Here is a 47,924-nt window from a genome sequence, read left to right as displayed (position 1 = left end):
ATTAAGAAAAAACTAAACTTTATTTTGATTATTTTAATAAATTTTAGTTTTGGCACATATATTTATACTAAAACCAAGTCGGAAAGGATGCTGTGAGCACAAGTAACTAAATAGCCACTCAGTCAACACCATTAAAGCACTCTATAAACAAAAACAGCCACACCAAAGGTGCAGCTGTTTTTATGTTTGCTCATTAGTTACTTATTAAGTGCTTATTAATAGCTTAAGTAACTTCTCGTTAAGCTACTAACGAAGTAATGAACCAATCATTTGTGTTGTGCTATTTGCTGTACTTAACACTGAAATACCTGAGTTCATTAACAACTGCTGTTTTGTCATATTAGACGTTTCAGCCGCAAAGTCAGCATCCATTAACGTAGATGATGCAGCTTGGGTGTTTTCTTTCATGTTCGTTACGTTGGTCATGGTATGCTCAAGACGATTCATTGACGCACCTAGTGATGAGCGAGCGCTACCAATAGTGCTGATAATTGTATCAACAAAACCGAGTTGCGCCTGGGCATCTGCAACATTCGCAATGTGGCCAGCCGTTGTTACTGGCGTAGCACCAGTAGTACCTGTTGCAACTCTAGTTGATGAACTAGTCATTGCAGCTTCGACAGCCGTTAAGTCAGATGAAACATTTACCGTTAATGTTTCAGCAGCACTTGAGCCAACTTGAAACTTAACATCACCGGCAGCAAATTTACCGTCGGCAGTTACTGGAGTTGTAGTTGCAGACCCTAATAATTTGGTTCCACCGAATGAAGTATTTTGCATTATACTCGTTAATTCTGCTGACAAAGCAGAGAATTCAGCACTTTGTGCGGCCCACTCAGCATCGCCATTCGCATCACTTGCACCTTGTGTTGCAAGCTCTTTCATGCGGTAAGCAATATTTGTCATCTCATCAAACGCGCCCTCTGCTGTTTGCATCATCGACATTGCATTAGCGCCGTTGTACAAACCCGCTTCTTGGCCTTTTACTTGTGCATTTAAGCGAGACGCTATTTGCAGACCTGCTGCATCATCTTTCGCTGAGTTGATTTTAAAACCAGAGCCTAAACGCTCAAGCGCCGTAGATAAGCTATCGTTACTACGCCCTAATTGGTTTTGAATTGACATTGACGCCATATTCGATTGAATTGATAAAGCCATGCTTAATTTCCTTTATGTTTTTTTAATACTATTTACACAAAAAGCATAAATAGCAGTGACTAATCATTTAGAGCGACCACATTAAGTAAAAACTAAACTTTATTCTGGATTTGTTTCTCAAACTTATAAATTGACGCTAGTAAATAAATTTATAAAAGAAGTTTAATTTAAATAGTAAGGAAGTAATAAAATTGAGGATGAAGATTAAAAGGTAGCTTTGTGTAAAATAACTATATTAGTAGGAAGTTAATATAGTTATTTTTAGACTTTTTCTTGTACTAGCCAAAACATAAATTAACTAGTTAAGTGAATACTGCACCATATTACGTGTTACGTTAGCCTGCGCCATAATAACGCTTACGCTATTAGCGCCAGCGCTCATCATTTGTTGTTTGGCATTACTGCTAACAGTCGTTAACTGCTCGCTATTATCCAGCGAGCTTGCTGTATCTAACTGCTGTAATTGAGCAAGTAATTGCTGCCTTTTAGCTTGCACTTTCATCAGGTTCGTTTTCAAGCTACGCTGCGCTGCTTGAATTTGATCTCTGTGCGCTTGAATTGACTCGTTTTTGCTGGCTATATCTGCTAACTCATTTAGTGGATTGCTCATTTCATTAAGCTGCAATGAAATTGGGTTTCCAGCTGCCACACGCACCCCTTGACCACTCATTATCCAAGGTTCAAGTAAAGGCCCAGCATTATCTTTTTGTGCACTAAAAAGTAAACGATTTTCTCGGCTTAACTCAACACTAATTTGATGCTGTGAAAAAGCACTTTGAATCGCATTAAAATTAGAGCGTTCATCTTGATTTGCCGGTAAAGTCAAATTTAACGACTTACCACTTCGGCCCATCATAAGGTGTATATTTTCTTCGTGAGGGCGTGCGCTTATAAGGTCTATATTAGCATTAAGCTGACGCGTAATAGGGCGTGTAGAGTCTGCAATTCTTAACTGAGAGTCAAGCCCTGACCCTTTTTTAGTTGCGGTGCTTTGTAAATTAGTAATTTGAGAATTAATACTACGTTGCTGCATTGCTTGAGGTTTACTGTTTGCAGCTTGTGTATTTAATTGTTGAGCTAATCTTTCAAGGCCCGTGTATAAACTACGAATTGTTGCTTCACTTTGCTCTACTTTTGCAAGTTCTTGGCTTAAAGTTCCGCGTATAGACCAGTGCGTTAATACTTGTACCTGCTCTTGTTTAGCAACAACCTTATTCTTCCAAAGATTAGCCGCTGTATCTTTTGATGATGTAACGACACCATTAGATTTAGCTGTATTAGCTGGCTCCAATGATTGAACTTTTTCGCTACTTTTGACGAGCATGGTTTATTCCTGAATATTATATATTTAAATATATGAAAACAAAGAAAGGTTACTCACACTTGAGTAAACTTGCATAGACGCCTCATAAGCCGCCATTGATTCATTCATTGATATAAATGCTTCTGGATAATCTACTGCACTCAAATCATCTCGAAGATTAACGGTAAATGTTTTTATATCTTCATTACTTGTTGTAATAGAGTCAAGTGATGCCATTGTTGCACCAATTGTAGTAACTTGACCGCTTATGGTACCTAAAAAATCGGCAAGCTTATCAATCATTACTCTCGATTGATTACCCACCCCGCCTGCTGGTGGGTTATTTACATCAACAAGGTAATCTTTCATTGCATTTAAGAAGCTTGCACCAGGGTCTAATGCATCACCTATAACATTATTAATTACACTAGAGTCATCAGAAACTGATACTTCTCGAATTAATGAATCACCACTATATACATAATTACCTGAAGCATCTAGCTGGAATGGTTTTTCGTCTGTTTTACTACCAGAAAAATAATATTTCCCATCACTATCTGTTGCGTTAAGTAAATCTACTATAGCTGGGAATGCAATACTCATATCTTGCCCTAGCGCTTTAATTTCAGCATCACCCATCGAGCCATCAGCAGCAGTGGTTATTAGGCTTTGTAATGAGTAAATTTGATTAACGATACCTGTTAATTGAACCTCTTGTTGCCCAAGAGAGTAATTAACCGCATTCATATTAGTTTTATATTGTTCTAATGAATCAATTTCTGAGCCTAAGTTCATTATCATTACTTTACCAAGAGGATCATCCGACGGCTTAAGGATTCTTTGGTTTGTAGCAAGCTGAACCGATTTATCGTTAAAATTACCAGAGTTAGTTTGAATATTTTGAATTGTATTAATATGGTATTGGTGGCTACTAACGCGCATTGGATTATCCTTTAAAACATTTGCAGTAAAGCATTAAACATTTGATCAGCTGTACTAATCACTTTAGCATTTGCGCTATACATTTGCTGAAAATGCATCAAGCTTGCGGCTTCTTCATCTAGATTCACACCACTGAGGCTATCTCTTGATGCAACAGCATTATCATTTAAGCTTGATGCAGTAGCGATGCTTGTTTGATTCTGCTTACTTGTAATAGCAAGGTCTCCAACAAGTAAGGTAAATTTGTCTCCTTTACCCGTCATAGCTGAAATAATATCTGCAATGTTAGAATTATCCCCAGGACCTGCTGCAATATTATCTTTAAATGCCAGCTCATCCTTACCTATATTAGGATTAATTGTTATGCTTCCTAAAGGGTTTGTCGCATTGTAGTTAAATAATGGTATACCGGGTGCGTCATTTAAATCAAAGCCAGCCGCAAGAGCTGAATTTACATCATCGGCTAAATCTTTAACTAAACTGTTTAAACTAGTTAATGTAGGCTGAATTACATCTTTGTCTGCGCTTATTAGGCCACCAAAATGCCCCCCTACGTTTTCATCAAGTTTAAATTCTTGTCCTAAAAAGTTACTGCTTATATCTGTACCACTTACCGTTATTGACGCCCCTTTTGAACCTATAACTAAAGGTGCACCACTTAATGTACTTACATCTATTAGACCAGAACTTCGCTCAACAATTGAAACTCCAATATGCTGAGATAATTCATTAACTAACCTTTCTCTATTGTCTTTTAACTCTGCACTGGGCTTATTATTCGCGAGCGCTTGCCCTATGCTTGCGTTAACTTCTGCTATTTGCTTAGTTAAAGATGTTACATTTAGCGCAACATTGCTCATTTCAGAGCTTAACTTATCTAGCTGTCCGTCTAATGCACCATTTATTTGAGCGAAATCTTGTATTAACCCTTCAGTGGCTGACAAAAATTGCTGGCGATACGCATCAGAATCTGGGGTAGTCGAGGCTGCGTTTAATGCATTTGTTAAAGCCGAAATAGAAGTATTTAAATTAAGCGAATCAGTCCCAACTATTTGTTCAATAAAACCCAAATAGGTTTGTTTATTTTCATAATAAGATAAATCAGAATTTGTACGCCAAATATCATTATTTAAAAAATCATCAACAATTCGGTCTACCGATGTAACTTCTACGCCACCCAGTGCAACACCAGTTGTTTTAAATTGCGCAGCTTGTCGTGAATAACCTTCAACGGCTGCGTTTGAAACATTTTGTCCTGCAACTGTAAGCGCTACATTTGCGGCATTAAGACCGCTTAATGCATTATTTAACATCGACATAATTTAACTACCTAATAGTAATAACATTCAATGGCTGAATAAACGATGCCCCACTGTAAATATCGTTTCGTTGGGCAGGCTCAACACTTTCACCATCCTTATAAGAGGTACTAGCGACCGTTTCTACATCTTTCTTAAATGTATTTTCAATTGGTGCTATTTTTTCGTCGAATTGTCTAATAATTGCTTCAGCTAAACCTAATTGATTAGTTGATGCTAAGTGCTGTGCAGTTTGTGCATCGTGCATATCTCTAAATTGAGCTTGCTCTTTAGAATTAAAAAAGCCATTTTCCCCAGACATAGTCTCCGTTGCGCTATTCATGCTTTTTAAAACAAGCTGTAAGAATATTGCTTCGAATTGTTCTGCAGCTTGCTTAACACTTTCACTTTGTGAACTATTTTTAGTTATGCTTTCTACATTTTTTGGGTCTATAGCCAATGATTGCGAAAGAAATTGTGGAGTCTCTATTTTCATTATTGTATTCCGTTAAATAACTAAAAGTTCAGCTTCAAGTGCACCGGCATTATCTAAAGCAATTAATATAGACATTAGTTCAGCAGGCGTAGCACCAAGAGCATTTACGGCTTTAACTATTTCATCTAAAGAGGTACCTTCAGGCCACAAAAGCATATTTTTTTGTTGTTGATCTACACTAATATCACTGGCTTGAGTTTTTGTAGTTTGCCCGTTAGCAAATGCACCAGGTTGTGACACACCTTCTTGCTCACTAATAGTAATAGTTAAATTACCGTGATTAACAGCCGCTTTGTGCACTCTCACTGTATCATTCATAACAACAGTACCCGTGCGGCTATTAAATACAATTTTAGGGCGCTCAGTTCCTTCTTCTACAACGATATCCTGCAACATCGACATAAACGTATTTCGACTATTTGGATCGCTCGGAGCACTTACTACTAAACGCCCCCAGTTTTCGGCTGTTGCCACCTCTGGACCAAATACTTTATTTATTGCTTTTACTACATTACGAGCTGTTTGATAATTTGGTGATTTTAGATTTAATACTACATCTGACTGAGTTTTAAACATATCCATCACGCTACGCTCGATAATAGCACCGTTTGGAATAAGGCCTGAGGTAGGAACATTTACAGTTACTGAAGAACCATCATTACCACTGGCGTTTATACCACCTACAACCAAGTTACCTTGTGCTAACGCATACACTTTTCCATCAACACCTTTTAAAGGTGTTAACATTAAGCTCCCTCCGTGCAAACTTTTAGCATCACCTAAAGAGTTAACCGTAACATCTATTGACTGGCCAGGACTCCCCATAGGCGGTAACGTTGCATGTACAGCAACAGCTGCAATGTTTTTAGATTTTGGAAGGCTTTTCTCATCTACCGACACACCAAATTGCTTAAGCATATTACTCAAAGACTGCCCTGCAAACTTTACTTGTGCCTTATCGCCTGAACCTGGTAAGCCAACGACTAAGCCGTATCCTACAAGTTGATTTTCGCGCACGCCAAGTACATCAACCATATCTAATAATGGTCTTGCTTTGGCTGCATAGGTATATTGTGGTACTAAGCCAACTAAGGTCATAAGTACCAATAAAAAATATTTCATTAAAGCCTCAGTTATCACTAGAATGGGTTTAAGAATCGAGTAAACAATGTCGTAAACCAACCAGGTCTATTTGCATCAGCGAGAGTTCCACTTCCAGTGTAGCTAATTTGAGCTTCAGCAATACGTAAAGAAGATATTCTATTACTAACATCTATATCTTCAGGACGAACCAAGCCTTCAATCTCTATATATTCATCACCTTGGTTAAGCTTTATTTGCTTGCGCCCACGGATCACTAATGAATTGTTAGATAGCACATGCTCAACTCTGACGGTAATAGACCCGCTCAAGAAGTTTTGCTGGCTTGCACTGCTTTCACCATCAAAAGAACTACTAGACCCAACACCTAAATTAAAGTCATCTACAGTAAGGTTGCCTGCAAGAGGAACCCCTACATCAAAATCTGTACTTTTATCTAAACTTGAATCAGCGCTTTTACTTGATTGAGTTCGCTCATTTAAAACTACAGTTAAAATGTCGCCAACTCTGTATGCGCGTTTATCTGCATAAAGAGAAAACATATAGTTGTCTTGAAATAGGCTGCCATCTTGATGGTTTAGCCCTTCTTGGTAGGCATCTTGGCTTATTTCATAATCTTGACGAGTTTTCTTTTGCGAATCTTCAGGACACTTAACTTCGCCGTAAACAATTTCACATTGAACAAATTGCCTATTACTAGGTGCATTACTACACCCAGTAATTAACAATAACAATATAATACAAGCTAACTTATTCATAATTATACGTTTTGGTTGATAAAGCGCAGCATTTCATCAGCCGCTGAAACAACTTTAGCATTCATTTCATAAGCACGTTGTACTGCAATCATGCTTACCATTTCATCAACAACACTGACGTTTGAACCCTCAATTGTAAACTGCTGTAAACCACCAAACGCTTCTTCACCAGGAATACCTTCAACAGGCTCACCAGAAGCTGCTGTTTCACGGTATAAGTTACCACCTAAGCTTTGTAAACCAGCAGGGTTTGCAAAATTAACAGTTAGTAACTGCCCCAGTTCAACAGGTTGAGCATCTTTACCTACAATAGCGGTAACAGTACCATCAGTACCGATACTTACTTTTGTTGTCCCATCTGGTAGTGCAATATTTTGTGCTAAAGGAAGGCCATTAGTATTAACAAGTAATGACTCTGAGTTAAGCTGAAACTGACCATTGCGCGTGTATAAAAGTTCACCGTCTGGGTTTTCTATTTGGAAAAAACCTTGACCAGCTATTGCTACATCTAATTGGTTGCTCGTTGTTTCGAAGCTACCTTCAGTAAACTCTTTTTGAGTACCGTTAATTCTAACACCGGTACCTACTTGAATTCCTGATGGCAGCTGGTTTAAATCATCTGCTTGAGCACCAGGCTGCTTTTGTACTTGATAAAATAAATCTTCAAACACCGCTCGGTCTTTTTTAAAGCCAGCAGTACTTACGTTAGCTAAATTATTAGAAATTGTTGTCATTCTTAAGTCTTGAGCTGCAAGACCCGTTTTACTTACCCATAATGCTGAATTCATAATTAACTCCCTTTTTATGCTTGTCCACTAATAAGTTTATTGCCGCTTGTTGCTAGTTCATCAGCTGATTTCATCATTTTTACGTTCATTTCAAATTGGCGACTTATATTCATCGTTTTTATCATTTCAGCTACGGCATTTACATTAGAGCCTTCAAGAGCTCCTGTTCTTACTTTTATAGTGGCATCGGCTTCAAGTAACTGTAAATCTGGACTTCTTAATAATCCATCAGGGCCTTTAATTAAATTCCCATCAGTGCTTGATAGTTTAATACGTGCATCTTCAGCAATTACACCGCCACCAACTGGGGTTAAGTTAATAATGCCATCAGGGCCGATTTCAATTTCACCAAATTCAGGTAATTGAATATCACCACCATCACCTTGTAAGCGACGACCATTTACAGTTACAAAGCCATCTGCATCAACCACGAGATTACCCGCACGCGTATAAGCTGGATTTCCGTTGTCGTCCATTACTTCTAGATAACCACCTTCACTAAGTGCAATATCTAAATTACGACCAGTATCCATAATAGGGCCTGATGATAAATCAGTTGTCACTGGTGTTAATTGAGCCTGGTATCGTGTACGAAAACCATTGCCAACTACCATCATCGACTGAGCTTGTTCCATGTCAGCTTTAAAGCCAGTTGTACTTACGTTTGCTAAATTATTAGCAGCAACCCGTAGAGCGGTATTGTTTAGCTCAGCACCAGAAACAGCGGTATAAATTAACTTTTCCACAACATGCTTCCTTAAGTATTACTAAACAAAATTTGCATCATTTCATCAGCACTGCTGATTGTTTTCGCATTCGCTTGGTAATTTTGCTGAAACGACATTAGACCAACTAGTTGCTCACTGATATCCACATTCGAGCCCATAAATGAACCTGAAAGCAACTTACCTAAAGAACCACTATCTGGCTCACCATAAAGTGCATTACCAGACTCTTCTGTTTGGTACCAAACTGTATTACTTCCTTGCTCTAAACCATCTACGTTAGCAAATGAAGCTAAAACAACTTGCCCTTGTAATTTTGACTCACCATTGGTAAAGGTCGCAAATACTTTGCCATCATCTCCAACGGTTACTCCCGAAAATGCACCTGATGTATAACCATCAGCATCATTTTGATTTACACTAAAGCTTGAGCCAAATTGAGTTGTACCATCAAACTTTAAAGTTATAGCTAAAGCGGCTGCACCAGTACTTATTTCAGCATTTGTTGTTGCTGTAGCACCTGCTACACCCACTGCCAAATTAACGGCTGTTACATCTGGCGCTGTAGTGTAAGGAACCATTTGACCATTTGTATCAAACTCAATAGTCAATGTGCCTGCAGAAACAGCGGTGCCCGTACCATCGTCAACGTCTTGCGAGCCAATAGTTGCACCTGTGGCAGTTAAATCACCTGCAGTTAACGGTTTACCATCAAGGAAGAACATTGCTTCCCAAACATTGCTTCCAGTATGGTTAAAATACTGAGTCATTACATGGCTGTTACCTAATGAGTCAAATACCTCAGTTGATTGAGAGAAGTTATACTGACTACCATCTGTTGGGTCAAACAGGGTTGGGGCTGTAGGGTATGCGATTACATCACTCGCCGAGCTTAAGTTACCGTTAAAGTTAATTTCGGTACTTGCTTTTGCTTCAATATTTGAGGCTTCAATTTTTAAGTCTGTTAATACACCCGCTACAATTGTAGGATCGCCGCCGGCTACTTCAGATGTACCAAAACCTTGTAGCTTGGCACCATTGGCATTAACAATATTTAAATCATTATCAAGGATAAACTGGCCAGCCTGCGTGTAAGCCGTTCTGCCATTTTCTGATACAGCAAAAAAACCTTGTCCATCAATAGCTATATCAAGAGAATTACCTGTACGAACAATTTCACCGCCCGTTACAAAATCTTCTTTAATGTTTGCAACTTTAACGCCACCACGTTGACCGCCGTTATAAACCGCAGCAAATTCTGCAGTATTATTTTTATACCCGGCAGTACCTGAGTTTGCGATGTTGTTACTTGTTACTTCTAAGCCTGTTTGAGTACTTTTTAGGCCACTAAGACCAATATTAAACATAGACATAGTATTTATTCCTTATTTAATTATTTATGCCAGTTGATTGATTTCAGTAAGACTAAAATTACCTAAGCCATCGACTTGTAATAGGATATCTTCCGGTGTTTCACCAACAGATACGCGTTCAACGCTACCACTTAGCCATGTATCAAGCTGTTTCGAAACACCTTGAGTTGTTGAATAAGCTCTAACTGCATAACCACCTGCATTTTGATTTTCAAACTCAAAACGCAGTGCGCCAACACCTGAATAAGGCAAATTTTTCTCTTCTACCAGTTCACCGTTTTGGTCATAAAGCTGCACAGTTACTGAATCAGCTGCTGTATCTAAATTAACCAAACCAGCAACATTGCCATCTTGTTCTAATGCAACACTGTTTGCTTGTACATCGACAGATTCACCAACCATTTTGGTTGCCTCTAGTACAGCTAAACTACTCATGTAATCCAAACTCTGAGTTGTATTTTGTCTTATACCTTGAAGTGACTCTACATTGGAAAACTCAGCAAGTTGGCTAACATAAGCTGTTCCATCCATCGGTTCTAAAGGGTTTTGGTTACTAATTTGAGCAACCAACAATTCCAAAAACATCGTAGACATTTCTTCAGATGAGCTATTTCCAGATATATTTGAGGTACCGTTAACAACATCTTGCGCATTTTGATTAGTTGTATCCACTTGCATTTTATTATTGTCCTAATTTGAGAATACTTTGTTGCATGCTGTTAACACGTCCCATTACCTCAACCGAGGTTTGATAACTTCGACTAGCAGACATCATATCGGCCATTTCTTCTAATACGTTTACGTTAGAGTAAAAAACATAACCATCATCATTTGCAATAGGGTTATTTGGCTCATAACGCTGTTCAACCGTTCTATTTGATTCAGTAATGCCTAAAACATCAACAGACGCAGAAATAGACTGTCCGTCTTGTGTTTGCTTATATAAAGCAGAAAACACAGGCTTAAGTGCTTTATAGGCATCAGCTTCTGAACCTGCCGCTGTATCTGCATTTGCAAGATTTGAAGCAATCGTATCCAAGCGTATTACTTGCGCACGCATAGCACTTCCGCTCGCATCATAAATAGAGTTAAAAGACATTACACTTCCCCTTTGATTACTTTATACAAACCATTAATTTTCATATTTAGAAAAGTCATGCTGGTTTGAAAATCCATACTATTATTTGCAAATTTAGCTTGTTCAATATTTAGCTCAACAGTATTACCATCAGCGGATGGTTGGTACGGTACTCGATATTTTAGTTCTTCTAATTGAGTCCCTGTAAAGTCAACATCTCGATTTTGCGAAATACTTGATGAGACACCATTCATGATTTGACGATAATCCACATCTCGAGATTTAAATCCCGGTGTATCTACGTTAGCCAAGTTACTTGCTATTATCTCAGCGCGATCTAACCTTAGCTGCATTGAGTATGGGTGAACTCCCAATGCTTTATCGAATAGTTCCATTGTTGCCTCTACTTTTTGATTCTTGTATGCTCACTCGTTCACATACTTCTATCTATAGCAGCAGTCAATACAAGCTTTATGCCAACTTTAAATAAAGAAATAAACCAATGAGTTACTCGATAAAAACAAACTTCCCAGCAAAGTGGGCGGAAGACAAACTTCCTCAAGGGAAGCTTCATCGCTTCCGCTTCATCCTCATCTTGTCACTTTTCAGTACTCAGGCATTTGCTAGTAAAGTTAATTTTGAAGAAAAAATAAATACCTACTTACAAAAAGAAATTGATTCATATTTAGCAACAATAAGTTCAAGTAATCAGAAACAAGAAATAGAGCTATTTATTCCAAGGGGTAGTAAGAACTTAAGCTGTGATGACTTACAGATAAGCCGCTCAAAAAAAGATACTCCCCCAGCAGGAAGAATAAGTCTTTCGGTAGAATGTAGCAGCCCTAAATGGCGTTTTAGAGCAAGTGCTAAAATAAAATTATGGGTAAGGCTTGTTGCCGCTAAACGTAATATAAGCCGAGGGGAGGTACTTACTGCAGATCTTTTGGAATATAAAAGTGCTGATATAGGCAAGCACTTGCACTCAGTTGAAGCCCATATAAACAAGTTAATCGGAATGACTGTTAAGCGTGAAGTAAGCAAAAATGATATAATCTCCCGCAGGTACCTAGAAAACAAGCAATTAGTGAATAAAGATGAATATGTTTTATTACAAGTTAATACTGCAAGTTTTTCAGCTAATGTAAAAGCTATTGCACTACAAGATGGACAACTAGGTGAAATAATAAAAGTTAAAAACCTTTCATCTGACAAAGTCGTTCAAGGAAGAGTTATAGATGTAAGGGTTGTAGAAGCAATTTTATAAAAATAATTTATAAAAAAGTTAAGTTTAGAGGATTCTTAGTCGCTATCTTTGTTTATGCAGGTATTTAGTAGCCTCAAACATATAAATGAGTAACCCATAATGAATATTACGAACACACCAACAACACAAGTAGAGCAAATAAATAAATTGAACTCGCGTTCTTCTGCTCTAAATACTCAAGAACAAAAAACACATTCAGTATCAGTTCCAGAAAAAAGTACAAATGAAGTGAGCGAACTAAGTAAGTCTATAGATTCTACTTTTGAAAACTTAGCATCACAACCAGATGTAGACATGGATATGGTAGCTCAGGTTAAATCAGCTATTGCTAATGGTGAATTTAAAATAGATATTGATGCTACAGTTAACGCCCTTATCGAGCTACATAAATAATGAAAGTTAATACAGTAAAAGAGTACATAGTTAGCTTAAAGCACGATATAAAAAAGTTAGACTCTTTAATTATGTTTCTTGAAGCACAGTACGAGTTATTAAGTAGACGAGATGAGAAGCTTAAAGAACACAATGATAAAATGCTTGAGCTATTAAGCAGCCTCAATGACTCGCATAACCAACGTGATAACTTTTTAATTAGTTTAGGTCTTCCTAGTGGAAAAGAAGGTTTAATGCAGTTAAAAGAAAAATTACCTAGTGATGTAAAAAGTATTACAATAAAACTATTACAAGAACTCGAGATAAAAACTAAAACTTGTAAAATGATGAATGAGAGATCAGGCCAATTACTTTCAAGTCAACGCAGGCTAGTACAACGTTTAACTGGCGGCGAAAACAAACAAGCTTATCCAGAAATGCAATTATAAGATTACCTATTCTTATAAATGCCCGTTCTGGATATTCTCGTAGATTTATATCAAAAACATTTTCTTATACTTTCCACCATATTACTCTTTGTAACTCTTAATGCTTGAATAAAAGCTTTCCTGCAATAATTACAAATCGCCGTGTATATTTTTTAATAAAAACTATTCATTAAAGAAACCCACACTTAGAAACCTAAGTAACCTATTGTTATATAAGAAATTAAATACCATCTACACGTTGGTACACACCTTGCTCCTTTTATACTGAACGTTAATTAAATCTAAGTAAGGAGAAACTTATGAACAGCGATCGTATGAAAGGTAATTGGAACGAACTTAAAGGTAAGGCTCAACAAAAATGGGGCGATCTTACTGACGACGATTTAGACAAAATTGAAGGTAGCCGTACAGAGCTAGTGGGTAAAATCCAGCAGCAGTACGGTAAATCTAAAGAAGAAGCAGAGCGTGAAGTAGATGAGTTTGAAAAAACTCACTAATCGCTAACTTCTAAAAAAACCGCCTTTTGGCGGTTTTTTTTGTTTAACGGCTAAAAAAGGACTTTATTTATGCTTTTAATTGGTTACCTATAGGCAGTTGCCTAATACGCTTACCACAAGCGGCAAAAATAGCGTTACACAAGGCAGGAGCGTAAACCGGTGTTGCTGGCTCGCCTACGCCTGCTGGTGGCGCATCGCTTTGTATTATTTCGACTTCTACCTCTAGTGGTGAGTCGCTCATACGCGGTACGCGGTAATCATGAAAATTGCTTTGCTGCACGCGGCCTTTATCAAAAGTAATACCATTGCTGATTGCAGTTGTAATACCATAAATAGAGCCACCTTGGGTTTGATTTTTAACAGTATCGGTATTTACAACCGTACCCGCATCAATAGCAACCCACGATTTAATTACTTTTAAATCGCCAGCATCCGACACTTCTACTTCAACTACCGTTGCCACATACGTTAAAAAGCTGCGGTGCGCTGCAATACCTAACCCGCGACCTTTTGGAAGTTTTCGGCCCCATTTGCTTATATCAGCTACTTTTTCAATAACATGACGTAACTTACCAATATCTAATGGGTAAACATCTTTATCGCCGCCATAGTTATCGTACGTCGCATTTTGCTCGGTTACATCCAATATGCGATCAGGGCCTATGGTTTCGAGTAAATAGTCTTTTTGGTCGCGCCCAGCTTTGTGCGCCGCTTCAGCAATAAACGACTGAATAGCAAAGGCATGAAAAATATTTGATACCGAGCGCATCCAACCTACTCTAGTTTTAGCGGGTGCTTCGCCATTTTCTAGCTTTAAGTTAGGTGAGTTTATAGGGTTATCAGTAAAGCCTAAGCGCAGCTCAAAGCCTGCTGGCGACGTTGCCCCTTCTTGAAACGTAGATACAATTGGCGAAAACGCCGTACGATGTAAATAAGCTTCTATGTTACCTTTTTCATCTAATGACGCTTCAATATGTTGAGCCGATACCGCATGATAAAAGCTATGTTGAATATCATCCTCTCGCGTCCATTGTACGCGTATAGGTTTACCTACTTTCATTGAAATAAAAGCAGCTTCCGCTGAAAAATCAGGCTTTGATTTACGCCCAAAACCACCACCTAACATGGTTACATGCACGTTAATTTGGCTCTCTTGCATACCAAGTAACGCAGCTACGGTTTTCATATCTGCTTGTGGATTTTGTGTTGCAGCCCAAATGTCAACGCGGTCTTTATGATACATCGCCGTAGCACAAGGTGGTTCCATTGGTGCTTGAGCTAGGTGCGGCGCATAGTAGTCAGCTACTAACTTATTGCTCGATTTAGCCAATATATTGGTGGTATCGCCTATTTCGCGCACATGCGCTTGCGGCTCATTCACTGTTTGCAATAACGACTTTTTAAAGTTCTCTGAATTATAATCGCCATTTTTACCATCATCCCACACCACTTTTAGTGCTTTACGCGCCTGCCATGCAGCCCAAGTATTTTTAGCAACAATAGCAATACCGCCTTTTGGCTGAAATTGCGGCGCACCTTTTGGTACAGGCATTTCAATAACATCAACTACGCCATTAATTGCTTTAGCGGCGTTGGCATCAAACGATTTAACCACACCACCTACTACCGGCGGGCGCTCAATAATAGCCACCAGCGCTTTTGGTTCGCGTACATCGGCAGCAAATGTGGCTTTACCGGTTACTAAATCGGTTAAATCTATGTGCGCCATACCGGTATTTATATAACGCCATTCTTTGCGTGTTTTGAGTGTTAGCTTATCAATTTCTGGTGGCGTTATTGTAAGCGCTAAGTCGATTAAATCTTTATAAGTAAGCGTTTTCCCTGAGCTGTGGGTAACCATGTGCTGATTAGCTGTACAGGTATGTGGCTCAACTTTCCAATACTTAGCGGCAGCATGCTGCATCATGTAGCGTACGCTTGCGCCCATTTCGCGAAGGCGCTGCATGTTGTAGCGGATACTGCGCGAGCCATCGGTATTTTGATCCCCGTATTTAGGGTCGCCCTTACCTTGAATAACCACTACTTTATCCCACGCAGCTTCCATTTCGTCTGCCACAATTTGAGCAATGGCTGTACGAATTTGCTGGCCCATTTCAGAGCGGTGGCAGGTTATTTCAACCATGCCATCGGGGCGCAATGCTATAAATAAGTTAGCACGTTTTGCTTGCTCAGACGGTTGCTCTAACACGCCTGCAAACGCTTTTGAAGCACTGCCTACAAAATAAGTGCCTAATACTAATGCGCCTATTGCGCTGGTTTTTAAAAATTGGCGGCGGTTTAGGTCAAAGTACGTATTGTCGTTTTTCATACTTCTTCCCCTTGTTCATTTGGGTCAAAATATTCAACGCCCGCAATGGTTTTAGCCGCCGACTTAATCGCTTTATGGATACGCGGATACGTGCCACAACGACAAATATTGCCCGACATATTACTCACTATTTCATCATCAGTTGGGTTGGGGTTAGCTGCTAATAAGCTCGCTGCTTGCATAATTTGCCCGCACTGACAAAACCCACATTGCGGCACTTTGTGCTCAACCCACGCTTTTTGCACTGGATGATCGCCCTGCTCGCTTAGCCCTTCAATAGAGGTAATATTGCGCCCGACCACAGCCGATACCGGTAATACACACGAGCGCTGCGCTACGCCATCAATATGTATGGTGCATGCACCACACTGCGCCATACCACAGCCAAACTTAGGCCCCGTTAAATTTAATTCATCTCGCAGGTACCACAAAACGGGCGTTGACGGGTCGCCAGAAAACTCATGCTTATTACCATTAATGGTAAGGGTGATCATATTAGACTCCTTGCAAAGCGCTTTACAGGAAGACTCCTTATAGCGCGTGGACGGTTTTAATTTACTTACTACTTTTTAGCCTACCACTTAGAACTATTTTATTAAAATACTAATTACTAGAACGTTTGGTACTAAAAAACATTACTCATTATTAAGTAAGTTGCTAATACTAAATTAAATAGCGCTTATAACATCTTCAGATAAAACCCGTTGATCGTCTTTGTAAACTTCAACCCAGCCTGGCGGTGATGTATCACAACCAATAATGGTTACATGTAACACATAACTGTAACGTCCATTTTTAAACGTATAGTGATGATTCCCGCCGCTACCCTCAAAGGTAATATCACCGTTTAATAAAACCATATCGGGCTTATCGCTAATCTTTTTATCAATACTCCACACTGTATACCGAAAATTATGCTCGTCTAAATCATCAACACTAATATGGTAATTAGCTGTTTTCCAATTGAGTATTGGTTTTTTAAAAGTATTAACACTTGAATGGAGTGATTGCTTGTCTTGATCAATTAAGCGTTTAGCAAATGCTTGCTCTTTAACATTTTGAGTATTTACAGTTATAATTTTGCCTTCTGTATCTACCCACATAATACCGTTATATAGCATAATACCGCGCCAACCAACTTTATCCCAATCGGTATCAATGTTTGAACTAGCAATAACTGCCACTAGCTCATCATTAAATACTTCATCAAAGCGGTTAATAAACTCGGCTTCATTTTTAATGTCAGGTATGGGATATCGTCGTTTTAGCGGGTAGCGAATAAGTGCTGCAATCGCAGTTTTATCATGCGCTTTAAAAGCAGCAATAACAGGTGAAACGAACTCGTGATATTTTTGCTCTAGCGCAAATGTGTTCGATGTAAAAAGTAGAGATAGGAGCACCGTTACGTGATCTAAAAACTTCATTGCAGTCCTTTATTTAAGTACGCAACTTATAAATAGATAATAAACTTTGCGCTCCAAAAAGAGTAAAAACTTAAAATATTTACGATTTATAAAAAGAGACTATAACATGTACTTTTTTGAATTTACTCATAACTAAGCAGAAGAATTGCTTAGCAGAGGCATATTGTTTGAAGCATCCAACTTGTTGAATAGTTCTTTGTATTTTAATTCATTTTCAACATCTGAATTAAGCTTCCAAACTATCGCACTTTGAAAAAATATAAGTACTATAATATCTTCGTTTTTCCTATATTCAGCTATTGACCAAAGTACACTATGACAACGACTGAACAAGCTATCGAATTTTTGCCTGAACAAATAATTATAAATATTGATAAGCTTTTCTACATCAGAATCTTTAACTTTTTCTAAATTATTGCTTCTAACTAAAACTTCATGCTTATATATCAATGCTCGACAAATATTATAAGCGCTATTATCACTACTAATAACTTCATCTAATAAGTTTATTTTATCAATTGAATTTCTATCGTTGCTCAACGTAAATAAGATGTTGTTTGCTAAAGTATTGTAACCAAGCTTCCTAGCTTTTTTCTCTTGCTTTTCCAATGCTTTCAATCTTCTATTATATTCTTTTTCATTAGTAAGAATAACATCGGAAATTATGTATGCTGCCGAGTTTTTATGGTATTTACTCTTATTACTCTTAGAAAACTTTATTGCTTCTTTTGTATTCTCGGAGTCTAAAATATGTAACTTTTCCATGTATATAGATTCAAGTGTGCTTTTGTCTGTTTCAGGGCATTGCTTCTCGCTCATTTCTAAATATCGTCTTGCTTCTTCTAGGTCAGATTTCATGCGATAAGCATGCGCAACTTGATAATAATACAAGTACATTTTTTCAGAGTCAGCTCTACTAACAACACTAACTAGATTATCGAATGCTGAGATAGTTTCATTAAATCTAGATGTGTTGCTTAGAATATATACATATCCCCTTGCTATATGTAGTAGTTTATTAAGCTTTCTCCTATTAAGCTCAATAAAATTTTCTGACACACTTTTAATTTCAAGGTTATTGATACTTTCTTGGATACCTAGTTTCAATATTGTGCTCGTATTATCTTCTTCAGTGTTATAACCACGATCGTAAATCTTACGATTTATAGAACTCAAATTAAAACCACTTTTTGTTTCTTTAACCGTAACCTTTAGATAAGCACTTGCAATTTCATATTGCTCTTTCAGCTCCATTTTAGCTAGTACATAATCTTTAATTATTGGATTGATCCTAACAATTGTTGTTGTTTGGTCTATGTAAACGGTCGTTGCAAGCTCAAGCTGTATGAGTTCCTTGGTATTTTTTGGACTGAACTTTATCCCCATTTTATCTTTTCTTAAATTACTCAACGTTTCACCATTCTTTAAAATTGATAGTATTTTCAACATCTTAAAGGTTAGCTTTTTATTGGGATCTTCTATAATTAATTCTAGTTGCTTCAAGGTTGTGCTAGAGATTGCCTCTGAGTGGAAAATATCATCAAATATATCATGCTGAGATAAGACTTCATGAGCAGAGCTACTTTCTAAAAAGTAAATTATCTGCTCAAGCTTCATTAAAACTCCCTCAGATTTTTCATATATCTGATTTATTTCATTAGTAGTAAAGCGCTCTCTGCCAAACTCATCACTAAGAATTATTTCAGTTTCATGCAAAGTGATTTCATTTAATTGAACTCTAATTTTATTGAATTGCTTTATTCTAATACTTGATGAAAAAATAAAAAATGTGTTCTTACAGATATCTTTGAACATTTGGGGGAAGTTAAGTAAATATAAAAGGGTCTCTTCATCAGCGTTACCTCTAATCTTATCGAAGATAATAAAGTGGACAGTGTCTGGCTCTGAACTTAATAAATAAATTAACTTACTTAAGTAATGGCCAGTATCCGTTTTAACTTTTTCATCTATTTGTTTCTTTGATATAACATCAGATAAATTTACTTTTAAACATTTTACTTCTATATCCTTGACTGTACTCATTATTGACGAGATGAAGCCATAGACACCAGAGCCAAGCGCAGACTCTAGAAATAGTGACTTATTATCATTCAGAAATGTGATGGACTTCTGTCTAGCTTTGTCCCTGATTTTTTTATAACATCCTTTTTCTTCAATCAGATAATAGTTGATATCATCTTGTTTTTTCTTATCTAAATTTTTATCTAAATTTTTATCTAAATTTTTATCTACTTTTTTTTTTGGCTTAAACTTTTCTCAATTAATAAATTGGAAAAAATATTATTACAATCAATCCCTTTGAAAAATTGAATCCTATCACGGTTAATTGCTGGAGTTAACGGAACTATTATGTTCTTTGACTCTCGATCAATTACTCCGCTATCATTTTGATAAAAACACCAGGCTAAATTATATTCTTCCTCAACGTCATTAACGATATTCGTTAGGGTTCTAGTGAAGCTATCAAGCCATCCGCTATATGCCATAACAACAACGTTTTCTTTAGCAATGCAATTGCGCAAAGATGCTTCAATTTTATTTCTTTGAGCCTGCAATTGGTTTTTTGTATGCATCGTATCGCCTTTATCCCAGACGCCATGCAAATGAATTATATTGATGAACCCATTACTATTTTCGTTAATATTAGAATCGCCAACAATACTAATGCTGTTATAATTGATACCTTCATTTTTGAATTGTTCTTCAATCAAAGTATCAAAGTTTGTTGTAATAATGTTTTTAACTTTTATTTTTTCTTTTTTAATGCAGCTTACAAAATCCTGAATTGCTTTAGGGATTCTATGCATCTTAGCTACATCGTCATAATTTTTCATTACTACACGATTTACAATTTCTTTAGTAGAGGAAGCTCCCATTATTCCCGAAAAAAAGGCGAATGACTCTTGATATCGTTCCTTTTCATCAACAGCTCCAATATGCTCTTTATAATCTTCAAGTAAATCAAGTTCTGTCGCATAGGCCTCAATTATTTCAGTGACTTGAGATACGTTAGGGATCCCAGCGCCGTCCTTAATTGCACTTAAAGCAGAACCAAAGAGAAATGTAGTCTCTTCATTCTTTATTAGCCGCTTAGAAAAAATTTTTTCGTTATAGTAATTCAATTCCATTTACTTACCTACTACATTATGTTTATAACTATTATAAACATTTTAATTAAAAAGAAAACCAGATAAAAACAATGTATCTATGGTAAAAATCTGATTTTAATACTATTTTCAATTTAATTTAAAACTAGTTTAAGGTTCAATCACTAGAAAAAAAAACACTGATTTGATAGCTCCTTATTTGCTGAACTATTAATTAAAATAAAAAAACGAGCCTAATTAGGCTCGTTTTTCTTTTACTGATAGCTGACAGCTAAAAACTGACCGCTTCGCTATTTAACCACTTCGCTCTATTCCGGCTCATACCCCAAATTAGGCGATAGCCATCTTTCTGCCTCTGCGAGCGTCATATTGGTTCGCTTGGCGTAATCTTCTACCTGATCCTTTTGCACTGCGGCCACGGCGTAGTATTTAGCCTCTGGGTGTGAGAAGTACCAGCCCGAAACCGCAGCACCCGGCCACATGGCGTATGAGCTGGTGAGCTGCATACCAATGCGTTTTTCGGTATCGAGCAATTGCCAAATTTTCTTTTTCTCAGTGTGCTCTGGGCACGCTGGGTAACCTGGCGCTGGGCGAATACCTTGGTAGTTTTCGCGAATTAGCTCATCGTTACCGAGGTTTTCATCGGGTGCATATCCCCAATACTCTTTACGCACTTGTTCATGTAGGTATTCGGCAAAGGCTTCTGCGAGCCTATCGGCAACCGCTTTTACCATTATTTTATTATAGTCGTCTTGCTGTGCGTCGAACGCGTCTGCTAAGTCGTCTTCTTCTAAACCGCCCGTTACGGCAAACGCACCAAAGTAATCAGGTGTGCCTTTTGGCGCAATGTAGTCGGCCAAGCAATAGTTAGCAAAGTCGGTTTTTTCGGTTTGCTGGCGTAAATGGCACGAGGTGTTTAACAGCTCTTTGCGGGTTTCGTCGGTGTATATTTCTATGTCGTCCCCAACGCGGTTTGCAGGGAATAAACCAATTACACCTAAAGGTTGCAAAGCACCTGACTTTTCAAGCTCGTCGAGCATGTCGTTAGCGTCTTTAAATAAGCTTTGCGCTTGCTCGCCTACAACTTCATCGTCCATTATGCGCGGGTATTTACCGGCAATTGACCACGTCATAAAGTATGGCGTCCAATCTATGTATTTACGCAAAGTGGCAATTGATACATTTTTAAACTCAGTCACGCCCAGCTTTTTAGGTACTGGTGGCGTGTAGTTATCCCAATCAAGCTTGGCTGCGTTATCGCGTGCGCGCTGGATTGTAACAGGCTTAGAACGTGGTTTTTTGCGCGCTTGTTGCTCGCGCACTTTTACGTACTCAGCTTTAGTTTTTTCTAAAAAGGCTGGTTTTAGCTCTTTAGATAATAAGCTCGATACTACGCCCACTGCACGGCTTGCGTTATTTACATACACGACGCCTTTGTCGTACTGAGGCTCAATTTTAACTGCAGTATGCGCTTTAGAGGTCGTTGCGCCGCCAATCATAAGGGGTAATTCAAAGCCTCGGCGGGTCATTTCTTTGGCTACGTGTACCATTTCATCTAGCGATGGGGTAATTAAACCCGAAAGGCCGATTATATCGGCTTTTTCGTCGATAGCTGTTTGCAGTATTTTTTCGGCGGGTACCATTACGCCTAAGTCGATTACTTCGTAGTTATTACATTGCAGTACTACACCTACAATGTTTTTACCTATGTCGTGCACGTCGCCTTTTACGGTGGCCATAACCACTTTACCGTTAGTGGCGCCTTCTTCTTTTTCAGCTTCTATGAATGGGTCTAGGTAGGCCACTGCTCGCTTCATTACACGGGCTGATTTAACAACTTGCGGTAAAAACATTTTACCTGCGCCAAATAAATCCCCTACCACGTTCATGCCATCCATGAGTGGCCCTTCAATTACGTGAATAGGTTTATCGGCAGCAGCGCGGCACTCTTCCGTGTCTTCATCTATAAAGGTAGTTATACCTTTAACAAGCGCGTGTTCTAGGCGTTTTTCAACAGGCCATGTACGCCATTCTAAATCTTCTACGCGCTCAGCTTGTGCCATACCCGAAAACTTAGGGGCTATTTCTACAAGGCGTTCACCTGCACCTGGGTCGGTGTTAAGTATTACATCTTCTACGGCTTTACGAAGTTCCTCAGGAATATCGTCGTAAACAGCAAGTTGGCCTGCGTTTACAATGCCCATGTCCATGCCCGCTTTTATCGCGTGGTATAAAAACACCGAGTGAATGGCTTCACGTACGGGGTTATTGCCCCTAAACGAAAACGATACATTAGACACCCCGCCCGACACTTTACAATGCGGTAAGTTTTGTTTAATGCGGCGTGTACCTTCAATAAATTCTACTGCGTAGTTGTCGTGCTCTTCTATACCGGTGGCTACGGCAAATATATTAGGGTCGAAAATTATATCTTCCGGCGGGAAGCCAATCTCTTCTACTAATATTTTGTAGCTGCGCGCACATATTTCATATTTTCTATCGGCGGTGTCGGCTTGGCCGTCTGTATCAAACGCCATAACAACAGCAGCTGCACCAAAGCGTTTAATAATTTTAGCTTGGCGTTTAAATGGCTCTTCGCCCTCTTTAAGCGATATTGAGTTAACAATAGCCTTGCCTTGAATACACTTTAAGCCTGCTTCTATTACTTCCCATTTAGAGGAGTCGACCATAATAGGCACTTTAGAAATATCAGGCTCTGAGGCAATTAAGTTTAAAAACTTAACCATGGCCGCTTTTGAGTCCAACATGGCTTCGTCCATGTTTATATCAATAACTTGTGCGCCGTTTTCTACTTGCTCGCGGGCAACGGTAAGCGCCGCTTCATAGTCTTCTTCCATGATTAAGCGTTTAAACATGGCAGAGCCAGTTACGTTGGTACGCTCGCCAACATTGGTAAATACTGCAATTTGCTGTGTCATATTGGCTCCTAGTTTAAGTTACAGGCTTCAAGGCCTGATAAACGCATGCGTACTTCAAGCTCTGGTAATGCGCGAGGCTTTACGCCTTCAAGGCCTTTGGCAAACGCACGAATATGTGCAGGCGTTGTACCACAGCAACCACCCACAATATTTATAAAGCCCGACTTGCCCCAATCTATAATCTCGGCGGCCATGTCCTCTGCTTCTAGGTCATACTCACCAAACTCATTTGGTAAACCGGCATTGGGGTGCACTGAGGTAAATGTTTCACATACGCGCGAAAGCTCTTCTACGTATTGGCGCAGTAAGTCGGGGCCAAGGGCACAATTAAGGCCAATTGAAATAGGCTTAATATGGCGAATAGAGTTATAAAATGCCTCGGTTGTTTGCCCCGAAAGCGTACGGCCTGACGCATCAGTAATGGTGCCCGAGATCATTACAGGTAATGTGCGCCCTGCTTGCTCAAAGGCCTCTTCTACTGCGAATGAAGCGGCTTTTGCATTTAGGGTGTCGAATATGGTTTCAATAAGTATTAAATCAGCGCCACCTTCCATTAATGCAAGGGTAGACTCTACATACGCAGTAACGAGCTTATCAAACGTTACATTACGATAGCCTGGGTCGTTTACATCTGGCGAAATAGAACAGGTTTTTGATGTTGGCCCTAACACACCCGCTACATAGCGTGGTTTTTCTGGATTTTTAGCGGTGAACTCATCACATATAGCGCGCGCGAGTTTAGCTGACTCAAAGTTTACTTCACGGCTTATGCTGGCCATGTCGTAATCTTCCATTGAAATAGTGGTTGAGTTAAAGGTATTGGTTTCAATGATATCCGCGCCGGCGGCTAAAAAGCTGCGGTGTATGTCGGCAATGAGTTCAGGCTTGGTAAGGCTTAGTAGATCGTTATTGCCTTTTATTAGCACGTGCCAGTCTTTAAAGCGCTCACTTCGGTAATCTTCTTCTTCAAGCTTGTGAGTTTGGATCATAGTGCCCATTGCACCATCTAAAATTAAAATACGCTGTTTTAGCGCAGCGCTTAATTCGCTTTGCTTATTATTGGTAGGCACGTTATTCGGCATAGTTGTTAGTCCTCACATCTTGGCTAACTAAATTAATATCATAAGGTGTGGTTTGGTACACGTAGTAATTTAACCAGTTCGAAAAAAGCAAAAAGGCATGGCTTTGCCACGTTTTTGACGGCTTTTTACTTGCATCGTTATCTGGAAAATAGTTTTCGGGTTTTGGCGCATCAGGACTTTTTTGTAAATCGCGCTCGTACTCTGCTTTTAGCGTGTCAGCATCGTATTCTGGGTGGCCGGTTATAAACACTTGGCTGCCCGACTTATTTTTCATTAAGTATGCGCCTACTTTTTCAGAGCCTGCCAGCACTACTATATCGTCGCAGGCATTAATTTTATTTATATCTATGTGGCCATAGCGTGAGTGCGGCACTAAAAAGGTGTCGTCGAAGCCACGAGTTAATGCACCGTGGTCAAAATAACACTGGTGGGTAAACACGCCACATAGTTTATCTTCTTTCAAATCACGCTTTAAGTTGTAACGATGATAAAGCGCTGCATGCGCCGCCCAGCACGAAAATAACGTAGAGGTAACGTGCTGCTCAGCCCAATCAATAATAACTTTTAGCTCGTCCCAGTAGGCTACATCGTCGTATTCGAGATGCGCTAGTGGTGCTCCGGTAACGATCAATGCATCGTAGTTATTGTCTTTCACTTCTGAAAAATAGCGATAAAAAGTATCTAGGTGTTCTTCAGAGTTGCTACTACTGCGGTGAGTGTCGAGGCGCAGTAGCTCTACATTTACTTGCAAAGGAGAATTGGCAAGCAAACGAATAAACTGTACTTCGGTTTCTACTTTATTAGGCATTAAATTTAAAATAGCCAAACGCATTGGACGTATTTCTTGCGTTTTTGCACGAGTTTTAGGTATTACAAATACGTTTTCTTTACGTAAGCGTGCAATAGCGGGTAACTCGTCTTTTACTGTAATTGGCATATTTTTACTCCTACTCATAAAAACCGAAAGTTATTACGCTCTCATTATGAACAGAATGCCAAAAATATCAACCTCTAGATGTATAGATGTCTAAATGAAATTTATTCATTATTTTTCAAGTTTTACTAAAGTTATTGATGAGGAGGGAATGTATTTATATTGAAGTACTTTGTTTAAGTGTATTAAGGTAGCGCTACTAAAAAATTGTAGCGCTATTGAAATTAAAAACGATAATTTACTGATAAATTAAGTGCGTAAATATCGCCTTCATCTGTATCAAAATATTGGTATTCAGCGCTTATTTGCCAGCGTTGAGATAACCTATAGTCAATACCAGTGCCGTACGTTACACCGCCCTCATCATAGTTTTGCTCAGTGATTAATGAAGTATTTACCTCTGAATCTGTATCAATTATTGACTCTGCAAGATTTCTTAAGTCGCCTTCATTGTAACTTAGTTTATTTCTGCCATAGCCACCAAATAAAAATACATCAGCGCGAGATGAAATGGGGTAATTAGCTTTTACAAATATGCTTGTTTGCAAATCAAGACTTGAGTCAATCTCGCTCTTAATGGGTTCTGAACTAAGCGAACCATCTTGCGGGTTCTGCGTGTAAACGAGCCCGTTTAGTGGTGTTGATTCGTCATTTAAACCAAAACCTACACGACCTTCTATCGCAAAATATCGCGAAAATTGATAACCAAACCGTCCGTATAGTGTTGTAAACGCTATGCTATCACTCTCATATACATCAATTTGAGTAGACCCTATCCCTACTCCTTGGTAATAACCATTTACGTGGAGTATGTCTGCTTGGCTCGAAAATGAGTATAAACCTAAAAGTAATGCCCCTAACTTTGTAACTATTTTCATGTTAATTCCTTTAAACCTTTGTAATATTTAATAGTGCGATGTTTTACAACAACTAAGAGTGGTCTGCCTATATAATTTGCTTATACCTACAGCCTTGTAAATATACTGTACCACTTTTGTTAAAAATGAAATGTATTTGAACAATATAAAACAATAGATTACAGAATTTTACACAATAGAAATCTTGTAATTGTCGTGTCTTAAACGAGCAGTTAAAACAAAGTACCGCTTAAGTAAGCGTATTGTTCTATACAGCATTCGTTGACTGTTTCACCCGTCAGCCACTACAATACAACATTGAAATTTTTATTATTATTTGAAGGCTCCTTTAATGGTTTTACCTGATAAATTTATATTCTCGATGAGTCGAGTATCTAAGGTTGTGCCTCCTAAGCGCACTATCTTAAAAGATATTTCGTTGCACTTTTTTCCTGGCGCAAAAATTGGTGTACTTGGTTTAAACGGTTCTGGTAAATCTACGTTACTACGTATTATGGCCGGTGTTGACCAAGATTTTGAAGGTGATGCACATCCTCAGCCTGGTACTAAAATTGGTTATTTACCGCAAGAGCCTGTTTTAGACGAAAGCAAAACAGTTCGTGAAACTGTTGAAGAAGCTGTTGGCGAAGTTAAACACGCACTTAAACGTCTTGACGAAGTGTATAACGAATACGCCATGGAAGACGCTGACTTTGACGCACTTGCAAAAGAGCAAGGCGAGCTTGAAGCTGTTATTCAAGCGCACGATGGTCATAACATCGACAACGTTTTAGAACGTGCAGCTGATGCACTTCGCCTGCCAGAGTGGGATGCTAAAATTGAGCACCTTTCAGGTGGTGAACGTCGTCGTGTTGCTATTTGCCGATTATTACTCGAAAAACCAGACATGCTTATTCTTGATGAACCTACTAACCACTTGGATGCTGAGTCGGTTGCGTGGTTAGAGCGCTTCTTACACGATTACGAAGGCACTGTTGTGGCAGTAACGCATGACCGTTACTTTCTTGATAATGTAGCTGGTTGGATATTAGAGCTTGACCGTGGTGAAGGTATTCCATGGGAAGGTAACTACTCTTCTTGGCTTGAACAAAAAGATGCGCGTTTACAGCAAGAACAAAAATCTGAAAAAGCACGTCAAAAATCAATTGCACAAGAACTTGAATGGGTTCGTTCAAACCCTAAAGGTCGTCAAGCTAAGTCAAAAGCACGTATGGCTCAGTTTACTGAAATGCAGCAGTCTGATTACCAAAAACGTAACGAAACTAACGAGATGTTTATTCCACCTGGCCCACGTTTAGGTGACCAAGTGCTTGAAGTAACTAATCTTCGTAAGAGTTTTGGCGATCGTGTTTTAATTGACGACTTAAGCTTTAGTATGCCAAAAGGTGCCATTGTGGGCATTATTGGCGCGAATGGCGCGGGTAAATCAACGCTGTTTAAAATGATAAGCGGTGAGCAAAAGCAAGACAGCGGTAACATCAGCGTTGGCGAAACAGTACACCTTGCGACTGTTGATCAGTTCCGCGACGGTATGGACGAAAGCAAAACTGTTTTCCAAGAAATATCAGACGGTCAAGACGTATTAAAAATTGGTAATTTTGAGTTTCCAAGCCGAGCATATGTAAGTCGCTTTAACTTTAAAGGTAACGATCAACAAAAGTTTGTTAAAGACCTATCAGGTGGTGAGCGCAACCGTTTACATCTTGCTAAGTTATTAAAAGCTGGCGGCAATGTGTTACTACTCGATGAACCAACCAATGATTTGGACGTTGAAACATTACGTGCACTGGAAAACGCTATTTTAGAGTTCCCAGGTTGTGTAATGTGTATCTCGCATGACCGTTGGTTCCTTGACCGTATTGCTACACATATTTTAGATTACCGTGATGAAGGTCAAATTAACTTCTTTGATGGTAACTACACTGAATACGAAGAGTGGCTTAAAAAGACTCTAGGCGCTGAGGCAACTCAACCTAAACGTATTAAATACAAAAAAATTGGCTAAAAGTATTGGTTAATTTTATGTTTGTATAACTTAAGCCCTGCACTTTGCAGGGCTTTTTTATGCCACCAGCATTACAGGAGCACATCTCGCTAGCATGTAGATAATTACCCGCTATGCTTAATTTATTACAAAAACAGTAAGGCTAAATCAGGTTATGCAAAATCGTCGTCAGTTTTCTCGTGTTTTATTTTCAACCGATGCACAAGTAGTTTTTAATGATCACCAATACCCATGCAAGTTACTTGATGTATCTTTACATGGCGCATTAATCACTAAATGTGATGCTTTTATTGGCAACCAAAATACTCAAGCAGTACTGCGTTTTATACTACCTCAAAGCAATATTGAAATAAAAATGGAAGTAGTAATTTGCCATATTGAAGCCGATCATATTGGCTTGAAATGTCATCACATTGATATAGACAGTATTACTTATTTAAAGCGTTTAATAGAGCTAAACTTAGCCGACGATGAGCTACTGCATCGCGAATTAGCGTCACTTATTAATGACTCACAATAGACTCATTCACTTAAGTTGATTACCATAGCGCAAACTTTATGAAGCTTGTAAATATGCGCTTAAACCCTCATTTGCCTTTGGTATACCATCCAAACTACTCGTTTAGCTTTGATCCTAAGCATCGCTTTGTAATGAGTAAATTTGCACATTTATATCAACATATTGCAGAGCTTGGTTTAATCGGCAGTAACCTAGTAGAGCCAATATTAGGCACGCCAGAGCCGCTTGAGCTTGTGCATTGCGATAATTATATCCAAGATTTATGGCACAACCGTTTAAATGAAAAAGCAATGCGCCGCATTGGTCTACCTTGGTCAAAAGAACTTATGGCGCGTACATTTACCGCCCCTCAAGGGACGCTTCAAACAGCCCGCTTAGCACTTAAACACGGTATAGCGTGTCATCTTGCTGGTGGTACACATCACGCACATAATGACTTTGGTTCAGGTTTTTGTATGGTTAACGATTTGGCCTTTACCACGCAAACTTTAATTGAATCGGGTGAAGTAACTAACGTACTTATTTTTGATTTAGACGTGCATCAAGGTGATGGCACTGCTGCAATGTTACAGCATCAACCCTATGCGTATACCTGCTCTATACATTGCGAAAAAAACTTCCCCTTTAGAAAGTCCGCTAGCGATTTAGATATTGGCCTGACAAGTAATATAAAAGATGACAAGTACCTTGCCATAGTTGACGAAACCTTGAGTTATTTACTTAAAGAGCTAAACCCAAGCTTGGTGCTTTACGATGCAGGCGTTGATATTTGGCAAGGTGATGGCTTGGGTAAATTAGATATCAGCTGGAATGGCATAGCTAAACGTGACCATTTAGTACTAAAACGCTGCCTTGAGCACAATACACCTGTAGCTACTGTGATAGGTGGAGGTTACGATAGAGATCACCTTCGCCTTGCTAAACGCCACGCTATTGTAGTTGAACAAGCTGCTGGCTTTTAGTTTGAAAGAAAAATGTTAAACACTCGTTCTTATTTAATATGTAAAATAAAACGATCATATTATGAAGCAACTATTTATTGCCATCGCACTAATTTTTATAAGCTTTACAAGCTATTCGCAAGAAGGAAGTACGCAAGAAACTTACCCTAAGCTACCTACATTAAATTTACAAATGGCTGATGGGTCTGCGCTCAACACTCAAGATTTATTAGGTCAACCATACATTTTACACTTTTGGGCAACATGGTGTCCGTATTGTAAAAAGCTGCAGCCAGCACTTCAAAAAATTGATGATATGGGCTTAAAAGTTATTGCAGTGAGTTTTAAAGAAGATGACGATGCTACGCCCGCTAAAGCACTTAACGAAAGAGGTTATACTTTTAAAACAGCTGTAAAAGCCGATGTGATAGCAGATCAATTAGGTATACGAGGCACTCCTACTACATTGTTTATAAATAAAGGAGGCAATGTAATTTGGCTAACTAATACGTCAAACCCAGAGGACACAAACCTAAATTTAAAGGCACGAACATTGTTGCACTCCATCGACATGGCAACTGAGTAACTTATTGCGCTTTTAGCTGATTAGGTGTTAAGCCTGTCCAGCGTTTAAAGGCACGACGAAAGTTAGGTATATCGTAGAAAGCTAAATGCTCTGCGACTTGTTCATTATGTTTAGCGCACAAAGTAAGTAGGTAAATAGCTTTGTGCTTATTTTGCTCATCTATTAACGCTGAAAAGCGTACTCCATTGAGTTTGAGTCTGCGCTTAAATGTAGCTGAACTCATAGCAAAGTACTTTGCTGTACACTCTAAATTAGCACTCGGGTGAGAGTATAAGTATCTGCAGACGGCTTCAATAAAAGTCATGCTAACTACGTTTTTATTATGTAGCTGCGACTGAGCTTGCATAAATCGTAATTGACTTGCATGCGGGTTCTTAGCCCTTAATATCGCTTTATTTAATACCCAGCGAGTACATGGCTTATCAAAACTTACCTTTAGCCCTAAATTTTGCTCGTACTCTTGAATATGCCGAGGGCGTTTAAAAGCAAAGTCGAACTGACAATGCGGGTAACTTTCGCTCACTCGTTTAAGTAAACTATAAAATGCAGTGCTGTATATCTCTAGCACATAATGGTAAAGGCTTTCACCAAGCCCATGTGCTGGCTGAATATAAATATAAACATTATCGTTTTTAATATAGGTTTGGCTAAACAATAAAGGCGCTAGTTGTATTCTTAAAAGTGATAATTGCTTTAATACTTGAGATAAATTATCGCTATATATTAATGCCTGAGCTTCGGCTCGTGTGTCGTTAATAAGTTGGCTCCCCAGCAAAAAGCCACTGTCGGTACTTTTCATCAACAGCTTAAATTGAGCTAATAAACGCACTTGCTGAGACATACTAAATGTATGCTGAAAATTAAGTAAGTCTTGTTCAAAAATACCGGTTCCGCGTAGCAGCTTATGTAAATTTATATTTCGGCTTTGAGCAAGCTCTACAACTGATGTAATAAGCCCTTGAGCACTTATATATTTATCGTCTTGGCTAACAAACGTGTGCACGGTGCGCTACTTTTTGTTGATGTTTTTTTTGTTGTAATTGACTATGCAGTTGGCTTGTTAGTTTGCCTGTACCACTATGCGTATTACCTTGTATTAAGGCGATAGTGACATATTGAAACTTTGCTTTTTTAGATGCTTCAACTTTAAATGCACAATGCTTTAGAGCTCCCTTAATTTGCGCCATCAACTCTTTAGCTTGCTGCTCTGTAGTAGCTGGCATTAATACCATAAAGCAATCTCCTGCGTATCGGCACACTACATCACTTAGTCGGCAATTCATTAATAATAGTTCGCTAATTTCACGTAATAGCCGGTCGCCCTCGCGAAAGCCAAACTCACTATTAAAATGCGAAAAATCACGAATATCAATAGCCCCAAGCCATAGTGTTTGTTTGCTCATAAGTTGCTCTTTAATTACTGAATCTAAGTACTGCGCCTTATAAAGGCCCGTTGTTGGACACACCTTGCCGTGCTCACGTAAATGCGCTTCACGGCGGCGTAGCTGACTATTTAATACGTACTGCTCTTGATGCCAATAATACAAACCCACACTCGTCAATAACATGCCTAACGGAGCAGGCAGTGATTCAATCCAACTGAGCCATTGATGCGCGGGATGCATTAGCCATTCATCAAATAAATCAAGGGTTGCCGAGAACATAAATAGCCCAACACCTATCACTAAGTAAGTGGTTACTTTACTCGGTGGTCTTGAAATTAATAACGCGGCAATCCATATAAGGGTCATTAATACAATACCGCCCTCCCCCATAATATCGAGCCACTGAATACTGTCATAAGTTTTTAATACACCTAAATAACTACTTAAAAATATAGCGCTAAAAAACATTGCAATAATAGCGTTTATTAATAATCGGTGGCTGGTAAAGGGGTTAAATCGCATGTGTTGTATCTTTTGTTTATAAATGAGTCTTAAAGTTAGTTCATTTCAGTTTGTGTTAGCAGGGTCATATTAGCTCAGCTATATGACAACTAAATGATACCTAATTTAAAAACCCCCCTGCACGGTACATAACATCTGACTTTACGAGGAGTGATAAAAGCTCAATACGCTCTACATATTGTTCAAATACCTCTAAATAGATGTATTTAACCTAAACCCTGTCACATTTACGTAATCAAATATCTTTAGCTTGCTCGCCATACCGAGAAACAACCCAGCAATAACCAAGAGCAAATACAATGAAAGACTTTAAAATAAAAGCACTGGTAGTCGCATTAGCCTTATGTAATTTGACGGCTTATGCAGAAGATGATGCAAAAGAAACCACAAAAAAAGATATCGAAGTTTCTGACAAAATTGTTGTATACGGTGAAATTGGCTACAGAAACCGCTCAGACGAACTCGCACCAACCTTGGAGTATTCACAAGAGTACTTTCAACGTTTTGAACCATTGACCGCAGGCGATGCATTAAAACGAGTACCCAGTGTTACATTTTTATCGGATGTACTTGAATCGGATGGTGCACGTATGCGGGGGTTAAGCCCTGCTTATACAAAGGTGCTGATAAACGGTGAAGAAGTACCTGGCGCAGGTGCCGACCGTTCATTTTTTGTTGACCGAATTCCAGCTGAGTTAATTGAACGCGTTGAAATTATTCGCTCATCAAGTGCTAACCGCTCAGCCGATGCTATTGCGGGCACATTAAATATTGTATTGCGCGATGGTTACAGTTTAGATGGCGGTTACTTGCGTGCTGGTGGCTTGTTTTATGATGATAGTGAATTTAAAGAAAGCTTAGCTGCTGTGTACGGTACTGAATTTGCGGGTGGGCGCTTATTACTTGGTGCAAATTTACAAGGCAGATATAACCCAAAACAAAAAACTAGTTTGCGCTACGGCGATAGCCCTGAAAACAATATAAATTTTCAAACAGAAGAGTTTGATAACCGCGAAGACCAATCAGACACTCGCGATGGCGACGACACGTCACTTAATGCTAGCTACGAAATAATTTTTGATAATGATAGTCAGCTTAATATTAGCGCTATGTGGGTTGATACCGAGCGCACTGAAGATGAACGTTCATTTGAATACAACGATCCGACAGCAACCAATAACGACATTATAAATGGCGGTAACTTAGAAACAGATAATGCCAATGTTAAGTATATTGACCAGACTAATTACAACATCAATACCGCTTATGAATTTCCACTTTTAAGCGGCATAAGTAAGTTTAAATTTGGTATAGCCAAGTTTGAAGAGTCGGTATATGAGCAAGAAGTAGAACTAGATACGTCTGAGCTGCCAATGATATTTGAAGAAGAACAAGCTCGCAGCGACATAGACGATAAAGAATGGACTCTGCAATGGCAACACAGTCAACCTTGGGGTGACAGTAAAGAAATTCAGTTTGGTGCATTTTTACAAAATAAAAAACGCGATAGCAATATTTTTGAAGCCGAAGACGAGCTTGAATTAGCACTTACCAGTTGGGATCAATATGCAGCAACACCTTTAACGCTTGCTGCATTTAATAGCGAGTACGAAGCGGTTACTGGTGGTGTAAACACTTTAGAAGAAGATCGCTTTGACTTATTTGCTCTTATTAAGCACAAAGACGACTTATTTTCTTGGGAGCTGGGCGTACGCTGGGAGTCTACCGATTCTATAATTAATGATAAAACAATTGGCGTGACCGAAGATAATAATTACGACTTTATCCTCCCCTCAGCACACTTTCGTTACAACGTTAGCGAAAATGGACGAATTAGTGCATCGGTTGCACGCAGTTTACGCCGCCCTGAGTTTGATTTTTTAACGCCGGCACTTATTGAAAAAGAACTTGGCGATAACGACCAACTAGGTAACCCTGAGTTAAAACCAGAATCAGCTTGGGGTATGGACTTAGGCTACGAGTATCGCTTAGGAAAAAGTGGCGTTGTAGGTATTAATTTATTTTATCGCAAAGTAAATGATCTGATAGAAATAGCAAATACAGGACAGGAAGGCTCTGAGGGCGAAGGCACATTTGTACTGCAACCACGCAACACAGGCGATGGTAATGTTAAAGGAGTTGAGCTTGATTTATCTACTCCACTTGGCGCATTTAGCATGCCTAATACGGGTGTATTTTTAAATTACTCATGGCTTGATAGTGAAGTAACCGATTTTTTTGGAACTCGCAAATTTAACGACCAATCCGACTACGTTTATAACGTTGGGTTTATTCAGGACTTACCCGAACTCAAAGCTGCATTTGGCGCAACTTACCGCAAGCAAGGTGATGCCTATGGACGTATTGTAGGTGAAGAAATTACTACATCTTACAGTGCCGACTTTGAAGTGTTTATAGAGAAGCGTTGGGAAGATGTAACGCTACGCTTGGTGGGGTCAAACCTACTTGATGCAAGTAAAGACGAAACCTTTAATAAATTTAATACCGTTGAAGATCAGTTTAGTAGAAGCTTTGATGAGTACGAAATTGAATCTGAAGAAGCGGGTCCGGTTTATCAACTTATGCTGCGTTATGCGTTTTAAATAAGTTTATGAGGTAGTGCTAATCACTTTATTTAGCGCTACCAAACATGGGAGAACAATAATGATAAAAAAAACATTACTGCTAATAACACTTGGTCTATGCAGTATACAAAGCGTATTGGCAAACGTAACGTACACCGACGTATTATACGAGCAACAAAAAATTGCCAACTTGACGGCGCTGCCTAAGAGCTTAAATTTTACGGTTATTGGTGATTGGGGCCATAACGGGCACTTTTATCAAAAAGACGTAGCACACCAGTTAGAAATAGCGATGTTTCAAACTGATGGTGATTTTACTATTTCAACTGGCGATAACTTTTACCCCAATGGCGTAGCAAGTGTTAACGACCCCCTTTGGCAAAGTGCCTATGAAAATATTTACCATGGTCCACATACATTCGAGCCTTGGTATGTAGTACTGGGTAATCATGATTATTTAGGTAATGCGCAAGCACAACTTGATTACAGTAAAAAAAGTCAGCGCTGGAATTTACCTGCACGGTATTACAGCAAAACCTTTACTTTAAAAGGTGGCGAGCAGATCTTTATGGTGTTTTTAGACACTAATACTTTAAACCCTGAATACAAAACACGCGAAAAATACAAAGCAACTCAAGGGCAAAACAGTCAAGCGCAATTAACATGGTTAAATAGCCAGCTCAAAAATAGCCAAGCACGATGGAAAATAGTGGTTGGTCATCACCCACTTTATAGCAGTGGAAAACGTTACGGACTTACTGAAGGTTTACGTAATTTACTCGAGCCCATATTTGAGCAAAATGGTGTGCAAGCATATATAGCGGGACACGAACATGACCTACAACATAACCAAATAGATGGCAGTAAACTCGACCATTTCGTATCTGGTGGCGGTAGCGAAGCACGTTACGTAAAACAACGTAAATTTACGCGTTTTGCAGAAGCTACGCCTGGATTTTTGAGCTTTTCGATTAACAATGAAACACTAAAAGCAACGGCTATTAACTATAAAGGCGAAGTGCGTTATAGCACTCAAAAGCGCTTTGACCAATAAAAGGTTACAACATGAACTTTAAATTAAAAACATCTCTTAGCTTAATTGTAAGTAGCTTGGTGCTTAGTACATTAAGTGCGTGTAGCAATAGTAACATGGCTACAAATACGGCAGTAAAAAACACACCCGATAAAGTAATCATTAATAGTACTGAATTTGGTCCAACAGATAACATGCAAGGCTCACAAGCAGCGTGGTTAAATAATAACAATTGGTTGCTAGCAAGCGAAAGCAAAGGCTTAGTGTTAGTTGAAAGTGAAACGCAACAAAGCAGCATTATAAAAAAAGGTAACTTTGAAGCGATTGCTGTCACTAAGCTAGCAGCACACTCATTTTTGGTTGCAACTATTGATAACAATCAAGATAACGTTGTTATGTTTAAGCTTGAACACACTCAAAGTGGCTGGAATACTACTGAACTAACACGTATTAACCCACCACAAGCACAACCTGATACAGTGTGTTTATTTGCTAATAAAGCGAGTAAATCAATATCGGCATTTGTACCTGATGTACGCGGGCTAATTACCGAAACTATTATTTTTGATACAGCGAATAATAAAGCGGTTAACGTAAATGTACGTGAATTTTCTGGCGTTAGCGAGGCGTCAGGTTGTGCTGTAAGTACAACAACTAATACCTTATATGTAAGTGAAAGCGAAATAGGTGTTTGGGCAATAAACGCGAACGCTGAATCGCAAGCAGATAAAAAACCGATTGCTTTAGTTGCTCCTTTTGGAAAGTTACACAGTGAACTAGGAGCTATTTCGGCTTCGCAAGATGGTAGGATTTGGTTTACTAGTACCAAAAACAATACTGTGTATGCTTATGATCCAATTGGCAAAGCGTTTAATAACTGGATGCTAAATGGTGACTTGAGCTTGGAATCGGTAGCGGTAAATTACACAAGTAATAATACGGCAACGGCAGTACTGTATAACGACAAAACAGGCGCTTATATTAAAAGTACATTACCTGTAACACCTATTAAAAAATCATTAAAAACCAGCACCAAATCAATTACTCAAATAAAGGCAAGCGCACAAACAACCCCCGTTCAAGCGTTTGGAGATGCAGCAGACGATCCGGCAATTTGGGTTAACCCTAAGAATGCAGAAAACAGCTTAATTTTAGGTACCGATAAACGTCGTGGACTAATGGTATATAGCCTAAACGGCAAGCTTGAACAGTCACTTGAAGTTGGTCGTTTAAATAACGTGGACCTGCGACAAAATAGCACCATTAAAAATAGTACTAATACATTAATAACAGCCAGTAATCGAACACTTAACGGTATTAGTGTATTTACAGTACAAGAGAATAATAATGTGAGTTACATTGCTGATATTCCTACCAATCTTGATGAAATTTATGGCTTATGTATGTACTCGTCAAATACGGGCAACTATGTTTTTGTAAATGATAAATCGGGGCTGTATCAGCAATATAAAATCAGTGAGAATAACGAAAAAATAACAGGCAAACTTGTTCGCGAGTTTAACCTTCCAAGCCAGCCAGAAGGCTGTAGCGCAGATGATGAACTAGGACAATTATTTGTAGGCGAAGAAGATGTCGGTATTTGGTTTATAGGTGCAGAGCCAACGGCAGGAAGTACACCGGTTATGCTGCAAGGTATAAATGAGCAACTTGTTGATGATGTTGAAGGTATGGAAATTTACCACAGCGACAAAACACGTTATTTAGTTGTTTCTAGCCAAGGTGATAACAGCTACGTACTGTATAAAATAAATAATGGTACTGCGGGCATCAAAACACCTAGCTTAGAGTTTGCAGGTAAGTTTAGTGTAATAAGTGATTTGGTTAATGGTCTTGATGGCTCATCAGAAACCGACGGGTTAACAGTAACAGCTAAGCCCCTCCCGGGTTATCCTGAAGGTATTTTAGTTGTACAAGATGGTTATAACCGTATGCCACAGCAACCTCAAAACTTTAAAATAATAGATTGGCGAGAAGTAAAAAAAGCAATTAAGTAGTGCTTATGTAATTGGCATTACTTTAATGTCGCTTTGAGATCACCTTAAAACCATCTTGAAATTGTATAAAAGGCTCACTTGAGCCTTTTATACAATGTTTAGCATTTGAGTATTAAGTGTAATTAACTCAATGTAATATATATTTTTATACTACAATTTAAGCTCATAAATTATCGAGGTCGTTATGCGCTTATTTGTTATATTATTTTTTGCACTAAATAATGTGGGTTTCGCTATAGCTGAAGAAGTAGAGCTTTCAGAAAAAGTTCCTTCATATAATACAGAGCATGCGATGATACTGCTCAACCGAGGCTCAAGCATTTTTGCTATTAACTTGCCAACCTATAACCCGCCTCACGATATGCAAATAGTCTATAAAGTAGAAAAGCCTGATATTGCTTTTTTAGAGCTGATACGTAATGCTGAACTTATAACTTTAAAACCACATCCATTTGATATTCAAAACTTAATGGATGGTGCCGAAATAACCATTACTGCAGATGTATACGAAGGTGATTATAGACAAAATGGCAGTTTAATTTACTCAAATAGAGAAATAATAATGAGTGAAAAGCTCTACTCAAGAAAGTTAAACGATCTAGCAGAGTCATCACAATGGCAAAACTACGACCTGATTAATTTAGGCGGGACTGAGCGTATTTATATTCATAAAATTCAAAAAGCGCCGAGCTATAACCATCTTATTTTTGTAGATTTAGTTAATGCGTGTATGCAAAAGCTGCGTACCTCAAAACGTGTTCCAGCTGAAAATGAGCTTACTTATAAATTTATTAATTGCGGCACCCTTAAACCACTTTATTACAATGCCGATGATTTTAAAAAATAGTTAATGGTATCTAGGGCGTGTTGACCTTTCGTGGTTGAATTTGCAGCAGACTGTTTGGTATTTAGGCAAGGCAGAGCCTATGTAGTGTGGTTATTCCCCATAAATAGGCGATAACGCAGCATAAGTACCAAACATGCGCTGCCCGTTGGGTTTATTCTAGGGACGATTAACTCTTTGTTACTCGGTTTTTACTTAGCCCACTAGGTTACAAACCTCGCGCCGCGATTTAATCGCCCCTAGATTGAACAAATTTCAATCCACAAAGGTCAACACGCCCTAGTTATTTATATTCAGTGATTAGTTTGAGCCCTTGCTTCATTGCCTCTGCTGATTGTCCTGCAAAGCCTAAGCGAATATAATTATATTGCTTAGGCATCAAACTTCTCACTGAATCAGCAAAGTAAAACTCAGATTCTGCTTGTAAATACACGCTTTTACTTTGCATTGCTTGTTTTATATTACTCGTATTTTTATTTAAGTTAACCCACATTGCCATACCGCCATCTGGCTTTTTATACTCTATTGGTACTCCCTGTGATTGCAGTAACGTTAACGTGTTGTCCATTGCTTCATAACGTTGTTTATAATGTTTAGTCATGCGTTTTAGGTGGCGCTCGAATCCACCTTCTTGCATAAAGTGAGCAACGGCTAGCTGCATAACCACATCATTTTTATGATTCATTAACTGCTTCCATGCGGTTAACTGTGTTAATACTTCAGGGGCTGCGCAAATATAGCCAATTCTAGCGCCTGAGAACATGATTTTAGAAAATGTAGACAAGTAAATAATAATCCCAGCGGGATCGTCCCCAGCCATAGGCTGTAATGGTTGACAGCGATAATGAAACTCGTGATCGTAATCATCCTCTACAATCATAACGCCATACTCATAACATAATTGATAAATTAGCATGCGCCGTGTGGGCGAAAGCGTAACGGTCGTTGGGTATTGATGTAACGGGGTTAAGTACAGCATTTTTATTGGATACCGTCTAAGTTGCGCTTTTAAATCATCAACACATAAACCATATTCATCTTGTTTTATATCTATTAATTGCGCACCGCAAGCAGCAAAGGCTTTGCGTGCTGGAGGGTAGCCTAAAGTCTCAACGGCAACGTAGTCATTTTTACTTATAAAGGCCTTTGAAATTAAAAATAAAGCTTCTTGTGAGCCATTACATACAAGTAAGTCTGATGCTTTTAAATTTCTAGTTTTTTGTAAGTAATCGCTTATCTGAACTTTTAGCTCACTCACTCCACCTATATCACCATAATGAAATTTACTGGTATCTAAATGATTAAATACATGGCTCATAGAGCGTTTAAATTCTTTATAAGGAAAGCTATTTAAATCAGGAAGTCCACCTGCGAAATTATATACGTAGTCTTTTAAATTCATTGCCGGAATAGGCATGGCTAACTCTGTAGCAAATTTATAAGGTTTTGGTGTTAAAACTGGCGTGTGCTCACTGTTAGTACTGCTTTGAATTGGTAGTGTTTGAGTGACCCTATAGCCAGAGCGTTCATGGGACTCTAGCCATCCTTCGGCTACTAGTAACTGCAATGCGTTCATTATTGTATGGCGATTTAACTTATACGTTTGCGCCATAACTCGAGCAGAACTAAGTTTTGCACCAGGTGCAATATCTCCCTTTACGATAGAACCGCGCAGAGCATCTGCAACTTGTAAGTACTTAGCTTTGTTTAAGTTATTAAATTCAATATTAAGCGGTTGCATGTTACCCCTTTATAACTGGTATAGCTAAAAAGCCAATTCTGGTTGTTTTTACCAAGCCAAATTAGCGTACATTTGTTGCTCATAAATAGCAAAGCTTAGAGGCAACATGTTTACTCAACAGATACATAAAACAAATAAGGTAATTTTAGAGCCATTAAATTATGAGCACTTAAACGGCTTGTATAAAGCTGGGCAACATCCAAAAATATGGGAATGGGTATTAAGCAATTATACAAAAACCCCCGAACAGTTAAAGGAATGGTTTACCACAAGTGCACAATTTAATAAAAAAGAACAAATTGCATTTGCCATAGTAGACATAGCCAGCAAAGAGGTTGTAGGCACCACACGACTATTTAGATTAGATACACATAACTTAAGTGCTGAAATTGGTCATACATTTATAAGCCATCACTGGCAGCAAACTTATATCAATACTCACACTAAATATTTACTGCTTAGCTATGCTTTTGACGCGTTGAATTTAGTGCGAATAACATTTAATACTCACAAAAAAAATCGAAAATCTCGAAATGCAATTACTAGACTAGGCGCCCGGTTTGAGGGCGTAGCTTATAAAGATAGACTCCTTAGTGATGGGAGTTACAGAAGCACCGCAAAATTTAGCATTATTGACGAGCATTGGCAGAGTATTAAATTACAGTTAAAGGAGAAGCTTTAATGTACCCACCTACACATTTTCAAGAACATAATATTGAACGTTTGCAGGCATTAGTTGAGCAATTCCCTCTAGCGAGTATTTTAATGCCCTGCTCGCAAAGTGACTTAAATAATATATGCCAAGTGCCTGTATTATATGAGCCCTCACGTAATGTATTTATTGCACACGTAGCAAAACATAACCCGCTAGCGCAATGTGATAAACAGTCAGTAAAATTACTATTTTGTGGCGATAACTGCTATCTATCTCCCTCGTATAGTAATAATAAAACACTGCCGAGCTGGCTTTATTCATCAGTACAAGTAACTGCAAATGTAAATATTATTGAAAGCGATAATGAGAAAGACAAAATAATGCGGCAGCTAACGAGCCATTTTGAGCAAGGCTTTACGCCAATGTGGAAGATTACTGACGTGCCCATACACAGTCGCCAAGTAATGTATCAACAATTAAGCTTTATAAAATTTACCCCCACTCATTGGAGTGGAAACTTTAAGCTAAGCCAAAATAAATCACCAGAGGTAAGAGCACGAATAAAACAAAGCCTAGAACTTGCCAATAAGCGCTCTATTGCAAAACTATTTTAGGCATAAAAAAAAGGCCCTTTCGAGCCTTTGGATTAACTTTGGAATAGTTAAAAATTTTTAAATTAGGTAAGCGTTAATAGCTGTGGAGCAACACTATGATAATCAACAGCCATAGCAATACTTAGAGCTGTAATATTAACAATTGAAAAGGCAAACACTTGGCGAGCCCAGCCTGTTAAATCAATATTACGACGATAACCACGAAGCGCCATTAACAGCCACCAAAAGCTGGTAATACACGCCACAGCCATAAACGCTGCCCCCGTGTAGCCACTAATTGGTAATAGCATGACGACTAAAGCGTACACAGCAATATAAAGTACAATATGGCGCTTGGCTTTATCTATGCCTTGTGCAACCGGAAGTACAGGAATACCTGCTGCTTGGTAATCTTTAAAGCGAAAAATAGCAATGGCATATGAGTGCGGCATTTGCCACAAGCTAAACATAACTAGCAGTATTAATGCGCCCATATCGAACTGCCCTGTCACGGCGCAGTAACCAACAACAGGCGGGACAGCACCAGAAAGACTGCCTACAAAAGTGCCATAAACAGAGTTGCGTTTCATGTAGAGGCTATAAACCCCTACATAAATTACATAGCCAAACGCTGCAAAAAATACTGCGGCTTGAGTAGTAAAAGCAATTAATAACCCAAAGCCCACAACACCCAATAAAATACCGTGACTAAGTGCAGCAAAGGCCGACATTTCGCCTGTTACTGTTACTCGCGTACGAGTACGCGCCATGGCCACATCTATGTCTCTATCTATAACATTATTGATAGCACAACCTGATGCAACCACTAGCGACAAACCAATTAATGTAGCAATCATTAACCATGGGTCTATATCACCGCGCGAGGCAAGTAAAAACCCGCCCGCTACGCTGATCAAATTGCCCATAATAATACCCGGCTTTGTCACTGATAAATAACGACGAAACATCTTCAACTCCTAGTACATCATCATTGCGTTAGATTCATAAATGATCCAAACAGATAACCCAACAACCATTACGATGATCAGAGCACTGAATAGGAATGAGAAAGTACTTGCACGGCCATCTTCGGTGGTAAAATTAAGGTGTAAAAAGTATTTTAAATGCACCCAAATTTGTACGATTGCTAAAGTAACAATGCTCCAAAGCGTTGTTACTTTTGAGAAGTCACCTTCCATTACCATGTAAAACGGGATAGCAGTTAAAATTACCGATAGCACAAAGCCAATTAAGTAAGTTTTAACACTGCCATGAGATTCATCATGGTGCTCAGCATGTGTTTCGCTGTGGCTCATTACATTGCTCCCATTAAATAAACAACGGTAAATACACAAATCCAGACAATGTCTAAGAAGTGCCAAAATAGGCTTAAGCAGCTCAAACGCGTTACGGTTGCTTTACCTAAGCCACGTTTAGCAACTTCAATCATCATTATGGTCATCCAAATTAGACCCGCAGTTACATGTAAACCATGTAGGCCAACTAATGAGAAAAATGATGTTAAAAAAGCACTTTGTTGTGGGCCATGGCCATGCACAATTAGGTGATGAAATTCGTATACTTCCATACCAATAAACACAGCACCTAAACAAAACGTAACAAATAACCAAGTCAGTGTTAGTGCCTTTTTTTGCCCTTGAGCGGCAATCATGGCAAAACCAAAAGTAATACTACTAATAAGTAGTGCAGCAGTTTCTACGGCTACAAAGTCGAGCTCAAAAATATCTTTACCCGATACACCGCCGGCAGTGTTCATAAACAGCACTGCGTAGGTGGCAAAAAACGAGGCAAATAATAGGCAATCGGTCATTAGGTATAACCAAAAGCCAAATATCGTGTCACCCGAAGTATCGTGGTGATCATGCGCGTGGGCATGATCATCGTGTGATACAGAGTCTAAATTTGCTGATTCTAAATTTGCAGAAAGTGTACTCACGCTTTTAGCTCCTTAATGCCACTTGAATTATATGCAGCTTCAGTGCGTGCAATTTCATCAGGTTGTATATAGTAATCTACATCGCTGGTGTAACAACGTTTGATAAATATGGCAATTCCGCCTACTAGCCCAACAACAGCTAACCACCAAATATGCCAAATCATTGCAAAACAAAATACTGTTAAGCTTGCTGCCATTAACACGCCAGCTGATGTGTTTTTAGGCATATGAATTGGGCTATAACTTGCTTTTGTTTGATAAGCTTGGCCTTTTTCTTTCGCTTCGGTCCATGCATCAATATCATCAATATGTGGAATTGTTGCAAAGTTATAAATTTGCGGAGGTGAGCTAGTTGCCCATTCTAGTGTATGGCCGTTCCACGGATCGCCAGTTGTATCGTCAAGTGCTTCACGATCTCTAAAGCTTACAAATAATTGGATTGCTTGGCTGATAATTCCAAACATAATAATCACAGCACCGCCTGCGGCAATGTATAACCACATGTTCCAATCTGGGTTGTTAGTGTGGTTTAAGCGACGTGTCATACCTAAGAAACCAAGTACGTACAGCGGCATAAATGCTACGAAGAAACCAATAATCCAACACCAAAATGATGCTTTGCCCCATTTTTCATTAAGTTTAAAGCCCATTGCTTTAGGGAACCAAAATACAAAACCGGCCAGGTAACCAAACACAGCACCACCAATAATTGTGTTATGAAAATGTGCAATTAAGAATAAGCTGTTATGCAGTACATAATCGGCGCCAGGAATAGCAAGTAATACACCGGTCATACCGCCTACGGTAAAGGTAACCATAAAGCCAAGTGTCCAAAGTACCGGTACGCTAATACGTAAACGACCTCGGTAAATGGTAAATAACCAGTTAAATAACTTAACCCCAGTTGGTACGGCAATAACCATAGTCATTACCCCAAAAAACGCATTAACGTTAGCACTCGAGCCCATCGTAAAGAAGTGATGTAGCCAAACAATAAAGCCTAAAATTGAGATTGCACCGCTGGCGTAAACCATCGACTTATAACCAAATAAACGTTTACCGGCAAAGGTCGAAATAATTTCAGAAAAAATACCAAACGCTGGTAATACTAATATGTATACCTCAGGATGACCCCATGCCCAAAACAGGTTGATGTACATCATGGCGTTACCGCCCAATTCATTGGTAAAAAAGTGGAAGTCGAGATAACGGTCAAGCGTTAGCATTGCAAGTACAGCAGTTAAAATTGGGAATGATGCTGCAATTAATATGTTTGCCCATGTACATGCCCATGTGAAAATTGGCATTTTCATTAGGGTCATACCTGGTGCACGCATTTTAAACACAGTCGCTAAAAAGTTTACGGCTGTTAGAAGTGTACCGAGCCCGGATATTTGCAAGGCCCAAATATAATAATCAACCCCCACCCCAGGGCTAAAGGTCAGCTCCGAAAGCGGCGGATATGCCACCCAACCTGTTTTTGCAAACTCACCAAACACAAGTGATAAGTTAATTAAAATTGCACCACTGGCTGTAAACCAAAAACTTAAATTATTTAAAAATGGGAAAGCAACATCGCGAGCACCAATTTGAAGTGGTAATACAATGTTCATTAGACCAATCATAAATGGCATTGCCATAAATATGATCATGATTACGCCGTGGGCAGTAAATATTTGGTCGTAGTGTTCTGGTGGTAAATAACCTGGCGCACCACTGGTAGCAAGTGCCAACTGCGCACGCATCATTATTGCATCAGAAAAACCACGAAACAGCATTATTAGTGCTAAAAGAATATACATTACGCCTAAGCGTTTGTGATCAACAGACGTGATCCAGTCGCGCCAAAGCACGCCCCATTTTTTATACTTTGTAATAAGCCCGGCAATAATAAGCCCAGCTATCGCAATAACCGACATCGTGAACACAAGAATTGGCTCATGAAACGGAATTGCGTCGAGTGAAAGATTACCTAATAACGACATTATTATTCCTCGCCTTGGCTGTGAGATGAAGGCATTGAGTGCTCACTCATTTCATGATGCTTTTTACTCATTTGCCCATGTTCGCCCATTGCATGGTGTTTTTTGTTCATATCGCCATGCGCCTGCATATACTTCATAACAATGGTATGAAATAAGCCGTCATCAACTTTTCCGTAATAGGCTACAGGGTTATTTTCACTTGCTTTTGCAAGCTCAACATAGTTTGCATGAGTCAGGTTATTAGCGCTTGAATTCGCTTTCACATCACTCACCCACTTATCAAAACCAGCTTGAGTAGGTGTAGCAATGGCATTAAATTTCATGCCAGTGAAACCTGCGCCGCTGTAATTTGCAGAAAAGCCTTTAAACGTACCTGGCTCATTTGCAATTAAGTGAAGCTTGGTTTCCATCCCAGCCATTGAGTATATTTGACTACCCAATTGCGGAATAAAAAATGAATTCATTGTGCTCTCTGAAGTGATTTTATATTCAACAGGTACATTTGCTGGGAACACTAATTCATTAACCGTAGCAATACCTTGCTCAGGGTATATAAACAGCCACTTCCAGTTTAATGAAACCACTTCAACAGTAAGATGCTTACCTTTACCTTCAATTGGTTTGTAAGGGTCTAGCTCTTGGGTAGACTGCCAGGTAATAACACCTAAAATGATTACAATAACAATAGGAACAGCCCAAACAACGGCTTCAATTTTATTCGAATGAGCCCATTTTGGAGCATAAATTTCTTGGTTTTGAGTGTCTCTATATTTCCAAGCGAAATACAAAGTCATCACAATAACGGGAACGACTACAAGCAACATAAGCACGGTTGCGATGATGATTAAATTTTTCTCATCAATGCCTATCTGCCCTTTTGGATCGAGTATCCCGCCTTTACAGCCTGACAACGCCAGCACTGTACTAGCTAAAGCAATATTACAAAGGTTACGAATTAACAAGGGAGTATCCTACAAACCTAGAGTTTCAATTTGCTGCTTAAAATAAAAACCAAAGCAACGATTTTTCAATAAAAACCCAAGTTAACTAGAATTAAATTATAAAAATAAGGGGGCTATTCAAAACCTAAAGCTCATGCCATTAATGACCTAGCAACAAACCCAGCTTTCTAAACGCATTTATATAACGTAATAAAAGTTAACTTGGGTGAGTGGTGGTTGGCTGAAATGTGTTTAAAAAACACGGAGCTACTTTGTTTTAGCTAACCTTAATTATTTACAGCAAGAACAAATAATTAAAACCAGCAACAAGATGCAGCGTTACAGGCAACCTGTAAAGCTAGGTGGAGCACGACAACCGTGTGAAGAGATCACAGGCTGAAGAACTTTAGCCTCGCTAAAAGCAAAGGCTGCTTTACGGAGGATTATGCCAGCACGACGCGCTGGACAAATATGGAACAATAACCAACAAAGGCCAATAAGTAACTGACTTGATATGATCGGATGAGCTAAAAATTGCGCAAGATTAAGTAACAGTGGCTCTACAATAAACCCATCACTTAATAGCGCTTCAAGCTTGAAGGCATCCTCTAATGCACCGCTTAGCAACATTACAGTATTAAACACTAATAAAGTTATAGCTACACACACGCCCTTGCCTGCTTTATTCAAGCGCTCACACGTCTGCGGCTCGCCAGAGGCAAGTTCCGTAGTTGTATGATGCAAAGAAAGTGTGTTCAAAGACATTAACCTACTAAAATGACTATAACAAAATTAGAGTAATACAGTTCGCAATGGAAAAATTTAAAAAACATTGCTGTTGTAAGCCCTAAAACCAGGTGCTAAATACAATCAAATCCAGCTAGCACATATTTACCTAGCGAAAATTGATCCGTATCAACCAAACTTTCAAAACTTACTGAAAGTTCGAACTTGAGTATAACAAAGAGAATTTTCTGTTCAACTAAAAATCAATTAATTTGAGTTAAGCTTTCGAAGCTATTTTGTTAATAAAAAATAACACGATAAAAAACATTCGGTTAGTTCAAATAAAAAACGATTTAAAGAGAAATATTTAATAGGATTATAGGTTTTTAGGAGGGAGTAATAATTGTGTGGCACAAATAAAAACAGCCCAAATTCAGTCACCACCGAACTTGAGCCGCCTTTCACACTGACAACATCTTCACACACAATATAAAGATTTTTGGTTTACATTACGTGGCGTTGTAGGGAAATAAAAACAACTCAAATGCAGTCACCACCGAACTTGAGTTGCCTT

The 47,924-nt window shown here is 38.8% G+C and carries 45 protein-coding genes; 14 read left to right on the top strand and 31 right to left on the bottom strand.

Annotated elements, in window-relative coordinates:
• Positions 1-246 precede the first annotated feature (246 nt).
• From V6260_RS16890 to flgB, 13 genes are all read right to left on the bottom strand, one after another.
• Positions 247-1,158 (bottom strand): flagellin, encoded by a 912-nt coding sequence (locus V6260_RS16890; RefSeq protein ID WP_341595284.1) that lies wholly within the window; start codon positions 1,156-1,158, stop codon positions 247-249.
• Between the two features lie 298 nt (positions 1,159-1,456).
• Complete coding sequence (locus tag V6260_RS16885; RefSeq protein ID WP_341595283.1) at positions 1,457-2,482, bottom strand: flagellin; 1,026 nt, start codon at positions 2,480-2,482, stop codon at positions 1,457-1,459.
• 24 nt (positions 2,483-2,506) lie between these two features.
• A complete protein-coding gene (gene flgL / locus V6260_RS16880; protein WP_341595281.1) occupies positions 2,507-3,403 on the bottom strand; it encodes a flagellar hook-associated protein FlgL in 897 nt (298 codons plus the stop codon).
• 11 nt (positions 3,404-3,414) lie between these two features.
• Complete coding sequence (gene flgK, locus V6260_RS16875; RefSeq protein ID WP_341595279.1) at positions 3,415-4,722, bottom strand: flagellar hook-associated protein FlgK; 1,308 nt, start codon at positions 4,720-4,722, stop codon at positions 3,415-3,417.
• 7 nt (positions 4,723-4,729) lie between these two features.
• Positions 4,730-5,197, bottom strand: a complete 468-nt coding sequence (locus V6260_RS16870; RefSeq protein WP_341595278.1) for a rod-binding protein — start codon at positions 5,195-5,197, stop codon at positions 4,730-4,732.
• A 12-nt stretch (positions 5,198-5,209) separates the two neighbouring features.
• Positions 5,210-6,319, bottom strand: a complete 1,110-nt coding sequence (locus V6260_RS16865) for a flagellar basal body P-ring protein FlgI (protein ID WP_341595276.1) — start codon at positions 6,317-6,319, stop codon at positions 5,210-5,212.
• A gap of 17 nt (positions 6,320-6,336) precedes the next feature.
• Positions 6,337-7,056 (bottom strand): flagellar basal body L-ring protein FlgH, encoded by a 720-nt coding sequence (locus V6260_RS16860; RefSeq protein ID WP_341595273.1) that lies wholly within the window; start codon positions 7,054-7,056, stop codon positions 6,337-6,339.
• A gap of 2 nt (positions 7,057-7,058) precedes the next feature.
• On the bottom strand, positions 7,059-7,844 hold the full coding sequence (gene flgG / locus V6260_RS16855; RefSeq protein WP_341595271.1) for a flagellar basal-body rod protein FlgG: 786 nt from the start codon (positions 7,842-7,844) through the stop codon (positions 7,059-7,061).
• 14 nt (positions 7,845-7,858) lie between these two features.
• The gene (locus tag V6260_RS16850) at positions 7,859-8,590 is read right to left on the bottom strand and encodes a flagellar basal body rod protein FlgF (RefSeq protein WP_341595269.1); all 732 of its coding nucleotides are present in this window, start codon (positions 8,588-8,590) and stop codon (positions 7,859-7,861) included.
• A gap of 11 nt (positions 8,591-8,601) precedes the next feature.
• A complete protein-coding gene (locus V6260_RS16845) occupies positions 8,602-9,942 on the bottom strand; it encodes a flagellar hook-basal body complex protein (protein WP_341595267.1) in 1,341 nt (446 codons plus the stop codon).
• Positions 9,943-9,966: 24 nt separating this feature from the next.
• Entirely contained in the window at positions 9,967-10,620 is a 654-nt protein-coding gene (locus tag V6260_RS16840) for a flagellar hook assembly protein FlgD (protein WP_341595265.1), read from the bottom strand.
• Between the two features lie 4 nt (positions 10,621-10,624).
• Positions 10,625-11,041, bottom strand: a complete 417-nt coding sequence (gene flgC, locus V6260_RS16835; protein WP_341595263.1) for a flagellar basal body rod protein FlgC — start codon at positions 11,039-11,041, stop codon at positions 10,625-10,627.
• Positions 11,041-11,415, bottom strand: a complete 375-nt coding sequence (gene flgB / locus V6260_RS16830; RefSeq protein WP_341595260.1) for a flagellar basal body rod protein FlgB — start codon at positions 11,413-11,415, stop codon at positions 11,041-11,043. The genes flgC and flgB overlap by 1 nt, the downstream gene beginning before the upstream one ends.
• Before the next feature lie 107 nt (positions 11,416-11,522).
• On the opposite strand from flgB, the gene flgA reads away from it, so the two are divergent.
• The 4 genes from flgA (at position 11,523) to V6260_RS16810 (ending at position 13,602) form a co-directional block, all read left to right on the top strand.
• A complete protein-coding gene (gene flgA / locus V6260_RS16825; RefSeq protein WP_341595258.1) occupies positions 11,523-12,284 on the top strand; it encodes a flagellar basal body P-ring formation chaperone FlgA in 762 nt (253 codons plus the stop codon).
• 99 nt (positions 12,285-12,383) lie between these two features.
• Entirely contained in the window at positions 12,384-12,677 is a 294-nt protein-coding gene (gene flgM / locus V6260_RS16820) for a flagellar biosynthesis anti-sigma factor FlgM (RefSeq protein WP_341595255.1), read from the top strand.
• Positions 12,677-13,105, top strand: a complete 429-nt coding sequence (gene flgN, locus V6260_RS16815) for a flagellar export chaperone FlgN (protein ID WP_341595254.1) — start codon at positions 12,677-12,679, stop codon at positions 13,103-13,105. The genes flgM and flgN overlap by 1 nt, the downstream gene beginning before the upstream one ends.
• Before the next feature lie 299 nt (positions 13,106-13,404).
• Entirely contained in the window at positions 13,405-13,602 is a 198-nt protein-coding gene (locus V6260_RS16810; protein WP_002958133.1) for a CsbD family protein, read from the top strand.
• 67 nt (positions 13,603-13,669) lie between these two features.
• Here V6260_RS16810 and V6260_RS16805 read toward each other — a convergent pair whose 3' ends face one another.
• From V6260_RS16805 to V6260_RS16765, 9 genes are all read right to left on the bottom strand, one after another.
• Positions 13,670-15,931, bottom strand: coding sequence for a xanthine dehydrogenase family protein molybdopterin-binding subunit (locus V6260_RS16805; RefSeq protein WP_341595250.1), 2,262 nt, complete (start codon positions 15,929-15,931; stop codon positions 13,670-13,672).
• Positions 15,928-16,425 carry a (2Fe-2S)-binding protein gene (locus V6260_RS16800; protein WP_341595249.1) on the bottom strand — a complete coding sequence of 166 codons (498 nt, stop codon included), beginning with the start codon at positions 16,423-16,425 and terminating at the stop codon, positions 15,928-15,930. Before V6260_RS16800 ends, V6260_RS16805 begins: the two co-directional genes overlap by 4 nt.
• Before the next feature lie 174 nt (positions 16,426-16,599).
• A complete protein-coding gene (locus V6260_RS16795; protein ID WP_341595247.1) occupies positions 16,600-17,355 on the bottom strand; it encodes a hypothetical protein in 756 nt (251 codons plus the stop codon).
• Between the two features lie 132 nt (positions 17,356-17,487).
• Positions 17,488-19,398 (bottom strand): hypothetical protein, encoded by a 1,911-nt coding sequence (locus V6260_RS16790; protein ID WP_341595245.1) that lies wholly within the window; start codon positions 19,396-19,398, stop codon positions 17,488-17,490.
• Positions 19,399-19,604: 206 nt separating this feature from the next.
• Positions 19,605-20,504: an SIR2 family protein gene (locus V6260_RS16785; RefSeq protein ID WP_341595243.1), complete on the bottom strand. Its 900-nt coding sequence runs from the start codon at positions 20,502-20,504 to the stop codon at positions 19,605-19,607.
• 287 nt (positions 20,505-20,791) lie between these two features.
• The gene (metH, locus tag V6260_RS16780; protein WP_341595242.1) at positions 20,792-23,422 is read right to left on the bottom strand and encodes a methionine synthase; all 2,631 of its coding nucleotides are present in this window, start codon (positions 23,420-23,422) and stop codon (positions 20,792-20,794) included.
• Between the two features lie 8 nt (positions 23,423-23,430).
• Positions 23,431-24,504 (bottom strand): homocysteine S-methyltransferase family protein, encoded by a 1,074-nt coding sequence (locus tag V6260_RS16775; protein ID WP_341595240.1) that lies wholly within the window; start codon positions 24,502-24,504, stop codon positions 23,431-23,433.
• Entirely contained in the window at positions 24,494-25,441 is a 948-nt protein-coding gene (locus tag V6260_RS16770) for a homoserine O-succinyltransferase (RefSeq protein ID WP_341595238.1), read from the bottom strand. Before V6260_RS16770 ends, V6260_RS16775 begins: the two co-directional genes overlap by 11 nt.
• 221 nt (positions 25,442-25,662) lie before the next feature.
• The gene (locus V6260_RS16765; RefSeq protein WP_341595237.1) at positions 25,663-26,316 is read right to left on the bottom strand and encodes a porin family protein; all 654 of its coding nucleotides are present in this window, start codon (positions 26,314-26,316) and stop codon (positions 25,663-25,665) included.
• A gap of 331 nt (positions 26,317-26,647) precedes the next feature.
• On the opposite strand from V6260_RS16765, the gene ettA reads away from it, so the two are divergent.
• The 4 genes from ettA (at position 26,648) to V6260_RS16745 (ending at position 30,368) form a co-directional block, all read left to right on the top strand.
• Positions 26,648-28,321 carry an energy-dependent translational throttle protein EttA gene (ettA, locus tag V6260_RS16760; protein ID WP_341595235.1) on the top strand — a complete coding sequence of 558 codons (1,674 nt, stop codon included), beginning with the start codon at positions 26,648-26,650 and terminating at the stop codon, positions 28,319-28,321.
• A gap of 154 nt (positions 28,322-28,475) precedes the next feature.
• Entirely contained in the window at positions 28,476-28,841 is a 366-nt protein-coding gene (locus V6260_RS16755; protein ID WP_341595232.1) for a PilZ domain-containing protein, read from the top strand.
• A 53-nt stretch (positions 28,842-28,894) separates the two neighbouring features.
• On the top strand, positions 28,895-29,803 hold the full coding sequence (locus tag V6260_RS16750; RefSeq protein WP_341595286.1) for a histone deacetylase: 909 nt from the start codon (positions 28,895-28,897) through the stop codon (positions 29,801-29,803).
• Between the two features lie 61 nt (positions 29,804-29,864).
• Entirely contained in the window at positions 29,865-30,368 is a 504-nt protein-coding gene (locus tag V6260_RS16745) for a TlpA disulfide reductase family protein (RefSeq protein WP_341595231.1), read from the top strand.
• A gap of 1 nt (position 30,369) precedes the next feature.
• Here the strand turns inward: V6260_RS16745 and V6260_RS16740 are convergent, their stop codons facing one another.
• Positions 30,370-31,371, bottom strand: a complete 1,002-nt coding sequence (locus V6260_RS16740) for an AraC family transcriptional regulator (RefSeq protein ID WP_341595229.1) — start codon at positions 31,369-31,371, stop codon at positions 30,370-30,372.
• Positions 31,355-32,275 (bottom strand): GGDEF domain-containing protein, encoded by a 921-nt coding sequence (locus tag V6260_RS16735; protein ID WP_341595227.1) that lies wholly within the window; start codon positions 32,273-32,275, stop codon positions 31,355-31,357. The genes V6260_RS16740 and V6260_RS16735 overlap by 17 nt, the downstream gene beginning before the upstream one ends.
• A gap of 299 nt (positions 32,276-32,574) precedes the next feature.
• Between V6260_RS16735 and V6260_RS16730 the strand changes: the two genes are divergently transcribed.
• The 4 genes from V6260_RS16730 (at position 32,575) to V6260_RS16715 (ending at position 38,755) form a co-directional block, all read left to right on the top strand.
• Complete coding sequence (locus V6260_RS16730; protein WP_341595226.1) at positions 32,575-34,878, top strand: TonB-dependent receptor plug domain-containing protein; 2,304 nt, start codon at positions 32,575-32,577, stop codon at positions 34,876-34,878.
• 61 nt (positions 34,879-34,939) lie between these two features.
• The gene (locus V6260_RS16725; RefSeq protein ID WP_341595224.1) at positions 34,940-35,914 is read left to right on the top strand and encodes a metallophosphoesterase; all 975 of its coding nucleotides are present in this window, start codon (positions 34,940-34,942) and stop codon (positions 35,912-35,914) included.
• An 11-nt stretch (positions 35,915-35,925) separates the two neighbouring features.
• The gene (locus V6260_RS16720) at positions 35,926-37,908 is read left to right on the top strand and encodes a phytase (RefSeq protein ID WP_341595223.1); all 1,983 of its coding nucleotides are present in this window, start codon (positions 35,926-35,928) and stop codon (positions 37,906-37,908) included.
• Positions 37,909-38,092: 184 nt separating this feature from the next.
• Positions 38,093-38,755, top strand: a complete 663-nt coding sequence (locus V6260_RS16715) for a hypothetical protein (RefSeq protein WP_341595221.1) — start codon at positions 38,093-38,095, stop codon at positions 38,753-38,755.
• A gap of 280 nt (positions 38,756-39,035) precedes the next feature.
• On the opposite strand, the gene V6260_RS16710 is transcribed toward V6260_RS16715, so the two are convergent.
• On the bottom strand, positions 39,036-40,493 hold the full coding sequence (locus V6260_RS16710) for a PLP-dependent aminotransferase family protein (RefSeq protein ID WP_341595220.1): 1,458 nt from the start codon (positions 40,491-40,493) through the stop codon (positions 39,036-39,038).
• A 106-nt stretch (positions 40,494-40,599) separates the two neighbouring features.
• On the opposite strand from V6260_RS16710, the gene V6260_RS16705 reads away from it, so the two are divergent.
• Both V6260_RS16705 and V6260_RS16700 read left to right on the top strand, forming a co-directional pair.
• Positions 40,600-41,175 carry a GNAT family N-acetyltransferase gene (locus V6260_RS16705; protein WP_341595219.1) on the top strand — a complete coding sequence of 192 codons (576 nt, stop codon included), beginning with the start codon at positions 40,600-40,602 and terminating at the stop codon, positions 41,173-41,175.
• On the top strand, positions 41,175-41,762 hold the full coding sequence (locus V6260_RS16700) for an FMN-binding negative transcriptional regulator (protein WP_341595217.1): 588 nt from the start codon (positions 41,175-41,177) through the stop codon (positions 41,760-41,762). Before V6260_RS16705 ends, V6260_RS16700 begins: the two co-directional genes overlap by 1 nt.
• A gap of 62 nt (positions 41,763-41,824) precedes the next feature.
• Here V6260_RS16700 and cyoE read toward each other — a convergent pair whose 3' ends face one another.
• The 6 genes from cyoE to V6260_RS16670 all read right to left on the bottom strand — a co-directional run bounded on the left by cyoE (position 41,825) and on the right by V6260_RS16670 (position 47,383).
• Positions 41,825-42,709: a heme o synthase gene (cyoE, locus tag V6260_RS16695; protein WP_341595216.1), complete on the bottom strand. Its 885-nt coding sequence runs from the start codon at positions 42,707-42,709 to the stop codon at positions 41,825-41,827.
• 9 nt (positions 42,710-42,718) lie between these two features.
• Complete coding sequence (gene cyoD / locus V6260_RS16690; protein WP_341595214.1) at positions 42,719-43,057, bottom strand: cytochrome o ubiquinol oxidase subunit IV; 339 nt, start codon at positions 43,055-43,057, stop codon at positions 42,719-42,721.
• The gene (cyoC, locus tag V6260_RS16685) at positions 43,057-43,698 is read right to left on the bottom strand and encodes a cytochrome o ubiquinol oxidase subunit III (protein ID WP_149594195.1); all 642 of its coding nucleotides are present in this window, start codon (positions 43,696-43,698) and stop codon (positions 43,057-43,059) included. The genes cyoD and cyoC overlap by 1 nt, the downstream gene beginning before the upstream one ends.
• Positions 43,695-45,683, bottom strand: coding sequence for a cytochrome o ubiquinol oxidase subunit I (gene cyoB / locus V6260_RS16680; protein ID WP_341595212.1), 1,989 nt, complete (start codon positions 45,681-45,683; stop codon positions 43,695-43,697). Before cyoB ends, cyoC begins: the two co-directional genes overlap by 4 nt.
• Before the next feature lie 2 nt (positions 45,684-45,685).
• Complete coding sequence (gene cyoA, locus V6260_RS16675) at positions 45,686-46,645, bottom strand: ubiquinol oxidase subunit II (protein ID WP_024603771.1); 960 nt, start codon at positions 46,643-46,645, stop codon at positions 45,686-45,688.
• Positions 46,646-46,963: 318 nt separating this feature from the next.
• Entirely contained in the window at positions 46,964-47,383 is a 420-nt protein-coding gene (locus V6260_RS16670; RefSeq protein ID WP_149594338.1) for a hypothetical protein, read from the bottom strand.
• Positions 47,384-47,924: the final 541 nt, after the last annotated feature.

This window comes from Pseudoalteromonas aliena (assembly GCF_038155085.1).
GTDB classification, from domain to species: Bacteria; Pseudomonadota; Gammaproteobacteria; order Enterobacterales; family Alteromonadaceae; genus Pseudoalteromonas; species Pseudoalteromonas aliena_A.
The sequence above is the reverse complement of the archived record's forward strand: the minus strand, read 5'-3'. Positions and strand labels throughout refer to the sequence as shown.

Bases quoted from the DNA above. Each gene is read 5' to 3' on its own strand.
- V6260_RS16805 (WP_341595250.1), bottom strand. From the start codon at position 15,931: ATGAAAAACGACAATACGTACTTTGACCTAAACCGCCGCCAATTTTTA.
- V6260_RS16775 (WP_341595240.1), bottom strand. From the start codon at position 24,504: ATGCCGAATAACGTGCCTACCAATAATAAGCAAAGCGAATTAAGCGCT.
- V6260_RS16865 (WP_341595276.1), bottom strand. From the start codon at position 6,319: ATGAAATATTTTTTATTGGTACTTATGACCTTAGTTGGCTTAGTACCA.
- flgM (WP_341595255.1), top strand. From the start codon at position 12,384: ATGAATATTACGAACACACCAACAACACAAGTAGAGCAAATAAATAAA.
- V6260_RS16745 (WP_341595231.1), top strand. From the start codon at position 29,865: ATGAAGCAACTATTTATTGCCATCGCACTAATTTTTATAAGCTTTACA.
- V6260_RS16790 (WP_341595245.1), bottom strand. From the start codon at position 19,398: ATGAGTACAGTCAAGGATATAGAAGTAAAATGTTTAAAAGTAAATTTA.
- cyoD (WP_341595214.1), bottom strand. From the start codon at position 43,057: ATGAGCCACAGCGAAACACATGCTGAGCACCATGATGAATCTCATGGC.
- flgK (WP_341595279.1), bottom strand. From the start codon at position 4,722: ATGTCGATGTTAAATAATGCATTAAGCGGTCTTAATGCCGCAAATGTA.
- V6260_RS16715 (WP_341595221.1), top strand. From the start codon at position 38,093: ATGCGCTTATTTGTTATATTATTTTTTGCACTAAATAATGTGGGTTTC.
- V6260_RS16750 (WP_341595286.1), top strand. From the start codon at position 28,895: ATGCGCTTAAACCCTCATTTGCCTTTGGTATACCATCCAAACTACTCG.
- V6260_RS16730 (WP_341595226.1), top strand. From the start codon at position 32,575: ATGAAAGACTTTAAAATAAAAGCACTGGTAGTCGCATTAGCCTTATGT.
- cyoB (WP_341595212.1), bottom strand. From the start codon at position 45,683: ATGTCGTTATTAGGTAATCTTTCACTCGACGCAATTCCGTTTCATGAG.
- V6260_RS16890 (WP_341595284.1), bottom strand. From the start codon at position 1,158: ATGGCTTTATCAATTCAATCGAATATGGCGTCAATGTCAATTCAAAAC.
- V6260_RS16765 (WP_341595237.1), bottom strand. From the start codon at position 26,316: ATGAAAATAGTTACAAAGTTAGGGGCATTACTTTTAGGTTTATACTCA.
- cyoE (WP_341595216.1), bottom strand. From the start codon at position 42,709: ATGTTTCGTCGTTATTTATCAGTGACAAAGCCGGGTATTATTATGGGC.
- V6260_RS16885 (WP_341595283.1), bottom strand. From the start codon at position 2,482: ATGCTCGTCAAAAGTAGCGAAAAAGTTCAATCATTGGAGCCAGCTAAT.
- V6260_RS16870 (WP_341595278.1), bottom strand. From the start codon at position 5,197: ATGAAAATAGAGACTCCACAATTTCTTTCGCAATCATTGGCTATAGAC.
- flgL (WP_341595281.1), bottom strand. From the start codon at position 3,403: ATGCGCGTTAGTAGCCACCAATACCATATTAATACAATTCAAAATATT.
- V6260_RS16725 (WP_341595224.1), top strand. From the start codon at position 34,940: ATGATAAAAAAAACATTACTGCTAATAACACTTGGTCTATGCAGTATA.
- V6260_RS16705 (WP_341595219.1), top strand. From the start codon at position 40,600: ATGTTTACTCAACAGATACATAAAACAAATAAGGTAATTTTAGAGCCA.
- V6260_RS16860 (WP_341595273.1), bottom strand. From the start codon at position 7,056: ATGAATAAGTTAGCTTGTATTATATTGTTATTGTTAATTACTGGGTGT.
- V6260_RS16840 (WP_341595265.1), bottom strand. From the start codon at position 10,620: ATGCAAGTGGATACAACTAATCAAAATGCGCAAGATGTTGTTAACGGT.
- ettA (WP_341595235.1), top strand. From the start codon at position 26,648: ATGGTTTTACCTGATAAATTTATATTCTCGATGAGTCGAGTATCTAAG.
- V6260_RS16710 (WP_341595220.1), bottom strand. From the start codon at position 40,493: ATGCAACCGCTTAATATTGAATTTAATAACTTAAACAAAGCTAAGTAC.
- V6260_RS16795 (WP_341595247.1), bottom strand. From the start codon at position 17,355: ATGAAGTTTTTAGATCACGTAACGGTGCTCCTATCTCTACTTTTTACA.
- V6260_RS16735 (WP_341595227.1), bottom strand. From the start codon at position 32,275: ATGCGATTTAACCCCTTTACCAGCCACCGATTATTAATAAACGCTATT.
- flgB (WP_341595260.1), bottom strand. From the start codon at position 11,415: ATGGAACTATTCGATAAAGCATTGGGAGTTCACCCATACTCAATGCAG.
- V6260_RS16810 (WP_002958133.1), top strand. From the start codon at position 13,405: ATGAACAGCGATCGTATGAAAGGTAATTGGAACGAACTTAAAGGTAAG.
- V6260_RS16720 (WP_341595223.1), top strand. From the start codon at position 35,926: ATGAACTTTAAATTAAAAACATCTCTTAGCTTAATTGTAAGTAGCTTG.
- flgC (WP_341595263.1), bottom strand. From the start codon at position 11,041: ATGTCTTTTAACTCTATTTATGATGCGAGCGGAAGTGCTATGCGTGCG.
- V6260_RS16785 (WP_341595243.1), bottom strand. From the start codon at position 20,504: ATGGAATTGAATTACTATAACGAAAAAATTTTTTCTAAGCGGCTAATA.
- V6260_RS16800 (WP_341595249.1), bottom strand. From the start codon at position 16,425: ATGATCACCCTTACCATTAATGGTAATAAGCATGAGTTTTCTGGCGAC.
- flgA (WP_341595258.1), top strand. From the start codon at position 11,523: ATGAGTTACTCGATAAAAACAAACTTCCCAGCAAAGTGGGCGGAAGAC.
- metH (WP_341595242.1), bottom strand. From the start codon at position 23,422: ATGACACAGCAAATTGCAGTATTTACCAATGTTGGCGAGCGTACCAAC.
- V6260_RS16770 (WP_341595238.1), bottom strand. From the start codon at position 25,441: ATGCCAATTACAGTAAAAGACGAGTTACCCGCTATTGCACGCTTACGT.
- flgN (WP_341595254.1), top strand. From the start codon at position 12,677: ATGAAAGTTAATACAGTAAAAGAGTACATAGTTAGCTTAAAGCACGAT.
- V6260_RS16845 (WP_341595267.1), bottom strand. From the start codon at position 9,942: ATGTCTATGTTTAATATTGGTCTTAGTGGCCTAAAAAGTACTCAAACA.
- V6260_RS16755 (WP_341595232.1), top strand. From the start codon at position 28,476: ATGCAAAATCGTCGTCAGTTTTCTCGTGTTTTATTTTCAACCGATGCA.
- flgG (WP_341595271.1), bottom strand. From the start codon at position 7,844: ATGAATTCAGCATTATGGGTAAGTAAAACGGGTCTTGCAGCTCAAGAC.
- V6260_RS16700 (WP_341595217.1), top strand. From the start codon at position 41,175: ATGTACCCACCTACACATTTTCAAGAACATAATATTGAACGTTTGCAG.